The organism is Micromonospora sp. C95 (assembly GCF_018070465.1).
Lineage (GTDB): Bacteria > Actinomycetota > Actinomycetes > Mycobacteriales > Micromonosporaceae > Micromonospora.
Genome location: NZ_JAGPXT010000020.1, coordinates 1 through 55,876 on the forward strand (window position 1 = coordinate 1; position 55,876 = coordinate 55,876).

61 protein-coding genes, 4 tRNA genes and 2 pseudogenes are annotated in these 55,876 nt (G+C 69.0%); 62 read left to right on the top strand and 5 right to left on the bottom strand.

The annotated features are described in order from the left end of the window. Window positions 1-54: 54 nt before the first annotated feature. Together KBX00_RS20830 and KBX00_RS20835 are read right to left on the bottom strand one after the other, a co-directional pair. Window positions 55-1,086: a glutathione S-transferase family protein gene (locus tag KBX00_RS20830; protein WP_210829511.1), complete on the bottom strand. Its 1,032-nt coding sequence runs from the start codon at window positions 1,084-1,086 to the stop codon at window positions 55-57. A 110-nt stretch (window positions 1,087-1,196) separates the two neighbouring features. After that, on the bottom strand, window positions 1,197-1,769 hold the full coding sequence (locus KBX00_RS20835) for a Uma2 family endonuclease (RefSeq protein WP_210829513.1): 573 nt from the start codon (window positions 1,767-1,769) through the stop codon (window positions 1,197-1,199). A 96-nt stretch (window positions 1,770-1,865) separates the two neighbouring features. On the opposite strand from KBX00_RS20835, the gene KBX00_RS20840 reads away from it, so the two are divergent. From KBX00_RS20840 to KBX00_RS20880, 9 genes are all read left to right on the top strand, one after another. Then, window positions 1,866-2,504 (top strand): NADH-quinone oxidoreductase subunit I, encoded by a 639-nt coding sequence (locus KBX00_RS20840; RefSeq protein ID WP_210829515.1) that lies wholly within the window; start codon window positions 1,866-1,868, stop codon window positions 2,502-2,504. Continuing rightward, window positions 2,501-3,037, top strand: a complete 537-nt coding sequence (locus KBX00_RS20845) for an NADH-quinone oxidoreductase subunit J (protein WP_210829517.1) — start codon at window positions 2,501-2,503, stop codon at window positions 3,035-3,037. The genes KBX00_RS20840 and KBX00_RS20845 overlap by 4 nt, the downstream gene beginning before the upstream one ends. Further along, window positions 3,034-3,459 (top strand): NADH-quinone oxidoreductase subunit NuoK, encoded by a 426-nt coding sequence (gene nuoK, locus KBX00_RS20850; protein WP_307868994.1) that lies wholly within the window; start codon window positions 3,034-3,036, stop codon window positions 3,457-3,459. Before KBX00_RS20845 ends, nuoK begins: the two co-directional genes overlap by 4 nt. Then, the gene (locus KBX00_RS20855) at window positions 3,456-5,405 is read left to right on the top strand and encodes an NADH-quinone oxidoreductase subunit L (RefSeq protein WP_307868995.1); all 1,950 of its coding nucleotides are present in this window, start codon (window positions 3,456-3,458) and stop codon (window positions 5,403-5,405) included. The genes nuoK and KBX00_RS20855 overlap by 4 nt, the downstream gene beginning before the upstream one ends. Window positions 5,406-5,547: 142 nt before the next feature. Beyond that, the gene (locus KBX00_RS20860) at window positions 5,548-7,074 is read left to right on the top strand and encodes a NuoM family protein (RefSeq protein WP_210829519.1); all 1,527 of its coding nucleotides are present in this window, start codon (window positions 5,548-5,550) and stop codon (window positions 7,072-7,074) included. Window positions 7,075-7,150: 76 nt separating this feature from the next. Beyond that, window positions 7,151-8,623, top strand: coding sequence for an NADH-quinone oxidoreductase subunit N (locus tag KBX00_RS20865; RefSeq protein ID WP_210829521.1), 1,473 nt, complete (start codon window positions 7,151-7,153; stop codon window positions 8,621-8,623). Window positions 8,624-8,738: 115 nt separating this feature from the next. After that, complete coding sequence (gene htpX / locus KBX00_RS20870) at window positions 8,739-9,614, top strand: zinc metalloprotease HtpX (protein ID WP_210829523.1); 876 nt, start codon at window positions 8,739-8,741, stop codon at window positions 9,612-9,614. Window positions 9,615-9,839: 225 nt separating this feature from the next. Next, window positions 9,840-11,099 carry an MFS transporter gene (locus KBX00_RS20875; protein WP_210829525.1) on the top strand — a complete coding sequence of 420 codons (1,260 nt, stop codon included), beginning with the start codon at window positions 9,840-9,842 and terminating at the stop codon, window positions 11,097-11,099. 233 nt (window positions 11,100-11,332) lie between these two features. Further along, complete coding sequence (locus KBX00_RS20880) at window positions 11,333-11,803, top strand: GNAT family N-acetyltransferase (RefSeq protein WP_210829527.1); 471 nt, start codon at window positions 11,333-11,335, stop codon at window positions 11,801-11,803. Between the two features lie 273 nt (window positions 11,804-12,076). Here KBX00_RS20880 and KBX00_RS20885 read toward each other — a convergent pair whose 3' ends face one another. The 3 genes from KBX00_RS20885 to KBX00_RS20895 form a co-directional block, all read right to left on the bottom strand. Beyond that, complete coding sequence (locus KBX00_RS20885; protein ID WP_210829529.1) at window positions 12,077-12,526, bottom strand: MerR family transcriptional regulator; 450 nt, start codon at window positions 12,524-12,526, stop codon at window positions 12,077-12,079. A 16-nt stretch (window positions 12,527-12,542) separates the two neighbouring features. Beyond that, window positions 12,543-12,899 (bottom strand): hypothetical protein, encoded by a 357-nt coding sequence (locus KBX00_RS20890; RefSeq protein ID WP_210829531.1) that lies wholly within the window; start codon window positions 12,897-12,899, stop codon window positions 12,543-12,545. A 179-nt stretch (window positions 12,900-13,078) separates the two neighbouring features. Next, a complete protein-coding gene (locus KBX00_RS20895) occupies window positions 13,079-13,573 on the bottom strand; it encodes a YajQ family cyclic di-GMP-binding protein (RefSeq protein WP_210829654.1) in 495 nt (164 codons plus the stop codon). Window positions 13,574-13,722: 149 nt separating this feature from the next. Here KBX00_RS20895 and KBX00_RS20900 point away from each other — a divergent pair. The 53 genes and pseudogenes from KBX00_RS20900 to KBX00_RS21160 form a co-directional block, all read left to right on the top strand. Next, window positions 13,723-13,806 (top strand) — tRNA-Tyr (locus KBX00_RS20900). A gap of 616 nt (window positions 13,807-14,422) precedes the next feature. Then, window positions 14,423-15,235: a hypothetical protein gene (locus KBX00_RS20905; RefSeq protein ID WP_210829533.1), complete on the top strand. Its 813-nt coding sequence runs from the start codon at window positions 14,423-14,425 to the stop codon at window positions 15,233-15,235. Continuing rightward, entirely contained in the window at window positions 15,232-16,476 is a 1,245-nt protein-coding gene (locus KBX00_RS20910) for a DNA methyltransferase (RefSeq protein WP_210829535.1), read from the top strand. The genes KBX00_RS20905 and KBX00_RS20910 overlap by 4 nt, the downstream gene beginning before the upstream one ends. Beyond that, entirely contained in the window at window positions 16,473-16,757 is a 285-nt protein-coding gene (locus tag KBX00_RS20915; protein WP_210829537.1) for a hypothetical protein, read from the top strand. The genes KBX00_RS20910 and KBX00_RS20915 overlap by 4 nt, the downstream gene beginning before the upstream one ends. 839 nt (window positions 16,758-17,596) lie before the next feature. Further along, complete coding sequence (locus KBX00_RS20920) at window positions 17,597-17,743, top strand: hypothetical protein (RefSeq protein ID WP_210829539.1); 147 nt, start codon at window positions 17,597-17,599, stop codon at window positions 17,741-17,743. 59 nt (window positions 17,744-17,802) lie between these two features. Continuing rightward, a complete protein-coding gene (locus KBX00_RS20925) occupies window positions 17,803-20,331 on the top strand; it encodes a bifunctional diguanylate cyclase/phosphodiesterase (RefSeq protein WP_210829541.1) in 2,529 nt (842 codons plus the stop codon). A 92-nt stretch (window positions 20,332-20,423) separates the two neighbouring features. After that, window positions 20,424-20,496: transfer RNA gene (locus KBX00_RS20930), tRNA-Thr, on the top strand. A 25-nt stretch (window positions 20,497-20,521) separates the two neighbouring features. Further along, window positions 20,522-20,594 (top strand) — tRNA-Met (locus KBX00_RS20935). A gap of 132 nt (window positions 20,595-20,726) precedes the next feature. Next, window positions 20,727-20,894 (top strand): 50S ribosomal protein L33, encoded by a 168-nt coding sequence (gene rpmG / locus KBX00_RS20940; protein ID WP_210829543.1) that lies wholly within the window; start codon window positions 20,727-20,729, stop codon window positions 20,892-20,894. A gap of 124 nt (window positions 20,895-21,018) precedes the next feature. Beyond that, complete coding sequence (locus KBX00_RS20945; RefSeq protein WP_210829545.1) at window positions 21,019-21,465, top strand: MaoC family dehydratase N-terminal domain-containing protein; 447 nt, start codon at window positions 21,019-21,021, stop codon at window positions 21,463-21,465. 1 nt (window position 21,466) lies between these two features. After that, window positions 21,467-21,859, top strand: a complete 393-nt coding sequence (locus KBX00_RS20950; RefSeq protein WP_210829547.1) for a MaoC family dehydratase — start codon at window positions 21,467-21,469, stop codon at window positions 21,857-21,859. A gap of 126 nt (window positions 21,860-21,985) precedes the next feature. Then, window positions 21,986-22,058 (top strand) — tRNA-Trp (locus KBX00_RS20955). Between the two features lie 212 nt (window positions 22,059-22,270). Further along, window positions 22,271-22,660, top strand: a complete 390-nt coding sequence (gene secE, locus KBX00_RS20960; protein WP_210829549.1) for a preprotein translocase subunit SecE — start codon at window positions 22,271-22,273, stop codon at window positions 22,658-22,660. A gap of 37 nt (window positions 22,661-22,697) precedes the next feature. After that, window positions 22,698-23,420, top strand: coding sequence for a transcription termination/antitermination protein NusG (gene nusG / locus KBX00_RS20965; RefSeq protein ID WP_210829551.1), 723 nt, complete (start codon window positions 22,698-22,700; stop codon window positions 23,418-23,420). A 199-nt stretch (window positions 23,421-23,619) separates the two neighbouring features. Then, complete coding sequence (gene rplK / locus KBX00_RS20970; RefSeq protein WP_093403591.1) at window positions 23,620-24,051, top strand: 50S ribosomal protein L11; 432 nt, start codon at window positions 23,620-23,622, stop codon at window positions 24,049-24,051. 81 nt (window positions 24,052-24,132) lie between these two features. Then, window positions 24,133-24,849, top strand: coding sequence for a 50S ribosomal protein L1 (gene rplA / locus KBX00_RS20975; protein WP_210829554.1), 717 nt, complete (start codon window positions 24,133-24,135; stop codon window positions 24,847-24,849). A gap of 75 nt (window positions 24,850-24,924) precedes the next feature. After that, complete coding sequence (locus tag KBX00_RS20980) at window positions 24,925-25,713, top strand: ATP-binding cassette domain-containing protein (RefSeq protein ID WP_210829556.1); 789 nt, start codon at window positions 24,925-24,927, stop codon at window positions 25,711-25,713. Then, entirely contained in the window at window positions 25,710-26,399 is a 690-nt protein-coding gene (locus tag KBX00_RS20985; RefSeq protein ID WP_210829558.1) for a hypothetical protein, read from the top strand. The genes KBX00_RS20980 and KBX00_RS20985 overlap by 4 nt, the downstream gene beginning before the upstream one ends. Before the next feature lie 374 nt (window positions 26,400-26,773). After that, the gene (gene rplJ, locus KBX00_RS20990; protein ID WP_013735964.1) at window positions 26,774-27,319 is read left to right on the top strand and encodes a 50S ribosomal protein L10; all 546 of its coding nucleotides are present in this window, start codon (window positions 26,774-26,776) and stop codon (window positions 27,317-27,319) included. Between the two features lie 55 nt (window positions 27,320-27,374). Beyond that, window positions 27,375-27,764, top strand: a complete 390-nt coding sequence (gene rplL, locus KBX00_RS20995; protein ID WP_210829560.1) for a 50S ribosomal protein L7/L12 — start codon at window positions 27,375-27,377, stop codon at window positions 27,762-27,764. A 569-nt stretch (window positions 27,765-28,333) separates the two neighbouring features. Next, window positions 28,334-31,765 (top strand): DNA-directed RNA polymerase subunit beta, encoded by a 3,432-nt coding sequence (locus KBX00_RS21000; protein WP_210829562.1) that lies wholly within the window; start codon window positions 28,334-28,336, stop codon window positions 31,763-31,765. A gap of 128 nt (window positions 31,766-31,893) precedes the next feature. Further along, the gene (locus KBX00_RS21005) at window positions 31,894-35,808 is read left to right on the top strand and encodes a DNA-directed RNA polymerase subunit beta' (RefSeq protein ID WP_210829656.1); all 3,915 of its coding nucleotides are present in this window, start codon (window positions 31,894-31,896) and stop codon (window positions 35,806-35,808) included. A 135-nt stretch (window positions 35,809-35,943) separates the two neighbouring features. Next, window positions 35,944-36,309 carry a hypothetical protein gene (locus tag KBX00_RS21010; RefSeq protein ID WP_210829564.1) on the top strand — a complete coding sequence of 122 codons (366 nt, stop codon included), beginning with the start codon at window positions 35,944-35,946 and terminating at the stop codon, window positions 36,307-36,309. A 412-nt stretch (window positions 36,310-36,721) separates the two neighbouring features. Continuing rightward, window positions 36,722-37,093, top strand: coding sequence for a hypothetical protein (locus KBX00_RS21015; RefSeq protein WP_210829658.1), 372 nt, complete (start codon window positions 36,722-36,724; stop codon window positions 37,091-37,093). A 474-nt stretch (window positions 37,094-37,567) separates the two neighbouring features. Continuing rightward, window positions 37,568-37,942, top strand: coding sequence for a 30S ribosomal protein S12 (rpsL, locus tag KBX00_RS21020; protein ID WP_013735958.1), 375 nt, complete (start codon window positions 37,568-37,570; stop codon window positions 37,940-37,942). Window position 37,943: 1 nt separating this feature from the next. After that, window positions 37,944-38,414, top strand: coding sequence for a 30S ribosomal protein S7 (gene rpsG, locus KBX00_RS21025; RefSeq protein ID WP_093403604.1), 471 nt, complete (start codon window positions 37,944-37,946; stop codon window positions 38,412-38,414). Window positions 38,415-38,488: 74 nt separating this feature from the next. Further along, window positions 38,489-40,585: an elongation factor G gene (fusA, locus tag KBX00_RS21030; protein WP_210829566.1), complete on the top strand. Its 2,097-nt coding sequence runs from the start codon at window positions 38,489-38,491 to the stop codon at window positions 40,583-40,585. A 224-nt stretch (window positions 40,586-40,809) separates the two neighbouring features. Continuing rightward, window positions 40,810-42,003 (top strand): elongation factor Tu, encoded by a 1,194-nt coding sequence (gene tuf, locus KBX00_RS21035; protein WP_099849588.1) that lies wholly within the window; start codon window positions 40,810-40,812, stop codon window positions 42,001-42,003. A gap of 350 nt (window positions 42,004-42,353) precedes the next feature. Continuing rightward, a complete protein-coding gene (gene rpsJ / locus KBX00_RS21040) occupies window positions 42,354-42,662 on the top strand; it encodes a 30S ribosomal protein S10 (RefSeq protein WP_007073037.1) in 309 nt (102 codons plus the stop codon). Window positions 42,663-42,673: 11 nt separating this feature from the next. Beyond that, window positions 42,674-43,338 (top strand): annotated as a pseudogene (rplC, locus tag KBX00_RS21045) (50S ribosomal protein L3). After that, the gene (gene rplD / locus KBX00_RS21050; protein ID WP_210829570.1) at window positions 43,335-43,985 is read left to right on the top strand and encodes a 50S ribosomal protein L4; all 651 of its coding nucleotides are present in this window, start codon (window positions 43,335-43,337) and stop codon (window positions 43,983-43,985) included. The pseudogene rplC and the gene rplD overlap by 4 nt, the downstream one beginning before the upstream one ends. Then, complete coding sequence (gene rplW, locus KBX00_RS21055) at window positions 43,982-44,284, top strand: 50S ribosomal protein L23 (protein ID WP_093403611.1); 303 nt, start codon at window positions 43,982-43,984, stop codon at window positions 44,282-44,284. The genes rplD and rplW overlap by 4 nt, the downstream gene beginning before the upstream one ends. Window positions 44,285-44,296: 12 nt before the next feature. Next, on the top strand, window positions 44,297-45,136 hold the full coding sequence (gene rplB / locus KBX00_RS21060; RefSeq protein WP_093403613.1) for a 50S ribosomal protein L2: 840 nt from the start codon (window positions 44,297-44,299) through the stop codon (window positions 45,134-45,136). A 12-nt stretch (window positions 45,137-45,148) separates the two neighbouring features. Next, a complete protein-coding gene (gene rpsS / locus KBX00_RS21065) occupies window positions 45,149-45,430 on the top strand; it encodes a 30S ribosomal protein S19 (protein WP_013735950.1) in 282 nt (93 codons plus the stop codon). A gap of 40 nt (window positions 45,431-45,470) precedes the next feature. After that, window positions 45,471-45,926, top strand: a complete 456-nt coding sequence (rplV, locus tag KBX00_RS21070; RefSeq protein WP_164447883.1) for a 50S ribosomal protein L22 — start codon at window positions 45,471-45,473, stop codon at window positions 45,924-45,926. Then, window positions 45,926-46,792, top strand: a complete 867-nt coding sequence (rpsC, locus tag KBX00_RS21075; RefSeq protein WP_164447882.1) for a 30S ribosomal protein S3 — start codon at window positions 45,926-45,928, stop codon at window positions 46,790-46,792. Before rplV ends, rpsC begins: the two co-directional genes overlap by 1 nt. A 3-nt stretch (window positions 46,793-46,795) precedes the next feature. Continuing rightward, window positions 46,796-47,221 (top strand): 50S ribosomal protein L16, encoded by a 426-nt coding sequence (rplP, locus tag KBX00_RS21080; protein ID WP_007465292.1) that lies wholly within the window; start codon window positions 46,796-46,798, stop codon window positions 47,219-47,221. Beyond that, a complete protein-coding gene (rpmC, locus tag KBX00_RS21085; protein ID WP_007073028.1) occupies window positions 47,221-47,457 on the top strand; it encodes a 50S ribosomal protein L29 in 237 nt (78 codons plus the stop codon). Before rplP ends, rpmC begins: the two co-directional genes overlap by 1 nt. After that, complete coding sequence (gene rpsQ, locus KBX00_RS21090; protein ID WP_093403616.1) at window positions 47,454-47,732, top strand: 30S ribosomal protein S17; 279 nt, start codon at window positions 47,454-47,456, stop codon at window positions 47,730-47,732. The genes rpmC and rpsQ overlap by 4 nt, the downstream gene beginning before the upstream one ends. A gap of 95 nt (window positions 47,733-47,827) precedes the next feature. Beyond that, entirely contained in the window at window positions 47,828-48,196 is a 369-nt protein-coding gene (gene rplN / locus KBX00_RS21095; protein WP_007073026.1) for a 50S ribosomal protein L14, read from the top strand. Next, window positions 48,193-48,513 (top strand): 50S ribosomal protein L24, encoded by a 321-nt coding sequence (rplX, locus tag KBX00_RS21100; RefSeq protein ID WP_210829572.1) that lies wholly within the window; start codon window positions 48,193-48,195, stop codon window positions 48,511-48,513. Before rplN ends, rplX begins: the two co-directional genes overlap by 4 nt. Further along, the gene (rplE, locus tag KBX00_RS21105; protein ID WP_093403618.1) at window positions 48,513-49,082 is read left to right on the top strand and encodes a 50S ribosomal protein L5; all 570 of its coding nucleotides are present in this window, start codon (window positions 48,513-48,515) and stop codon (window positions 49,080-49,082) included. Before rplX ends, rplE begins: the two co-directional genes overlap by 1 nt. Window position 49,083: 1 nt before the next feature. Next, a complete protein-coding gene (locus KBX00_RS21110; protein ID WP_007073023.1) occupies window positions 49,084-49,269 on the top strand; it encodes a type Z 30S ribosomal protein S14 in 186 nt (61 codons plus the stop codon). 97 nt (window positions 49,270-49,366) lie between these two features. Then, the gene (gene rpsH, locus KBX00_RS21115) at window positions 49,367-49,774 is read left to right on the top strand and encodes a 30S ribosomal protein S8 (RefSeq protein ID WP_093403619.1); all 408 of its coding nucleotides are present in this window, start codon (window positions 49,367-49,369) and stop codon (window positions 49,772-49,774) included. A gap of 16 nt (window positions 49,775-49,790) precedes the next feature. After that, window positions 49,791-50,333, top strand: coding sequence for a 50S ribosomal protein L6 (rplF, locus tag KBX00_RS21120; RefSeq protein ID WP_210829574.1), 543 nt, complete (start codon window positions 49,791-49,793; stop codon window positions 50,331-50,333). Continuing rightward, entirely contained in the window at window positions 50,330-50,719 is a 390-nt protein-coding gene (rplR, locus tag KBX00_RS21125) for a 50S ribosomal protein L18 (protein ID WP_093403621.1), read from the top strand. The genes rplF and rplR overlap by 4 nt, the downstream gene beginning before the upstream one ends. Before the next feature lie 34 nt (window positions 50,720-50,753). Further along, a complete protein-coding gene (gene rpsE / locus KBX00_RS21130; protein ID WP_210829576.1) occupies window positions 50,754-51,368 on the top strand; it encodes a 30S ribosomal protein S5 in 615 nt (204 codons plus the stop codon). Next, the gene (gene rpmD, locus KBX00_RS21135; protein WP_018784560.1) at window positions 51,368-51,550 is read left to right on the top strand and encodes a 50S ribosomal protein L30; all 183 of its coding nucleotides are present in this window, start codon (window positions 51,368-51,370) and stop codon (window positions 51,548-51,550) included. Before rpsE ends, rpmD begins: the two co-directional genes overlap by 1 nt. After that, the gene (gene rplO / locus KBX00_RS21140; RefSeq protein WP_164447881.1) at window positions 51,550-51,993 is read left to right on the top strand and encodes a 50S ribosomal protein L15; all 444 of its coding nucleotides are present in this window, start codon (window positions 51,550-51,552) and stop codon (window positions 51,991-51,993) included. Before rpmD ends, rplO begins: the two co-directional genes overlap by 1 nt. Window positions 51,994-52,226: 233 nt before the next feature. Then, the gene (gene secY, locus KBX00_RS21145) at window positions 52,227-53,549 is read left to right on the top strand and encodes a preprotein translocase subunit SecY (protein ID WP_210829578.1); all 1,323 of its coding nucleotides are present in this window, start codon (window positions 52,227-52,229) and stop codon (window positions 53,547-53,549) included. Continuing rightward, window positions 53,550-54,203: an adenylate kinase gene (locus tag KBX00_RS21150; protein WP_210829580.1), complete on the top strand. Its 654-nt coding sequence runs from the start codon at window positions 53,550-53,552 to the stop codon at window positions 54,201-54,203. Between the two features lie 88 nt (window positions 54,204-54,291). Next, on the top strand, window positions 54,292-55,143 hold the full coding sequence (map, locus tag KBX00_RS21155; protein ID WP_210829582.1) for a type I methionyl aminopeptidase: 852 nt from the start codon (window positions 54,292-54,294) through the stop codon (window positions 55,141-55,143). A gap of 111 nt (window positions 55,144-55,254) precedes the next feature. Beyond that, window positions 55,255-55,812 (top strand): annotated as a pseudogene (locus KBX00_RS21160) (DUF1707 domain-containing protein); the annotation flags it as partial. Between the last annotated feature and the right edge of the window lie 64 nt (window positions 55,813-55,876).

A 55,876-nucleotide genomic window follows, 5' to 3' on the forward strand; every position in this document is an offset into this window, starting at 1 on the left:
GGGGAGGAGGGGGAGGAGGGGGAGGAGTGGGAGGAGGGGGGAGGATGGGGTGGCTTAGGGCAGGGGGGTGTGGGTGGGGGTTACGCGCTCGGTGGGGGTGGGGGGTTCGGGTGGGGTGCCGGTGCCGAAGGGGTGGCCGCCGAGGGACTCGCGGTCGTGGGGCTCCAGCCAGTTCGACAGGTCGGGGCCGAGCGGTACCACTCCGGTCGGGTTGATGTCCCGGTGCACCTCGTAGTAGTGCCGCTTGATGTGGTCGAAGTCGATCGTGTCACCGAAGCCGGGCGTGGTGAACAGGTCCCGGGCGTACGCCCACAGCACCGGCATCTCGCTGAGCTTCTGCCGGTTGCACTTGAAGTGGCCGTGGTAGACCGGGTCGAAGCGGACCAGCGTGGTGAACAGCCGCACGTCGGCCTCGGTGATCGTGTCGCCCACCAGGTAGCGCTGCCCGGCCAGTCGCTCACTGAGCCAGTCCAGCCGGTCGAACAGCCGCCGGTACGCCCGCTCGTACGCCCCCTGGCTGCCGGCGAAGCCGCACCGGTAGACGCCGTTGTTGACGTCGGCGAAAACCACCGCGTTCACCTCGTCGATCTCGGCGCGCAGGTGTTCCGGATAGAGCTGCGGCGCACCGGAACGGTGGTACGCGGTCCATTCGGTGGACAGGTCGAGGCTCATCTGGGCGTAGTCGTTCGTCACCACCTGACCGGTGGGCACGTCCACGATGGCCGGCACGGTGATGCCCCGGGGATAGTCCGGGTAGCGCGCGAAGTAGGCCTCCTGGATGCGCTCGATGCCGAGCACCGGGTCCCGCCCGTCCGGGTCGAGATCGAAGGTCCAGCTCCGCGCGTCGTGCGTCGGCCCGGCGACCCCCATCGAGATGGCGTCCTCCAGGCCCAGCAGCCGGCGCACGATGATCAGCCGGTTCGCCCACGGGCAGGCGCGGCTGACCACCAACCGATAGCGCCCCGGCTCGACCGGATAGCCGTCCTCCCCGTCGGCGGTGATCCGGGTGGTGATGTAGTTCTGGTCCCGCTTGAACTCACCCGGCTCGACGTACCTGCCGCCGGTGCCCTTACCGTCCTCGCCCATGTCGCCCCCCAGGGTGTTGCCCGACTCGTCCTCACCCCCATCATGGCGGATCTTCCTCCGACCGGCCCGGTGACCAGGCGGCGGGCCAGAGCCGGGCCGGCGCGGCCCGCTCAGCGTGACCGAGGGGTGATCCGGTCGAGTGGGATGTCCATCTCCCACGGGTCGGCCAGCAGGATGCCGTCGCTCATCCGGGCGTGCTCGACGTAGACGCGCTTGACCGGGTCGAGCCGGTGGGCGTGCACCACGATCCCCGCCTCGGTCTCGATCCGCCAGAAGAAGGGAATGTCCGCCTCGGCGTAGAGCGCCGGCTTGAGCACCCGGTCGATGCTGCGCGTCCGCTCCGAGACGATCTCCACCACCAGCAGAACCTCCTGCGGCAGATACGACGAGGGGTTGCGGGCGGCGGCGTCCAGCTCGGTGACCAGCAGGTCGGGAATGAAGGATCGGGTGCGGGACATCCGCACCGACACCCCCTGGGTGACGTCGAATTCGACGGGGCAGGTCTCCAGCAAGGCGGCGCCGAGCAGCAGCGCGATGGACTGGTGCAGTCGCGTGGGGGAGGGCGACACGATCAGTTGTCCGTCCAGGAGTTCACGGCGGCGGCCGTCGTCGGGCAGGCGGTCGAGGGCGTCCGTCGTCCACTCGCCCGGCGCCGGGTTGTCGTCGTGCAGCGCGGCGGTCATTGACGGGTCCTTTCCGGTGCGTCGTTTCTCCCCGTGGCCACGGTACTACCGGCTACCTCCGGGGGGTGGTCGCGCGCGCCGGGCCCACAGGGCAGGATGTTCGGCATGAGCGAGCGCGAGCGAAGCGAGGCGACCGGCGTGCCCGGCAGCGGCCTGGTCAAGGGGCTCGCCGTCACGTTGAAGACGATGACGAAACGCTCCACCACCCAGCAGTACCCGGACGTCGCCCCGGAGCTGCCGCCCCGCTCGCGTGGGGTGATCGCGCTGCTGGAGGAGAACTGCACGGTCTGCATGCTCTGCGCCCGCGAGTGTCCGGACTGGTGCATCTACATCGACTCGCACAAGGAGGAGGTGTCGGTGCCGGGGGCCGCCCGGGCCCGGCAGCGCAACGTGCTCGACCGGTTCGACATCGACTTCTCGCTCTGCATGTACTGCGGCATCTGCATCGAGGTCTGCCCCTTCGATGCCCTCTACTGGTCGCCCGAGTTCGAGTACGCCGAGTACGACATCAAGGACCTGCTGCACGACAAGGAGCACCTGGGCGAGTGGATGGCCACGGTGCCGCCGCCGCCGGCGCACGACCCGAACGGTGAGCCGGCCAAGGAGGAGACCGCCGCCGCGCGCAAGGCCGCCGTCCCGGCCGCGCCCGCCGCCCGCCCGACCACCGAGGCGGTACGCCCCGAGCGCCGGCCCGCGCCATCGCGCGCCGCCGACGACGAAGGTACGCCCGCGTGACCGGGGTGGACGTGCTGCTGCTCGCCCTCGGCGCGGTGGCGGTCGGCTCGGCGGCGCTCGTGGTGGCCACCCGGCACCTGGTCCGCGCGGGGCTCTACCTGGTGGTCTGCCTCGGCGCGGTGGCCGGCATGTACCTCGTCCTGACCGCCGAACTGGTCGCCTGGGTGCAGGTGCTGATCTACGTCGGCGCGGTGGTGGTGCTGCTGTTGTTCGCCGTGATGCTCACCCGCGCGCCGATCGGCGCCTCCGACGACCTGGACCGCCCCGGCTGGCCGGCCGCGCTGATCGGCGGCGGGGCCGGGCTCGGGCTGGCGGCGCTGCTCGTCGACGCGTACCGCTGGACGGCGGTGGAACTGCCCGAGGCGGGCACCGCCGAGCGTCTCGGTGCGCAGGTCTTCGGCAGCTGGGTGCTGCCCTTCGAGGTGCTGTCGGTGCTGCTGCTCTCGGCGCTGGTGGGCGCCATCGTGCTGTCCCGCCCCGACATCGGCGCCACCGGGGCCGCCGCGACAGGTGATCGGGGGCGGTCGCGGTGAGACCTGTCATCCCGTACGTCACCGCCGCGCTCCTGTTCGGCCTCGGCGGGTACGGCGTGCTGCGGCGGCGCAACGCGGTGCTGGTGCTGATGGCCGTCGAGCTGATGCTCAACGCGGTGAACCTGATCCTGGTCACCGCCGACACCACGGCGAAGGCGGTGCTGCCGCACGGCGGGCAGGTCTTCGCGCTGTTCGTGATCGTGCTGGCCGCCGCCGAGATCGGGGTGGGCCTGGCGATCGTGCTCCAGCTCTACCGGATGCGGGCCAGCGTCACCGTCGACGAGATCCCCCTGGCCGAGCGTCCGGCCGACGAGCCCGTGCCGGTCGCTGCCGGCCCGATCGCCGCCACCGGAGCCGGCCCGATCGCTGTCGGCCCGGACGGTCCACACGTCCCCGGTGACGGGCCGGAGGGCCAGCGGTGAACACCACGACGCTGCTGGGCGCGCTGCTGCCGCTCGTACCGATGACCGCGGGTCTGGTCGGTCTGCTGCTGCCACCAGCGCCGCGCGGCTCGGCCATCGGCGAGGCGACCGCCCGGCGCATCGCCGCAGCCCTCGGGGTGGCCGGCGCGTTCGGGGCCCTCGCCCTGGCGGTGGCCCTGCTGGTCACCCTGGACCGCCCGGCCGAGTCCTCGACCACCTGGATCGAGCTGGGCGGGCTCACCGTCACCCTCGGGGTACGTCTCGATGGCGCCGCCGCCCTGGTCGCCGTCGCGGTCACCACGGTGGCCCTGGCCGTGCAGATCTACTCGACCGGCTACCTCCGGCAGGGACCACCGGGCGAACCCGACCACCGTTACCCGCCGTACGCGGCGCAGGTGAGCCTCTTCACCGCCGCGATGCTGTTGGTGGTGGTCTCCGGGGACCTGATCCTGCTGCTGGTCGGCTGGGAGGTGATGGGGCTCTGCTCGTACCTGCTCATCGCCCACGACCGGCGGCTGCCGGAGGCGCCGGCCGCCGCGATGAAGGCGTTCCTGGTGACCCGGGTCGGCGACGTCGGATTCCTGCTCGGCATCGCGCTGCTCGGCGTCTCGGCGGGCAGCTTCCGGATCGCCGACGTGCTCGCCCACGAGCACGGCACCACCACCCTCACCGCGGCCTGCCTGCTGCTGCTCGCCGGGGTGGCCGGCAAGAGCGCCCAGTTCCCGCTGCACACCTGGCTGCCCGACGCGATGGCCGGCCCGACCCCGATCTCCGCGCTGATCCACGCCGCGACAATGGTCGCCGCCGGCGTGTACGCGATCACCCGGCTGTGGCCGCTGTTCGAGGCCACCCCGACCGCGCTCGTCGTGCTCGGCGTGCTGGCCTCGGTGACCCTGCTGCTCGGCGCGCTGGCCGCCACCGCACAGGACGACATCAAGCGGGTGCTCGCCTGGTCGACGGTCTCGCAGCTCGGCTACATGACCGGCGCGCTCGCCGTCGGTTCCCCGCCGGCCGCGCTGTTCCACCTGCTCACCCACGCGGCGTTCAAGGCGTTGCTGTTCCTCGCCGCCGGCGCGGTGATCCATTCGGTCGGCACCACGCTGATGTCCCGGATGGGCGGGCTGCGGCGCAGCATGCCGGTGACCTTCTGGTGCACGCTGATCGGGCTCGGTGCGCTGGCCGGCGTACCACCCCTGTCCGGTTTCTGGAGCAAGGAGGGGGTGCTGGCCGCCGCCGAGCAGGCCGCCCTGCACGGCGACGGCCCGGCACCGGCCTGGCTGGGCTGGCTGGTCTGGCTCGCCGGGCTGGTAGGCGTCTTCGTCACCGCCTGGTACGCCACCCGCCTGCTGCTGCGCACCTTCTTCGGCCCACCCGGCACCCCACTGGGGCAGCCGCCGCACGACCCGCCGGCGGTGCTCCGCTGGCCGGTGCTGGCGCTGGCTGTACCGGCGGCCCTGCTCGGCCTGGCCGGCTTTCCGGGCTGGTTCTCCCGCCAACTGCAACCCACCCCGCCGGCCGCTTCCGACGCCGTCTCGGATCTGCTGCCACCGGACGGGTTGATCCACCTCACCCCGACCGTGCTGCTGCCGCTGGCACTGCTCGTGCTCGGCGCCGGACTGGCGTGGGCCGGCTGGCGACGGGGTGCCGGTGCAGATCCGGCGACGGCGCTCGGTCCGCTGCGGCCGGTCTTCGCCCGCGCGTTCCGGCTCGACGACGTGCAGCACACCCTGGTCGTACGCCCGACAGTCGCGATGGCACGGACGGCGCGTGCCGCCGACGAACGGGTGGTGGACGGCGCGGTCACCGGCACCGGGCGCGCCGTTCGCGCCCTCGGCGGCGGGCTCGGTGTCCTGCACCGGGCGGCCCTGCCCCGGGCCGCCGCCGCGGTGCTGGCCGGCGCATTGCTGATCGGACTGGCCGCCGCCGTGATCGGAGCCACCGCATGAGTGAGCGCCAGCGAGCGAATCACAAGCTCGGCGAGCAAACCGGCGGCACCGGCCCGGTGGCGCCGCACGGTGGCCGCGGGGGCACCCGCAGCACCGGCCGGGCCCACCGGGACCAATCGGTGACGCGGACCGGGGTGAGGGCATGACGTCCGGGGAGTTTCTGCTGCTCGCGGTGCTCGCGTTGCCGGCACTCGGTGCGCTTGCGGTGGCGGCCACGCCACGCGATCGGGCCGCCCGGCTGGTGGGCACGATCGCCGCCGCCCTGACGCTGGTCGCGGCGGTGGCGTTGGTCGCCGGCCGGAGCCCGGGCTGGACGGCGACCGCCCCGGCGGTGCGTCCCTGGCACGCGGTCGACCTGCCCTGGGTGCCGGGGCTGGATCTGCGCTTCCACCTGGGCGTGGATGGCATCTCCTGGCCGCTTGTCGTACTCACCGCCCTGCTCACCCTGCTCTGCTGTGGCTACTGCCTCTGGCGGGTGCCGGGTGGCGGCAGCGGCCGGGCCCTGGTGGCGCTGCTGCTGGTCGTCGAGGTCGGCATCCTGGGTACCTTCCTCGCCCTCGACCTGGTGTTGTTCTTCCTCTTCTTCGAGGTCGTCCTGCTGCCGATGTACGCGATCATCGTCGGCTGGGGCGGCGATGGCACCGATCCGGTGGCGCTGGACGCGCGACGGCGGGCGGGGCGCAAGTTCGCCCTCTACACCCTGTTCGGCTCGGTGCTGCTGCTGGTCGGCGTGTACGTAGTGGTGGCCGCCGCCGGCACTGCCGACATCGGGGCGCTGACCGGCGGCACGGAGTTGTCCCGCAGCACCCAGCTCGCCGCCTTCACCCTGCTCGCGTTGGCCTTCGCGGTGAAGAGTCCGCTGTGGCCGCTGCACTCGTGGCTGCCCGACGCGCACACCCAGGCACCCACCGTCGGTAGCGTGCTGCTCGCCGGGGTGCTGCTCAAGATGGGCACGTACGGCCTGATCAGGGTCGCCGTCGGGGTGGCCCCCGAGGGCGCACGGTGGGCCGCGCCGGTGCTCGGTGTGCTCGCCGTCGCCGCCATCCTGATCGGCTCGCTGGTCTGCCTGGCCCAGACCGAGTTGAAGCGGCTGATCGCGTACTCAAGCGTCGGGCACATGGGCTTCGTCCTGCTGGGCGTCGCCACCCTGACCGCCACCGGCATCCAGGCGGCGCTGATCGGCAACGTCGCCCACGGCATCATCACCGGTCTGCTGTTCTTCCTGGCCGGTGCGATCAAGGACCGTACCCACACCGGCGCGCTCAGCGACCTGTCCGGGCTGCGGGAGACCGCCCCGCGCCTGTCCGGGCTGCTCGCGTTCGCGGCGGTCGCCTCGCTGGGGCTGCCCGGGCTGGCGGGCTTCTGGGGTGAGGCGTTCGCCGTGGTCGCCGCCGTCGAGTCCGGTGGTGCGCTGTGGACCACGCTTGCGGTGCTGGCCGCGATCGGCGGGGCGCTCACGGCGGCGTACCTGCTGCGGTTGTTACGGCGGGTGACCCACGGCGAACCCAGCCCGGCGGTCGCCGCGCTCGGGCCGAAGCTGGCCGGGGCCGAACTGGTCGCCTGGACGCCTCTGGTGCTGCTCGCGCTGGCCGTCGGGCTGGTCCCGACGCTGGTGCTGGGTGTCGCCGAAGCACCGGTCGAGGCCCTGGTGGGGGTGGTGGCGCGATGAGCGAGCGCAGCGAGCGAATCATGCGGCGCAGTGCGGTGGTGGCTCGTCGTGACGCCGAGCGCAGCGAGGTGGCGCGATGAGCGAGTCGAGTCTGGTGCAGGCCGTCGACCACGTGGCGCTGCTGCCGGCGTACCTGGCGGCCGGGACGGCGGTGCTGGTGCTGCTGGTGGACCTGCTGGCCGCCCGGCCGCGGGCCACCGTGGTCACGGCGGTCACCGGCGCGGTCGCCACCGCGGTCGGCGCGGCGGCGGTCGGTTCGGGAGCCGAACGACGTACGTTCTGCGTCGGTACCGACTGCTCGTACGTCTTCGGCGGTCGGGCCGCCCTGGTCGCCGCGCTGGTGGCGCTGCTCGTCCTCGGGGTGCTGGCGTTGTCCGGGCCGCTGCTGCGGGCCGGGAACACCCCGGTGGGGGAGTACTCCTTCCTGCTCGCCTGCTCGATGACCGGCGGTGTGGTGCTCGGCGCGGCCGGTGATCTGATCACCCTGATCGTGGCGGTGGAGGTGCTCACCCTGCCGCTGTACGTGCTGGTCGGCCTGCGCCGGGGCAGCCTGGCGAGTGCCGAGGCGGCGGTGACCTTCTTCGTGGTGAGCGTGGTGGCCACCACGCTCACCCTGCTCGGCGCCGCGCTGCTCTACGCCGTCACCGGCGGGCTGCACCTGGAACGGCTGGGCACCCTGCTCACCGACGAGGCGCTGCTCGACCTGCCGCTGACCACCGTCGCGGTGACGCTTGTGGTGGCGGGCCTGGCGTTCAAGGTGGCCGCGGTGCCGTTCCACGCCTGGGCGCCGGCCACCTACGACGGGGCACCACTGCCGGTGGCCGCGTACCTGTCCACCGCGTCGAAGCTCGGCGGGGTGATCGCCCTGCTGGCGGTGGTGCGGCACGCGCTGCCGCCGGAGGTGACCGGGCCGGTGCTGGCGGTGGTCGCCGCGCTGACCATGACCGTCGGCAACCTGGTGGCACTACGCCAGCGGCGTACGGTGCGGTTGCTCGCCTGGTCCTCGGTGGCCCAGGCGGGCTACATTCTCGCCCCGCTCGGCGCACTGGCCCTGACCGCCGAGGCGGACGCCCGCACCGCCGCCTACGCCGCCGCCCTGGCGTACGCGGTCTTCTTCGTGCTGCTGGAACTGGCGGCCTTCGCCGGCGTGGTGGCGCTGCGCCCGGCCGGCGCGGACGGCGGCAGTCTCGACGACCTGCGCGGCGCGGCACGCCGGCACCCGTGGGTCGGTGCCGGGCTGGCGTTCGCGCTGATCGGCCTCGCCGGTCTGCCGCCCGGCCTGGCCGGGCTGTTCGCCAAGGTGACGGTGGTCCGGTCGCTGCTCGGTGGCGACGCCGGCTGGCTCGCCCTGGTGGTGGCGGTGAACGCGGTCATCGGCCTGGCCTACTACCTGCGGGCCGCCGCGCTGCTCTACGCCCCCGCCGGAGAGGTCACGGCCCCTGCCGCCCGACCTGCCCGCGCGGTGGCTGCCGCGCTCGCGGTGGCGACCGTGGTGGCGCTGGTCGTCGGATTCGCGCCGCAGGTCGTGCTCGATCTCGCCGGAGGCTGAGACCCGACCTCCGGCGTCACTCAGGTAACTCTCAGTCATGAGACGGATGGTTGGCGGGTACCGGTGTGTTGTACCGGTCAGCGGATCCCGGCATCCGTGCACCGAAGGAGTGATCGTGCACCACAACCGTCTGAAGACCGCCGCGCTGCTCGGCCTGCTCACCTCGCTGATCCTGGCGGTGGGCTACTGGTTCGGCGGCAGCGGTGGTCTGGTCATCGCCGTACTCGTGTCGCTGGTGATGAACGGCATCACGTACTTCTACTCCGACAAGCTCGCACTCCGCTCGATGCGGGCGCAACCGGTCAGCGAGGCACAGTTCCCCGAGCTGTACCACATGGTCCGGGAGTTGGCCGCCGAGGCCCGGCAGCCCATGCCCCGGCTCTACGTGAGCCCGACCGCCCAGCCGAACGCGTTCGCCACCGGGCGCAACCCGCAGAACGCGGCCGTCTGCGTCACCCAGGGGATCGTCGAACTGCTCGACTATCGCGAGCTGCGGGGCGTCATCGGTCACGAACTGTCACACGTCTACAACCGGGACATCCTCATCTCCAGCGTGGCCGCCGGCCTGGCCGGCATCATCACCATGCTGGCGAACCTCGCCCTGTTCATCCCGCTGGGCGGAAACAGCGACGAGGACGGCCCGAACCCACTGGTCCTGCTGCTCACCATCATCCTGGGGCCGATCGCGGCCACCGTCATCCAACTGGCGATCAGCCGCAGTCGCGAGTTCCAGGCGGACGCCTCCGGTGCCGAACTGACCGGCGACCCGCTGGCTCTGGCCAGCGCCCTTCGCAAGATCCACATGGGGGCCCAGCGGCGGCCGTTGCCGGCCGAGGGGCAGCTCACCAGCACCGCACACCTCATGATCGCCAACCCGTTCCGGGGTGGCGGGGTGGCCGCGCTCTTCGCCACCCACCCGCCGATGGAGCAGCGGGTCGCCCGACTTGAGCAGTTGGCGAGCCAGACGGGCCCGGTGCGCCACCAGCGCTGACCGGCGGCCTGGGTGCAGGGCCCCGCGAGTTGCGGCATGTCGGCCGATCGGAGGCGGCCCGAGAGCGCAGATTGCGGCATCCCGGGAGGCGCTGGGTGGCAGGCGGCGGGTATGCGCGGGGGTGGGCGGGTGAGCGCCGCCACAGCGTCGGGCCGGGTGGTTCGTCGGATGTGGGACGTTAGGGTCTAATCGAGTCTCGCCCATTACATCTCGTGGAGGTCCGCTGTGGCTGGGCTGCGCCGGTATCTGGCCGTCTGGCAGATTCCGGGTGCACCGACCCTGCTGGTCACCGGCATCATCGGACGACTCGGGATCGGCATGACGCCACTCGCGCTGCTGCTCGTCGTCGAAGGGGTGACCGGACGCTACTCGTTGGCCGCCGCGGCCGGTGGCTGCTACGCCCTCTCCGGTGCCACGCTGAGCCCGGTGGCCGGTCGGATCGCCGACCGGATCGGACCCACCCCGGTGCTGCTCGGCACCGCGATCGCCCACCCGCTCGCCCTGGTCGGCCTGCTCTGGGCGGCCCGCGCCGACGCCGCCCCCTTCGCGCTGGTGCTGCTCGCCTCGGCGGTGGCCGGTGGGACGTACCCGCCGATGACCGCCGCGATCCGGGGCGCGTGGAACGGCCTGACGAACGTCGACTCCGGCCGGTACCACCTGCGCAACACCGCGCTCGCCGCCGAGACCACCCTGTTCGAGATCGTCTTCGTGCTCGGTCCACTGCTGGTGGCCGGGTTCGTGCTGGTCGCCGACGCCGGTGCGGCACTGATCGGTGCCGCGGTGGTGACCCTGGTCGGCACCCTGTCGGTGGCGCTCGGTCAGGCCATGCGTGGCTGGCGTCCGCACTCCCGGGAGCACCACGCCCGGGGCCTCGGGCCGCTCCGGGTCGCCGGCTTTCCGGCCCTGCTGCTCTGCGTGGCCAGCATCGGCATCGCCTTCGGGGCGGCCGGCGTGACCGTTCCGGCGTTCGCCACCCGCTACAACTCCGACGACCCGAACGGCCTCGCCGGCCTGCTGCTGGCCGTCTGGGGGATCGGCAGCGCGATAGGCGGGTTCTGGTTCGGCGTCCGCCGGCCGGCCCGCAACATGACCCGCCTGTTCGCCTGGCTGCTCGCCGTGCTCGCCGGCAGCTTCGCCGTCTTCGCCGTGATGCCCACGCCGGGCGCGCTGGGTGCCGCCCTGCTGCTCGGTGGAGCCGCCATCGCTCCCGCGCTGACCCTGGAGAACACCCTGGTCGGGCGGATATCGCCGACCGGCATGCTGAACGAGGCGTACACCTGGGTGGTGACCATGTCGGTCGGCGCGAGCGCGGTCGGCGGCGCCGTCTCCGGTCTGATCGTCGACCATGCCGGCGGTGTGCCCTGGGCCTTCCTGTTCGCCGGGGCCGCGGTCGCCGTCGGAGCGGCGGTCGCGGCGCTGCCGGCGGGTCCCATCGCCCGCGCGGAGGCCACCGCCGTCCGGGCCGAGCAGCCCGCTGCGGCCTGACCCACGCCATCACGGGTACGACGGCAGGATGTTCCTCTTCTTCTCCAACCGGATCGGCTGTCTCGGCTCGATCCTGGTCAGCGCGATCCTCACGGTCGTCCTGCTGCTGATCTTCACTCGTTGACCCGGGCCGCCGCGTGCTCTGCGTGTCGTCCCGCCGGCCCGGCCTGCGGCGAAACCCGGTTTGCCCGGCCGCCGGCCGGCGGTAGCCTCGCGCGCCGAGGAGGCGAGTCATGAGGTTGACCACGTTGGGCCCGACCCACCCGGACGTCGTGGCGAGCTGGGCGACGTCTCCGGACGAGTGCCGTCGCTGGTGCTCCCAGGACTGGGTGACGCCGGGGGAGGTGCTGCGCTGGGGAACCGAAACCGAGGTGCTCGCGTACCTCGCCCTCGTCGACGGAGAGCCGGCCGGCTACGGCGAGCTGTGGCTCGACGACGAGGAGGCCGAGGTGGAGTTGGCGCGCATCATCGTGGCCCCGGCGCTGCGTGGCCGGGGCCTGGGCCGTCGGATGGTCACCATGCTCACCGCCCTCGCCCGGGACCACCACCCGGCGGTGCTGATGCGAGTGCATCCCGGCAACACCGCGGCGCTGCGGTGCTACGCCACCGCCGGCTTCCAACCGGTGCCGCCCGAGCAGGCGGAGGGGTGGAACCGCGACCAGCCCGTGTCGTACACCTGGCTGCGGCACCGCGGCGACGCCTGAACCCCGACCGCCGTACGAGTCGTGAAGGCCGTCTTGACGTGGCGGGCCCGGCTCCCGGCGGGGCCGGTCGACGGGCGCGTGCTGGTCCACCACCAGGACAGGCCGGCGAGCACGGCCATGGCGACGGCGACGCCAGGCATGAACCGGTTGACCGCAGCCCAGCCGGCACCGCCGAGGATCCCGGCGGCGAGCAGCGCCGGCAGCACACAGCATGCGGCGCAGGCCGCTCCGGCGAGTCGGGTCATGCCGGAGGGGAGCAGGCGGCGCAGCCGGTCAGCCGGTGTCGGCACGATCGTTTCTTCCGGCGAGTTCAGCAAACGGCAGGGGGCAGCAGGAGCTACCGGCGCAGGCGACCAGGTCGTCACAGCCGGCGGAGATTGCTGCGCGGAGGGTGTCCCGGATGACGGTCAGGTCGGAAAGCTTCTGTTCCACCTCGACGAGCTTTTCTCGGGCTCGTGCCTGCAGGCCGCCATCCGGTTGGCCGCTGTGCTGGTGTCGACCGGCGGCGAGCAGGTCGGCAACCTCGTTGAGGGTGAAGCCGAGGCGTTGCGCAGTCTTGATGACCCGCAGCAGCGTGACCGTGTCGGACGGGTAGAGCCGGTGGCCGCCCGGTGACCGCTGCGGGGAGGCGAGCAGTCCCCGGCGCTCGTAGTAGCGCAGCGTTTGCAGGTTGATCCCGGCCGCGTTGGCGAGCTGGCCGCTGCGCAGTCCTGGTCCGCTCATCGCGGGCCTGATCCGCTCATCGCGAGCCTGCCGCTGACGCGGCACGATCGGCGAGGCCATCGAGCACCTCGACGTGGGCCGCCGGCACGCGCACGTCCAACGTCAGTGCGTCCGGGCCGGATCGGGAGATGTCGAAAGCGAAGAACGAGCAGCAAAGCGACTCCCGGGCGGCTAGGTCCCGGGCCGTCTCCTCAACCTGTACGCCTCCGGCGAGCCGCAGGCGCAGATGCTGCGCCGACAGACGGTCGGCACCCCGGACCGCGTCGAGGAAGAACTTGTCGAACTCAGCGAGGCGCAGCGGGCGTTCCGCCGTCGGCAGGGTGCACGCATCCGACACCCAGGAGTCATCGGTGGTGACGTGTCGGTCGCTCATACTCCGACGGTAAGCCTGTACCTAGCTATCAGATGCAAGCCCAAGGTCGGTGGAGGTTTCCAGGCCGTCGCCAGGCCGTCCGAGGTCGGACAACGCCGACCAACGACGACCATCGGCGACGACGGGCGCGCGGGTGACACCGGGTGAGCCAGACGGGAACCTGCGCCGCAGCAACCGGCCTACCTGTAATTGGTGAACTGGAGGGCCACCCCGAAGTCCTCGGCCTTGAGTAGCGCGATGACCGCCTGCAGGTCGTCGCGCTTCTTGCCGGTGACGCGCAGCTGGTCACCCTGGATCTGCGCCTGGACGCCCTTGGGGCCCTCGTCGCGGATCTTCTTGCTGATCGCCTTCGCCTTGTCCTGGTCGATGCCCTGGATCACCTTGGCGTCCAGCTTGAAAACCTTGCCGGAAGGACGAGGGTCGCCCGCGTCCAGCGACTTCAGCGAGATGTTCCGCTTGACCAGCTTCTCCTTGAACACGTCCAACGCGGCCCGGACCCGCTCCTCGGTCTCCGCCTGGAGACTGATCGCCTCCTCACCCGACCAGGAGATCTCCGCGCCCGTGCCCCGAAAGTCGAACCGCGTCCCGAGCTCCTTCTCCGCCTGCCGGAGGGCGTTGTCGACCTCCTGACGGTCGACCTTGCTCACGATGTCGAACGACGGGTTCGCTGCCATACTCATGCTCCTGCTGTCCGGCTGGTTTGTGATCCTTTGGCCCTGGTTGCCCAGGGGTGCGACCCCCCGACGGTACCCGGTTGCGGCAGCAGCGGGTGGAGCCGCTATCCTTGCTTCCGCCGCCGCGCCACGGTGCGGTGGTACGCCCTGGCGGGTTGCCCGAGCGGCCAATGGGAGCGGACTGTAAATCCGTCGCGAAAGCTACAGAGGTTCGAATCCTCTACCCGCCACCAGGTGCGACAACGGCCCCTGACCAGCAGAGATGTTGATCGGGGGCCGTCGTCGTTCGTCCGGCCGAGTCCGGCTGGGTCCAGCCGTCTACGACCGGTTGTGGGCAGATGATGGCAAATCGATCCTGCCGTCCAGGGCTCTTCTGCGGCTGCGAACGCTGGGGTTGGTGCCTGCCGCGCCCGGCCCGCCGGAGTCCATGCGTGTAGCGATCGGCTGAGGGGTCCGTGGTCAGGTGCCGCCGGCTGCCGGACCGGGACCAGGGCACGCCAGTACCGAGGTTGGACTGGCGCGGCAGTCGGAAGTCCTGATCGTCGACGAGGCCGACCGGTTCGGCTTCCGTACCGCCTGGCCGTGGTAGCGTCGCTGGCCGGATCAGCAGACTCGGGCGCCTTGATCCAGAACAGAGGAAATCGGCAGCATGTGAGAGTTCTTCTGCTCGCAGCAGGGTGGCCCGCGGTAATCAAGCCGAGCCAGGGGCCCCACCGGCAAACCGCCGCCGCAACTCAAACCCTATTGGAATAACCAAAAGCCCCCCAATCCGGGCTTGTTGGCGTCCGAGAGGCTCGATGGGCGTGGGTGTACGGAGGTTGCCGAAGCCTTGCCGTAGGCTCCCATCCCATGGCGTTGAGCACTGCGGAGCGGGACGGGCTGTACCGAGAGATCTTGCTCGCGCCACTTCGCACTTCGGCGGATTACCTCCCCAAGATGGGAGGTGGCGACGAAGTCGATCTTGCTGGCTTTACCGCATTGTACGGCGCTGACCCGCTGTATCACTGGATGGGCTTTGACTCGCCCCTAATGTTCGCTGCGCACAAAGCCGCAGGCGGCATGACATCGGTATATCGGCAGCTCGGCATCGGCTGCGAGCGCATGTTCCGACAAGTACTCAAGGATGAGCTCGCACTGTCTGAGGATCAGGTCAAGTGGTCTTACGAGATCCTTCCAGAGACGGAGGACGAGACCAAGAAGGCGCGGGTCCTGTCGCTCGATGGGCGGGTCGAAGTCGGAGACATTCCCGACCCGGAGGCAAGCAATCGCGTTGACGACTGGATCGAGCAGCAGCGTGCCGCGCTTGGTATTTCCGTCTCGTTGAAGGGTGCGGTCTTCGAGGTCCGACAGGGCTACAAGAGCGCCGACTCCAAGCGGCAGAACGCCGACCTCGCCAACGCCGCGCAGGCACTAGGCCACGGCTATCTGCCCGTCCTTGCAATCATGAGTACCCAGATCAACATGATTGTCCGTGCACGGTACCTTACGGGCAACTGGAGTGTCCTCATGGGCTCCGTGGGCGCGAATGACCCCCTACACAGCACCTTCGACTTCCTGCGGGACGTTGTCGGCTACGACCTCGCTGGCTTCTTCCAGCGGAACACCACTGAGCTGCGCGCGGGCGTAGAGAGCATTCTACGGCGACTCTTGGAGGCGAAATGACGGCGATCATCCAGCGGGCGGCGCACAGCCGCAACGAGCATATGACGTTCCGCGCCAATATGGGTGTAGGGCGGCACGGCTGGTTGCGCCTTACGCCTGCCTACGGGGTGCGTCTCGTCCGTGATCGCATCTCGCACATGCCGAGCGGCAGCATCATCACGGACCCCTTCTCGGGCACAGGCACGACGCCTCTCGCGGCTGCCGAACTCGGCCACCGGGGACAGTCGGTAGATATCAACCCGTTCCTCGTCTGGCTCGGCACGGTCAAGACGACGAACTACACGGAGGACACACTCCTCGCAGTCGCTGACGCTGCGAAGAGTGTGCTCGATGCGGCGCGAGCCCACGAGAAGGAAAGCGACCTTTGGCAGCCGAGCCTATTCAAGATTGAGAAGTGGTGGTCGCCGGGCGCCCTCCACGCACTCAAGGCACTCCGGAACGAGATCGACCGCTTCGATGGGCAGGTCCGCGATCTGCTCGAAATTGGTCTATGCCGATCGCTGATCTCTTGCTCCAACGCGGCGTTCAATCATCAGTCGATGTCCTTCAAGGAAGCGTCGGCAGAGCAGGTGCTGTTCGCGATGGATGACATCGAGCAGGCGCTTGGCGCTTATGCCACGGAGATGGCGACAATCATCGAGTCCGCGCGGTTTGATCTCGCCGGCACGGCGGTCATTCGGAATGGCGATTCTCGGACGGGTTTGGACGACCTGGAGCCTGCGGACTTCGTATTGACCTCACCGCCATATGTAAATCGGATGAGCTACATTCGCGAGCTTCGGCCGTACATGTATTGGCTCCGCTACCTCGACGTGGCCAGCGATGCTGGCGAACTTGACTGGCATGCCATCGGCGGTACGTGGGGCACCGCCACGAGCAAGCTCAACACATGGAAGCCAGAGGTCGAGACGCCGGTGGACGAGGCGATGAAGGTGGTTCGCGAGCACATTGCGGCAGACGGCGGCAAGAACGGTCCACTGCTTGCCAACTATGTCCACAAGTACCACCACGACATGTGGCTCCACTTCCAGAGCATCACAAAGCACCTGAAGCCCGGCGGCAGCGTCTCCTACATCGTCGGAAACTCCACCTTCTACAAGCACGAGGTGCCTGCGCACACTTGGTATGCCGTAATGCTACGCGAACTCGGCTACTCGGATGTCAAGGTGGAGACCATCCGCAAGCGGAACTCCAACAAGGCGCTGTTCGAGTACGACGTCACTGGTATAAAGACTGCGTGAACGTGTTGCGTAAAAACCTCAAGTCCGGTGTCCGCCTCGTGCGCCTGGACACCGGCAAGCTCGCGGTGCTCGCGGGCGACGAGGTACTGGTCGAGACGGGGGTTGAGACTTTGGCAACTCTCATCTATGACGAAGCAGTAGCCGACCGCAATCCGGCCAAGGAGATGCGCGCACGAGAGCGAGCCCATTACGAGATGCAGGCGGTGCGTTCAGAGTCGTTCGCTCGCCGAACCGACAAGTCTCGGAAGAAGGGCGGCAAGGGTGGTCGCGGGGGCGTCTAGGGTGCCGCCACCGGCTCGCGCTCGGCGAGAGCTGCACCGAGGGCATCTCCTGCTTCGTCGGGGATGTGTACCAGACCGAACCGCAGCGAGTTCGATGAGATGCCAGTAATCTCCTGGCGATCTCGGACGAACGGCAGTTTGTAGCTTTCGGAAACTTCGCGTACGACGCGAATCGGAAAAATGGAACGCCAGTGGCCGAGCCCGCCCGGCCAAGGCACTTCGTTCCGGTCCTCGGGAACTCTGGCGGGACCGGTTACGACGACCTCGGCGACGAAGCCAGCACGCCCTCTCCAAATGAACAAGCGATCGCCAGGCGCCACCTTCGGCGCCGGGCGACTCAGTCCGGGCACGCCCCAGAGCCCAGCCTCCTTGCACCGCTCCCAGTTCCGGGGCTCGCGAGCAGGCACGGCGTTCGACGCGCTCGTGCCTGATCGCGTTGGCTGGCGGCCCAACGTCCACCTTCCGGCGGTCTCTGGCGCCGTTCGGCTCACCAGCCACGTCGGGTGGCCATCTAGTGGCCGCGGCTCAACGGCGTACCTGAGGGCGCCGAAGGTTCCCCCGCAGCGGGAGAACCAGCCCGTACGCAGGTGATCAGGGGTTGTCCGCTAGATCCGCTACGGTAGGTAAGGAAAGTATTGGCTGGTTGGTGTGTTCTTCCAGCCCAGCTGTCGAGTTGCCGGCACTGACCTGCCCGGACGTACATCTCGAAGCTACGCTTGTCCCTCGCGGGCGCGACGAGTGGTCTGACATGGGTCGCGTGAACTTTCCTCCGGCCGAGCGGCTGTGGCACTATCGGGGGACTCCAACACGATTGTGATCGCCCCTACCAGGAGCACCACATGTCTGCTCAACGTTTGGGCCGGCGACTCGGCTCCCTCGCCCTGCTCCTTGGCTTGGTGTTTGCTTCGAGTGCCGTCAGCGAAGTCGAGTTCAGGTCCAACGGCATCGACTGGCAGTTGCCACCCCTCAACTCGGTGGTGCGTTGACCGACGACTCGCTGGTGTAGCTGCGGCACCGGCTGAGACCGACCTTGCGAGGGAGCCCCGTGACGTCCCGTCTACGCGCGCCTCGCCGACGGACGGAGAACGCCTGGCTCATCACGGGGCCGTTGGCGCTCTGTGCGGTCGTCGTCTCACTGCTGATCTGGTTGACGGTCGATCCTGCCTTCGGCGAACTGTCGCTCACGGTGCTCCTCACGGTGGCGATGGTCGTCGCCACCATGCCGACCATCAACATCGTGGTGCGCCGGCAGGCGGTCGGCATCCTCTTCACCGAGATTCCACTGGTCGTCGCCCTGCACCTGCTTCCGCCGCTGTCGGTGGTGGTGGCCTTCACGGTGGCCACCCTCGTGGTGCAGGTTCGGCGGCGGCTCCTACCGGCCAAGTTCTGGTTCAACGTCGCCCTGGCGGCTGCCTCGACATCGCTGGCCACCGCCGTCTACCACATGCTGCCCCAGACGGGCGGCGTCGGGCCGGCTACCTGGGCCCTGCTGCTGGCCGCGATCACTACCCACATCGGCGTCGCTCTCGTGGCGATGGTGGCGGTCTTCACCGTCGTTCAGGGCTGGCCCGCCGGGCAGGAGGTGATCCGGGCCGCCCCGTCGATGCTGCTCGCCGTCGCGGTGAACCTCTGCATCGGTCTGCTGGTCATTATCGCGCTGGAGATCACCCCGTGGGCGGTTCTCCTGTTCGCCGGGCTGGCCGGGGCGTTCGCCCTGGTCTACGGCACGTACACGCAGTTCCTTCGGCAGCACCGCACCCTCACGGACATGTACGACCTGACCAGAGCGATCAGCGAGAGCGGGCCGGACGGAAATCTCATCGATGCGCTGCTGGTCCGGATCCGAAGCCTGATGCAGGCGGAGTACGCCACCCTCTGGTTGCCCGCACAGGGGCGGCACCCCGAGGTGCTGCTCACCGCTCAGGAGGGCAAACCGGGGCTGCTGGACTCCACGCCCAACCCAAGCGCGTTGCGCGAGGTTGCGTCGGCCCGTCAGGAGACGGTGGTGGTGAGCCAACGGCTCGGTGATGATCTGGAACTGCGTGGGGCGCTGAAGCCGACGGCGGTCAAGGATGTGATCGTCGTACCGCTGCGCTCGGGTAAGGCGGTCATCGGCACCCTGGAGGTGGCCAACCGGCTCGGCGACACCAATTCCTTCGGCACCGCCGATGTCACGGTCTTCGAGACCGTGGCGGCGCACGCGGCGGTGGCACTGGAGAATTCCCGCCTGGTCGACCGCCTGCGACACGACGCGTACCACGACGGCCTGACCAAGCTTCCCAACCGTCGCCGGATTCTCGGCGCGTTGGCTGAGGCGGTTCGGATCCGGGCTCCGGGTGAAGTGGTCGCGCTGCTGCTCTTCGACGTCGACCGGCTGCGTCAGGTCAACGTGTCTCTCGGTCACGCTGCGGGCGACAAGGTATTGGTGGAGGTCGCTGACCGGCTGCGGGGCTGCGTGCCGTCGGCCGCGTTGGTGGGCCGGGTCGGCGGTGACGAGTTTCTGGTCACCCTGCGGCTGGAAAGCGTCGATGCCGCGGTCGAACTCGCCGGCCAGTTACGGGAGCAGATCCGTGACGAGTTGATCTTCGACGCGTTGACGCTGGACGTCGACACCGCCGTCGGGATCGTCGTCCATCCGGATCACGGCAGCGATCCGGCGACCCTGCTGCAACGCGTGGACGTGGCCGCGGTGACGGCGAAGGCGGTTCCGGGCAGTGTGCAGCTGTACACGCCGGCGCTGGAGTCGCGGTCGCTGCACCGGCTCGGTCTCGCCGGTGACCTGCGCAACGCCCTCGACAACGGCGAGCTGGAGGTCTACTACCAGCCCAAGGTGACGTTGCGGGACCGGCGGCTCATCGGGGTCGAGTGCCTGGCCCGGTGGGAGAACCCGACGCACGGCTCGGTCGCTCCGGTGGACTTCGTCGCCGTGGCCGAGCACACCGGTCAGCTCGGCCGGCTCACCGAGTTCGTGCTTCGGGAAGGGCTGCGGCACAGCCGGGACTGGGCAAACGGCGGTCAGTCGCTCGCCGTCGCGGTCAACCTCTCCGCGCGTACGCTTCTCGACCAGCACTTCCCGGAGCAGGTCCGGGAGCTGCTTGACGAGTACGGTGTGCCGGCGCAGCTGCTGACCCTGGAGATTCCGGAGGCCGGCGTGCTGGACGGCACCGAGCGCCCGATCCCGACCCTGCGTCGCCTGCGGGACCTGGGCGTACGGCTCTCGGTGGACGACTTCGGCACCGGCAGTTCCTCGCTGGCCCACCTGCGTCGCCTGCCGGTGCACGAGGTGAAGGTCGACCACTCCTTCGTGCAGGGTATGGCCACCGATCCGGGAGACCTGGCGATCGTCAACGCCGTGGTCACCCTGTCCCAACAGTTCGGTCTCACCGTGGTGGCCGAGGGCGTGGAGAGCGAGCTGACCCTGGAGTTGCTCCAGGACATCGGGTGCGAGGTCGGCCAGGGGTTCCTGTTCAGCCGCCCGCTGCCGTTCGAGCGTCTGGAGGCGTGGTTCGGTGCCCAGATCGACCCGGAGTCGATCTCCAGCAACGAGCTTCCGAGGCTGCGCGTGGTGCCCTGAGCTGGGCGTACAGCATCCCTGGGGATCCGATTTCACCAGCACGACCGGGCCGTGTACTCTTACCTCTGCGCGAACACCGAGTGATCGCGCAGGCCCCCTTAGCTCAGTCGGCAGAGCGTCTCCATGGTAAGGAGAAGGTCTACGGTTCGATTCCGTAAGGGGGCTCAGAGGGTCCGGCTGGGCCCACCGCGGCGGTGTAGCTCAGATGGCAGAGCAAGCGGCTCATAATCGCTGTGTCGCCGGTTCAAGTCCGGCCACCGCTACTCTCGTCCGCCCCGGATTCTTCCGGTGGCCGGTGGGACGGGCGCCACAGGCGCCCGCTTTGCGTGTCCGCCCAGGTGGCGCGTAGGCTTTAGCGCCGTAGTTGTATCCGTTATCGAGGAAGGCACTCCGCCGTGGCGAAGGCGACCGATGTCCGGCCGAAGATCACTTTGGCGTGTGTGGAGTGCAAGGAGCGCAACTACATCACGCGCAAGAACCGCCGTAACGACCCGGACCGCATCGAGATGAAGAAGTTCTGCCCCCGGGACGGGCGACACACCCTGCACCGCGAGACGCGCTGAACCCGTCCGGGCCGATCGGCCCGGCTCCACAGACGTCATGATCGCCGGTTCGTACGGACGGCGCGGCCTGAGCCGACGCCGACCGGTCGGATCGGCGATCGTGTTCTGCGTGTAGGTTCGCGGCATGCCCCTGGACCAGTCCTTCGTCGGTCGGACCTATCCGCCGACCGCCCCCTATCAGGTGGGCCGAGAGAAGATCCGCGAGTTCGCGACGGCGATCGGCGCCACCGATCCCGCGCACCACGATCCGCCGGCCGCCCGCGCGTCGGGCCACTCGGACGTGGTCGCGCCGCCGACGTTCCCAGTGGTGATCACGATGGCTGCCAGCCGTCAGCTGATCGAGGATCCCGCGCTCGGCATCGACTACAGCCGGGTGGTCCACGGCGACCAGCGGTTCGCGTACACCCGGCCGGTGGTGGCCGGCGACGAGCTGGTCTGTGTCAACACCGTCGAGGACATCACCAGTCGGGGCGGCCACGAGTTCCTGACCACCCGGACGGACGTCAGCACGACCGCCGGGGAACCGGTGGTCGCGGTCTGGTCCAAGCTCGTCGTACGCGGGGAGGCCTGACGTGGAACTGCCCACCCAGACGTTCCGGGTGACCCGGGCGGACCTGGTCCGTTACGCCGGTGCTTCGGGTGACTTCAACCCGATCCACTGGAGCGACCGGTTCGCCACCAAGGTGGGTCTGCCAGGTGTGATCGCCCACGGCATGTTCACCATGGCGCTCGTCGGTCGGGCGGTCACCACCTGGGCCGGCTCGCCCGACGCGGTGGTCGACTTCGGCGTGCGGTTCACCCGCCCGGTGGTGGTTCCCGACGACGACGCCGGCACCGAGATCGTGGTGACCGCGGTCGTGCGCGAGGTGACCGACGCGGGCCTGACCAGGCTGGACGTGACCGCCACCTGCCTCGGCGAGAAGGTGCTCTCGCAGGCGCGGGCCACCGTGCGTACGGCTGGTTGACCGGCACCGGGCGGCGCGTCGGGTAGACCGGTTGGGAAACTCGGGTCGGTACCCGTACACTGGTCCGCCGTGGGGCAAGTGACCCCTGCCTGGTCGTGTGGCCAGGTGGGGCGAGCGTTGCCGCACAGGGGTGTAGCTCAATTGGCAGAGCAGCGGTCTCCAAAACCGCAGGCTGCAGGTTCAAGTCCTGTCACCCCTGCGCCTCAGGCCTGACCGTTCCGTGGGTCGCGCCGCCTTTCTGGTGGCGTCCGGCCCGTGGTGGTGGCATCGGCGGGGAGGTTCCGAGGCATCGGGCCCTTCCGGTTGATCCGCCGGCCGCGGCCCGTCCCGGGACGGTTGGTCCGGCTGGCGTGACCAAGCGCCGCGCACGCGCCCCGCGTGCGACACCGACATCCCGCGACGGAGGGCGAAGTGGCCGACAACAAGCGGCGCGGCGAGGACGCCGACGACGAGCGCCTGAACGACGAGGTCGTCAACGACAGCGCCGAGGATGACGCCACCGACGCGGACGAGCCGGTTTCGCGAGGTGGCACCGCCACCCGCTCGCGAGCTGTGGCGGATTCCGCCGACGGTCGCAAGACGCGTACCGACGCCGACAAGGTGGGCCTGTTCGGTCGCATCGCGCGTTTCATCCGCGAGGTCGTGGCTGAACTGCGTAAGGTCATCTGGCCGACCCGCAAGGAACTACTGACCTACACGGCGGTGGTGATCGCGTTCGTCACGGTGATGCTGACGATCGTGGCTGTCCTGGACTACGGCTTCGCCAAGGGCGTGTTGTGGGTCTTCGGCAACCCCAGCTGACCGGCTGAACGTGCGATAGTGACGGAAGTGAGCAAGCGTGCCTGAGTACGACGAGACCGCCGAGACCACGGACGAGCAGTCCGCGGTGGCGACGGCGGCTGGTGACGAGTCGGTCGAGGCCGCCAACGAGCCGGAGTTCGCCATGACCGAGCCCGCTCCCGAGGAGGACTTCGACCCGGTCGCGGAGCTGCGGCAGAAGCTGCGCTACGCACCGGGTGACTGGTACGTGGTGCACTCGTACGCCGGTTACGAGAACAAGGTCAAGACCAACCTCGAGACCCGGATCACGTCCCTCGACATGGAGGACTACATCTACCAGGTCGAGGTGCCGACCCGGGAAGAGGTCGAGGTCAAGAACGGCAAGCGCTCCCAGGTGCAGGCCAAGGTCTTCCCCGGCTACATCCTCGTGCGGATGGAGTTGACCGCGGAGTCGTACTCCTGTGTGCGGAACACTCCCGGGGTCACCGGTTTCGTCGGCGCCACGGACCGGGCCGACCGTCCGGCGCCGCTGAGCCTCGACGAGGTGCTCAAGTGGCTGGCACCAGCCGTCGAGACCGAGCAGAAGAAGGCCAAGCCGGAGGTCAAGGTCCTCGACTTCGAGGTCGGCGACTCGGTCACGGTCACCGACGGTGCCTTCGCCTCCCTGCCGGCCACGATCAGTGAGATCAACGCCGACCAGCAGAAGCTCAAGGTGCTGGTGTCGATCTTCGGCCGGGAGACGCCGGTGGAGCTGAACTTCAACCAGGTCGCCAAGATCTGAGCCGTCGATCGCCGGTGGCGGGTGACCCGCCACCGGCTGTCGTCGTCCGTCCGTTACCCCGCCCGGCCCACCTCGTGGCTGCCGGTATCCAGGTCTGCGCTACCCTAGAACGTCGCCGCCGTCGCATGCGCGCTGACCGTGCGCGCACCGACGGCGGTGTCGTGTGAACCTTTCCCAGTTCCAAGCCCCAGGAAGAGACATGCCTCCGAAGAAGAAGCTCGTCAAGACGTTCACGCTTCAGCTGCCGGCGGGCCAGGCCACTCCGGCGCCGCCGGTCGGTCCCGCGCTCGGCCAGCACGGCGTGAACATCATGGAGTTCTGCAAGTCGTACAACGCGCAGACCGAGTCGCAGCGGGGCGACATCGTCCCCGCCGAGATCAGCGTGTACGAGGACCGGTCCTTCACCTTCGTGCTGAAGACCCCGCCCGCCGCCCGGCTGCTGATCAAGGCTGCTGGTGTGCAGAAGGGCTCGGGCGTCCCGCACACGCAGAAGGTCGGGTCGGTGACCCGTGCCCAGCTGCGGGAGATCGCCGAGAAGAAGATGGCCGACCTCAACGCCAACGACCTCGACCAGGCTGAGAAGATCATCGCCGGCACCGCCCGGTCGATGGGCCTGAACGTCACCGACTGACGTCGGCCAACCGAACCGTACGGATCGTGGGAGGGCACGCGAGCATCGCGGCCCGCCAGAGACCACAGGAGTAGACAGCAGATGCAGCGCAGCAAGAGCTACCGCAAGGCCGCCGAGGTCATCGACCGGTCCAAGCTCTACACCCCCGTCGAGGCCGTCAAGCTGGCCAAGGAAACCACCGCCGTCAAGTTCGACGCCACGGTCGAGGTCGCGATGCGCCTCGGCGTCGACCCCCGCAAGGCGGACCAGATGGTCCGCGGCACGGTCAATCTGCCGCACGGCACCGGCAAGACCGCCCGCGTGATCGTCTTCGCCGCCGGCGCGAAGGCCGAGGAGGCCGTCGCCGCCGGTGCCGACGAGGTGGGCACCGACGAGCTGGTCGCCCGGATCCAGGGCGGCTGGCTGGACTTCGACGCGGCGATCGCCACGCCCGACCAGATGGCCAAGATCGGCCGGATCGCGCGGATCCTGGGCCCGCGCGGCCTGATGCCGAACCCGAAGACCGGCACGGTGACCATGGACGTCACCAAGGCCGTCTCGGACATCAAGGGCGGGAAGATCACCTTCCGGGTGGACAAGCACTCGAACCTGCACCTGATCATCGGCAAGGCCTCGTTCTCCGAGGCCCAGCTGGTCGACAACTACGCGGCCGTCCTCGACGAGGTGCTGCGGGCCAAGCCGTCGGCCGCGAAGGGCAAGTACCTCAAGAAGGTCACCCTCACCACCACGATGGGACCGGGCGTGCCGATCGACCCGAACGTGGTGAAGAACCTGCAGGAGGGCTCGGCCGACAGCTGAGCACGACGCACCGACGCGGCCCCGCCACTCGTGGCGGGGCCGCGTCCGTCCGTCCGCTGTGGCAGGCTCGCGGGCATGTGGCTGGAGGACATCGGGCTGCGGTATCACCGGCGCGGTCCGTGGGTGCTGCGGCAGGTGACGGCGCGTGTGGCGGCGGGCGAGGCGGTGGTGGTGCGGGGCCGCAACGGGGCTGGGAAGTCGACGCTGCTCCAGCTCGCCGCCGGAGTTCTGCGGCCGTCCCGGGGGCGGGTGCTCGACCGGCCGGCGGTGGTGGGCTGGGTGCCGGAGCGCTTCCCGGCCGACCAGCCGTTCACGGTCGACGGCTATCTCGCCGCGATGGCCCGGATCGCCAGCCTGTCCCCGGCCACCACGGAGCGGACGGTGCAACGCTGGGTCGACCGACTCGGCCTCGGGCCGTTCCGCACGGTCCGGCTGGCTCAGCTGTCGAAGGGCACCGCCCAGAAGGTCGGCCTGGCCCAGGCTGTGCTGCGTCCGCCCGGCCTGCTCGTCCTCGACGAGCCCTGGGAGGGCCTGGACGCCGCAGCGCGTGAGCTGGTCCCGCAGGTGATCGACGAGGTGCTGGCCGACGGCGGGTCGGTGCTGGTCAGCGATCACCGGGGGGAGACGGTCCGGCTGCCCGGAGCGCGGGAGTGGTCGGTGGCCGACGGGGCGGTGGTCGAGCGGGCACCGTCGGGCGAGGCGGCGGTCGCGGTGGTGGAGCTGGAGGTCCCGGTCGGGCAGCTGCCGACCACCGTCGCCCGCCTGCGCGCCGAGGGCCATCACATCCTTCGGGTACGCGGCCCGGGCGCACCGCCCGAGGCCACCGGGCCGGGAGCGGAATCGGCGTCCGAGGTGGCCCGGTGACCGCGCTGGTGCGATTCCGGCTCGCCGGCTTTCTGCGTACCGGACGGGCGTTGGCGCCGGTCATGGCCGGCCTGCTCACCCTCGGCATCCTGTACGGCGGCGGTCGGGCCCAGCCGGCGGAGGCGTACGGCGTGTCGGCCGTGGTGCTCTTCCCGGTGCTGGCCTGGCAGACCAAGATCCTGCTGGACGTGGAGCCGGACGTGCAGCGCCGCCTGGCCCTGGTCGCGGTCGGCCCGGCACGGGAGCAGGCGGCCGGGCTGGTCGCCGCGGTGGTGGCTGGCCTTGGTCTGGTGGCGGTCGCCCTGGTCTTTCCCTGGTTGGTCGGCGGGGTCGCCGGTCCCAGCCTGCCCGGTGACCTGTCGGTTCCCGCAGGTGTGGCGCTCGGTCTCTGGGCGCACCTGCTCGCCCTGCCGGCGGCCGTGGCGCTGGGCGCGCTGGCCAGCCGGGTGATCACCCGAAGTGCCGGCTACGGTGTGGCGGTGCTCACTCTCGGTACGGTCGGCGTACTTGCGCTCGGCTTCTCGGGGGCCGTCGCGCCGTGGCTGGCGCCACCGCTGCTTCCCACCGCCAGGGCGCTGGTCGGCCCACTGCCCGGATCGACGGCGCTGCTGCTGACGGTGTGGGCACTGGCCTGGGCGGCGGTGGTACTGACCGGCTACGCCCGCGTCCGCACCCGGCGCGCTTAGCCCGTGCCCGAGGAGGCGAGTGGAGTAACCCGCTGGCCGGGATGACGTCGTCGCCGTTCCCGGCCGCCGGTTGGGGACGCACCGGGGGCGATTTGGTGGTCACCGGGGGTGTCGCGTAGCCTTGTGCGCGAAGTTCCACCCAGAGACCGCTGGTCACCGTGCTCCGGCACGGTCGAAGGTTCCGCGAAGACGGGCGACCCGCGCAGGGCGGCAAGCGACATCGGCAGCATCCTGTGGTCCGCCGACCACCTGATTGCCGCCGTCCTCGCCCCGTGCGCCCTGCGCCGGGGCTTTTCTGTTGCCGCGACACCTCCGCCCCGTCACAGGCCCCGCCTGCGACGGTGACCGGCCTCGAGCAACGAGAGAGGAGGGACATGGCGGACAAGCCGATCCGGGCCGACAAGGCCACGGCCGTCGCAGAGCTGACCGAGAGCTTCCGGAGCGCGGGTGCCACCGTGCTGACCGAGTACCGCGGTCTGACGGTTTCCCAGCTCACCCAGCTGCGGCGCTCACTCGGCAAGGAGACCAGCTACACGGTCGCCAAGAACACGCTGGCGAAGCGTGCCGCGGCGGACGCGGGCATCTCCGGCCTTGACGAGCTGTTCACCGGTCCTACCGCGCTGACTTTCGTTTCGGGCGACGTCGTCGAGGCGGCGAAGGGCCTTCGCGACTTCGCGAAGGCCAACCCGAAGCTCGTCATCAAGGGCGGTGTCTTCGAGGGCAAGGCCATTTCCGCGGCCGAGGTCACGAAGCTCGCCGACCTGGAGTCCCGCGAGGTGCTGCTGGCCAAGCTGGCCGGCGCGATGAAGGGCAACCTGAGCAAGGCCGCGGCCCTGTTCCAGGCCCCGCTGTCGAAGACCGCCCGCCTGGCGGCCGCCCTGCAGGACAAGCGCGAGAAGGAAGGCGCCGAGGCGGCCTGAGACCGCGCCGGCGCACCACGTTCTTAGTTTGAACCATTAGGAAAGGACGCCAGACATGGCGAAGCTCAGCACCGACGAGCTGCTCGACGCGTTCAAGGAGATGACGCTGATCGAGCTCTCCGAGTTCGTGAAGCAGTTCGAGGAGACCTTCGAGGTCACCGCCGCCGCCCCGGCCGCGATGATGATGGCGGGTCCGGCCACCGGTGGCGCCGCTGCCGAGGCCGAGCCGGAGAAGGACGAGTTCGACGTCATCCTCGACGCCGACGGCGGCAAGAAGATCCAGGTCATCAAGGTCGTGCGTGAGCTGACCGGCCTGGGCCTCAAGGAGGCCAAGGACCTGGTCGAGGCCGCCCCGAAGCCGGTCCTGGAGAAGGTCAACAAGGAGACCGCGGACAAGGCCAAGGCCAAGCTCGAGGGTGAGGGCGCCAAGGTCACCCTCAAGTGACCTGAGTCCCACCTGGCCGTTCCGGCTCGCGTGAGCCGGGCACCGCACGTCGCGGCGGGCGGCGATCCGACAGTGGATCGCCGCCCGCCGTGTTCCTGGAGCGCCCACAACCGGTATGAGCAGGGCGTCGAACCAGGTCCGCGCGTGGCGCCCGGTGCCGGCGGGCTCGCCCGTGGGTGGGAAAGAGCGCCCGATGCCGACCGGGGCCCTTGACGCGGCCCTGGACTGCCAGGCACGCTGACATCTGCAAGACCTTCCGCGCTTGCGACGGCCACCGCGCGGGTAATGCAGCGGCAGCACCACTCGCCACGCACACCCGAGCGGCCCGGCAGGGATGTTGCGTTCCGAGCGGCCCGGTTCGACCCGTTCGAGGGGTCCCGAGGCACGTTCCGCAACAACCTGCGGGGTGGGCTGGACAGCGGTTAGCCTCTCGGCTACACTGCTAGTTTGCGCTGCCTTCCGACTTGACCCCTGCTCGGAAATGTCCGTTTGTGGATATTTTCTGGTGGGGTCATTGGAGTGCACGCGTACCAGCCGTTCTGCAGCACCGGTCCTCGGAAGGACGCATCTTGGCAGCTTCCCGCCCTGCGAAGACCAGTCGTACGTCGAGCGCATTCGCTCCCCGCCGAGTTTCCTTCGGTCGGATCACCGAACACCTCGAGGTCCCCAACCTCCTCGCCATTCAAAACGAGTCCTTCGACTGGCTCGTCGGCAACGAGGCTTGGCAGGGCCGGTCGGCGAACGACCCGCACGCACGCTCGGGTCTCGCGGAAATCCTCGACGAGATCAGTCCCATTGAGGACTTCTCCGGCACCATGTCGCTCTCCTTCTCGGCGCCTCGCTTCGACGAGGTCAAGGCCTCGATCGAGGAGTGCAAGGAGAAGGACCTCACCTACTGCGCGCCACTGTTCGTGACCGCGGAGTTCACCAACAACACCACCGGCGAGATCAAGAGCCAGACGGTGTTCATGGGTGACTTCCCGATGATGACGCCGAAGGGCACCTTCATCATCAACGGCACCGAGCGCGTGGTGGTCAGCCAGCTCGTCCGTTCGCCGGGCGTGTACTTCGACAAGCAGCCGGACAAGACCTCCGACCGCGACCTCTCCAGCGTCAAGGTGATCCCGAGTCGGGGTGCCTGGCTGGAGTTCGACATCGACAAGCGCGACACGGTCGGCGTTCGCATCGACCGTAAGCGTCGGCAGGCCGTCACGGTGCTGCTCAAGGCCATCGGATGGTCGGCCGAGCAGATCCGTGAGAAGTTCGGCTGGTCCGAGCTGATGATGACCACGCTCGAGAAGGACCACATCGCCGGCCAGGACGAGGCGCTGCTAGACATCTACCGCAAGCTGCGCCCTGGCGAGCCGCCGACCCGCGAGAACGCCCAGACCCTGCTCGACAACCTCTTCTTCAACCCGAAGCGGTACGACGTAGCCAAGGTCGGGCGGTACAAGTTCAACAAGAAGCTCGAGCTGGACGTGCCGATCACCACCGGCACGCTGACCGAGGACGACATCGTCGCCACCGTGGAGTACCTCTGCCGGCTGCACGCCGGTGAGGAGGGCTACGAGGCCGACGACATCGACCACTTCGGCAACCGGCGGCTGCGTACCGTGGGCGAGCTGATCCAGAACCAGGTTCGGGTCGGCCTGTCCCGGATGGAGCGGGTCGTCCGGGAGCGGATGACCACCCAGGACGTCGAGGCGATCACGCCGCAGACCCTGATCAACATCCGTCCGGTCGTCGCCGCGATCCGGGAGTTCTTCGGCACCTCGCAGCTGTCCCAGTTCATGGACCAGACCAACCCGCTGGCGGGCCTGACCCACCGGCGACGGCTGAGCGCGCTCGGCCCGGGTGGTCTGTCCCGGGAGCGGGCCGGCTTCGAGGTCCGCGACGTGCACCCGTCCCACTACGGCCGGATGTGCCCGATCGAGACGCCGGAAGGCCCGAACATCGGTCTGATCGGCGCGCTGTCCACCTTCGCCCGGGTCAACCCGTTCGGCTTCATCGAGACGCCGTACCGGAAGGTCATCGACGGTCGGGTCACCGACCAGATCGACTACCTGACCGCGGACGAGGAGGACCGGTTCGTCAAGGCGCAGGCCAACGCCCCGCTGCGGGCCGACGGCTCGTTCGCCGAGGACCGCGTCCTGGTCCGGCGTAAGGGCGGCGAGACCGAGGACGTCACGCCGGCCGCCGTGGACTACATGGACGTGTCGCCGCGGCAGATGACCTCGGTCGCCACCGCGATGATCCCGTTCCTGGAGCACGACGACGCGAACCGGGCCCTGATGGGCGCGAACATGCAGCGTCAGGCGGTGCCGCTGGTCAAGGCCGAGTCCCCGCTGGTCGGCACCGGCATGGAGTACCGTGCCGCGGTCGACGCCGGTGACGTGGTCGTGGCCGAGGTCGGTGGCGTGGTCGAGGACCTCTGCGCCGACTACATCACCGTTCACCAGGACGACGGCCACCGCCGGACGTACCTCCTGCACAAGTTCCGTCGCTCCAACGCCGGCTCCTGCGTGAACCAGAAGCCGGTCGTCTTCGAGGGTGACCGGGTCGAGGCCGGCCAGGTCATCGCGGACGGTCCGTGCACCGACGAGGGCGAGATGGCGCTCGGGCGAAACCTGCTCGTGGCGTTCATGACCTGGGAGGGGCACAACTACGAGGACGCGATCATCCTGTCGCAGCGCCTCGTGCAGCAGGACGTGCTCACCTCGATCCACATCGAGGAGCACGAGGTCGACGCGCGGGACACCAAGCTCGGCCCGGAGGAGATCACCCGCGACATTCCGAACGTCAGCGAGGAGATGCTCGCCGACCTGGACGAGCGCGGGATCATCCGGATCGGCGCCGAGGTCGTCCCCGGCGACATCCTGGTCGGCAAGGTCACGCCCAAGGGTGAGACCGAGCTGACCCCGGAGGAGCGGCTGCTTCGCGCGATCTTCGGCGAGAAGGCGCGCGAGGTCCGGGACACCTCCCTGAAGGTGCCGCACGGCGAGACCGGCACGGTCATCGGCGTGCGTACCTTCTCCCGGGAGGACGGCGACGAGTTGCCGCCGGGCGTGAACGAGCTGGTCCGGGTCTACGTCGCCCAGAAGCGGAAGATCCAGGACGGTGACAAGCTCGCCGGCCGCCACGGCAACAAGGGCGTCATCTCCAAGATCCTGCCGGTCGAGGACATGCCGTTCCTGGAGGACGGCACCCCGGTCGACATCGTGCTCAACCCGCTGGGTGTGCCGAGCCGGATGAACATCGGCCAGGTGCTGGAGACGCACCTGGGCTGGGTGGCCAAGACGGGTTGGCAGGTCGAGGGGGACGACGCCGAGTGGAAGCGCCAGCTCCAGGGCATCGGCGCCGACTCCTCCGAGCCGGACACCAACGTGGCCACCCCGGTCTTCGACGGTGCCCGCGAGGAGGAGATCTCCGGTCTGCTCGCCTCGACCCTGCCCAACCGGGACGGTCGGCAGCTGATCGGTTCCTCCGGCAAGGCGCAGTTGTTCGACGGTCGCTCCGGTGAGCCGCTGCCCGACCCGATCGCGGTCGGCTACATCTACATCCTGAAGCTCAACCACCTGGTCGACGACAAGATCCACGCTCGGTCGACCGGTCCGTACTCGATGATCACGCAGCAGCCGCTGGGTGGTAAGGCGCAGTTCGGTGGCCAGCGCTTCGGTGAGATGGAGTGCTGGGCGATGCAGGCCTACGGTGCCGCGTACGCCCTGCAGGAGCTGCTGACGATCAAGTCCGACGACGTTCTCGGCCGGGTGAAGGTCTACGAGGCCATCGTCAAGGGCGAGAACATCCCGGAGCCGGGCATCCCGGAGTCGTTCAAGGTGCTGCTCAAGGAGCTGCAGTCGCTGTGCCTCAACGTCGAGGTGCTGTCCAGCGACGGCGTGGCCCTGGAGATGCGCGAGACCGACGACGAGGTGTTCCGGGCTGCGGAGGAACTGGGTATCGACCTGTCCCGGCGCGAGCCGAGCTCGGTCGAGGAAGTGTGACGTTGGGGTTTCGGGGCGGGGCGACCCACTCCGGGCGGTCAGGCTTGATCCCTTCGTGGGTCACCCCGCCCCGAAACCAAAACCCGGTGAGCTGCTGACGCACCAAGCGACGTGTGAGGGATTTGAACGTGCTCGACGTCAACTTTTTCGACGAGTTGCGAATTGGGCTGGCGACCGCGGACGACATTCGTCAGTGGTCGCACGGCGAGGTCAAGAAGCCCGAGACGATCAACTACCGCACCCTCAAGCCGGAGAAGGACGGGCTCTTCTGCGAGAAGATCTTCGGTCCGCAGCGGGACTGGGAGTGCTACTGCGGTAAGTACAAGCGGGTCCGGTTCAAGGGCATCATCTGTGAGCGCTGCGGCGTCGAGGTGACCCGCTCGAAGGTCCGCCGTGAGCGGATGGGCCACATCGAGCTGGCTGCCCCGGTGACCCACATCTGGTACTTCAAGGGCGTGCCGAGCCGGCTGGGTTACCTGCTGGACCTCGCCCCGAAGGACCTCGAAAAGATCATTTACTTCGCCTCGTACGTCGTGACGAGCGTTGACGCCGAAGCGCGTCACCGTGACCTCTCGACCATCGAGAACGAGATCCTGGCCGAGAAGCGGCAGTCGGAGAACAGCCGCGACTCGGAGATCGAGAAGCGGGCGGCCAAGCTCGAGGCCGACCTGGCCGAGCTGGAGGCCGAGGGCGCGAAGGCGGACGTCCGGCGCAAGGTCAAGGAGGGCGGAGAGCGCGAGATGCGCCAGATCCGCGACCGGGCCCAGCGCGAGATCGACCGTCTGGACGAGGTGCTGGACACCTTCCGCAAGCTGGATCCGAAGCAGCTGGTCACCGACGAGCTGCTCTACCGCGAGCTGCGCGACCGCTTCGGTGAGTACTTCACCGGTGGCATGGGTGCCGAGGCGATCAAGGCCCTGGTGCAGAACATGGACCTTGAGGCCGAGGCCGAGAACCTGCGGGAGACCATCCGCACCGGCAAGGGGCAGCGGAAGATCCGGGCGCTCAAGCGGCTCAAGGTCGTCGCGGCGTTCCAGAACACCCGCAACTCGCCGCTCGGCATGGTGCTGGACTGCGTACCGGTCATCCCGCCGGACCTGCGCCCGATGGTGCAGCTCGACGGTGGCCGCTTCGCCACCAGCGACCTGAACGACCTCTACCGCCGGGTGATCAACCGGAACAACCGGCTCAAGCGGCTGATCGACCTCGGCGCGCCCGAGATCATCGTCAACAACGAGAAGCGGATGCTGCAGGAGGCCGTCGACGCGCTGTTCGACAACGGCCGCCGCGGCCGGCCGGTCACCGGCCCGGGTAACCGTCCGCTCAAGTCGCTGTCCGACATGCTCAAGGGCAAGCAGGGCCGGTTCCGGCAGAACCTGCTGGGCAAGCGCGTCGACTACTCCGGCCGGTCGGTCATCGTGGTCGGCCCGAAGCTCAAGCTGCACCAGTGCGGCCTGCCCAAGCAGATGGCGCTGGAGCTGTTCAAGCCGTTCGTGATGAAGCGGCTGGTCGACCTCAACCACGCACAGAACATCAAGTCCGCCAAGCGGATGGTCGAGCGGCAGCGGCCGGTCGTGTGGGACGTGCTGGAAGAGGTCATCGGCGAGCACCCGGTGCTGCTCAACCGGGCACCGACCCTGCACCGACTCGGCATCCAGGCCTTCGAGCCGCAGCTGGTCGAGGGCAAGGCCATCCAGATCCACCCGCTGGTCTGCACCGCGTTCAACGCCGACTTCGACGGTGACCAGATGGCGGTGCACGTGCCGCTGTCCGCCGAGGCCCAGGCCGAGGCGCGGATCCTGATGCTGTCGTCGAACAACATCCTCAAGCCGGCCGACGGCAAGCCGGTCACCATGCCCACCCAGGACATGGTCATCGGGCTCTACCACCTGACCCACCTCACCGCCGGTGAGCGCGGGGAGGGCCGGGCGTTCAGCTCGGACGCCGAGGCTCGGATGGCGTACGACAACGGTGAGCTGCACCTGCAGGCGCCGGTGAAGATCCGGCTGCGGGACGTCGTCGAGGTGGACAACGGCACCGGTGGTCAGCCGTGGACGGCGCCCGAGGGCTGGGTGCCGGGCGAGCCGCTGACGGTGGAGACCACCCTCGGCCGGGTGCTGTTCAACGAGACCCTGCCGCAGGGCTACCGGTTCGTGAACTACGAGATCCGCAAGGGTCAGCTCTCCGCGATCGTCAACGACCTCGCCGAGCGGTTCCCGAAGGTGGCGCTGGCGGCCACCCTGGACGGGCTCAAGGAGGCCGGCTTCCACTGGGCCACCTGGTCCGGCGTGACCATCGGCATGGAGGACGTCATCGCTCCGCCGCGCAAGCGGGAGATCCTGGAGCGGTACGAGAAGGAAGCCGACCGGATCGACAAGCAGTACCAGCGTGGTCTGATGACCGCCGAGGAGCGTCGCGGCGAGCTCATCGAGATCTGGACCAAGGCGACGAACGAGGTCGCCAAGGAGATGGACACCGCGCTGCCGCAGGAGAACCCGCTGTGGAAGATGATCAACTCGGGCGCTCGCGGTAACCTGCTCCAGCTCCGGCAGATCGCGGCGATCCGTGGTCTGGTGGCCAACCCGAAGGGCGAGATCATCCCGCGGCCGATCAAGGCCAGCTACCGGGAGGGTCTGTCCGTGCTGGAGTACTTCATCTCCACGCACGGTGCCCGTAAGGGCCTCGCGGACACCGCCCTGCGTACCGCCGACTCGGGTTACCTGACCCGGCGTCTGGTGGACGTCTCGCAGGACGTCATCATCCGCGAGGAGGACTGCGGCACCGACCGGGCCATCCCGATGCAGGTGGGTCAGAGGATCGACGTCAGCAGTCCGGTGGCCGCCGACGGCGGCACCCTCGTGGTGCACGAGCACGCGGAGACCAGCGTGCACGCTCGTACCCTCGCCGACGACATCAAGGGGCCGGACGGCACCGTCGTCGCCGAGCGGGGCGCGGACATCAACTCGATCCTGGTCGACCGGATCGTCGCCGCCGGGGTCGAGACGGTCCGGGTACGCAGCGTGCTCACCTGCGAGTCGAAGCTGGGCGTCTGCGGTGCGTGCTACGGCCGCTCGCTGCCGACCGGCAAGATCGTCGACGTCGGCGAGGCGGTCGGCATCATCGCCGCCCAGTCCATCGGTGAGCCGGGTACGCAGCTGACGATGCGTACCTTCCACACCGGTGGTGTCGCGGGTGAGGACATCACCCAGGGTCTGCCGCGTGTCCAGGAGATCTTCGAGGCCCGGATCCCGAAGGGCAAGGCGCCCATCGCCGACACCCCCGGCCGGATCCGGATCGAGGACGGCGAGCGGTCGCGCAAGATCGTGGTCATCCCGGACGACGGCAGCGACGAGATCGTCTACGACAAGATCTCGAAGCGGGTCCGGCTGCGGGCCCACGACGGCGACCACGTCGAGGTCGGCGAGAAGCTCACCGAGGGCACCATCGACCCGCACGAGCTGCTGCGCATCCTCGGCCCGCGGGCGGTCCAGGTCCACCTGACCCAGGAGGTCCAGGAGGTCTACCGCTCGCAGGGTGTGCTCATCCACGACAAGCACATCGAGATCATCATCCGTCAGATGCTCAAGCGGGTGACGGTCATCGACTCCGGCTCGACCGAGTTCCTGCCGGGCGTGCTTGTCGACCGGGCGCTGTTCGAGTCGGAGAACCGCCGGCTCGTCGGCGAGGGCGGCGAGCCCGCCGCCGGTCGCCCGGTGCTGATGGGCATCACCAAGGCCTCGCTGGCCACCGACTCCTGGCTCTCGGCGGCCTCCTTCCAGGAGACCACCCGGGTGCTGACCGACGCGGCGATCCACGCCCGTAGCGACTCGCTCATCGGTCTCAAGGAGAACGTGATCATCGGTAAGCTCATCCCGGCCGGTACCGGCATCAGCAAGTACCGCAACGTCCGGGTCGAGCCGACCGAGGAGGCGAAGGCCAAGGTCTACTCGATGACCGGCTACCCGGAGACCGACTACGGCTTCGGACCGGCCAGTGGCCAGGCGGTTCCGCTGGACGACTTCGATTTCGGGTCGTACCGCTAGACCGTGCGGTGACATGGGAGGCCCCGGCGTTTCCGCGCCGGGGCCTCTTCGTGTTTCCCCGGGGGTGTCCGTGGGCGCGGTATGTCGTGCTGCGGGTACGACGCGGACACCTGCCGACGGAGGCATCATGTGGTCATGACGATCGCACCTGGCTCGGCGCCCCTCGCGCCGGCACCACGTCACCCGCTCGACCCGGATCCGGTCCGGGCGACCAAGGCCCGGGCGGTCTTCGCCCTCGGTCTGATGGCGGCTATGACGGGGCTGCTGATCGGTGGTGTGGTGCCGGCCACGGTGGCCCTGCACCTGGCTCGACAAGCGCGCCGCGAAGCGTACGCCTCGGCGGGTTTCCTGACCGGTGCGGCCTGGCTGCGCCGGGGCGAGCGGCTGGCCTGGACGGGCCTGGTGCTGGTCGCGGTCAGCCTGGTGGTGGCGTTGGTGATCGGGATCATCCAGCTCGCCGAGGCGCCGTACGGGCAGGACTTCGCGCCGAACGTCGACTGACAGGGCGCGACCACGGTCCCCGCGCCCGGCATCGAAGGGCTGACCGCCGACGGTAGCCTGACCGGTGTCGTCGCGCGGTGCGGGGACGCTGCCCGACAAGGAGGATCCCGTGACGGAACCGGCGCGTCCCGACGGCGGCGAAGCCGCTCAGTCCTCCGCAGGGCGCCCCGAGGCCGACCTGACGGGATGGGCCCGGCCCGAGCCGGAGCAGACCGTCCCGCCGACCTCCCCGCCTGCGACGGGCGCCACGCCTGCTCACCCGCCTCCCGGCCAGCCGACCGCTGGCGCTCCCACCGTCGGACCGGTGCCGGGGACGCCGGTGGCTCCAGCGTGGCCCGCCGGCGGTTCGGGCTGGATGCCGCCACCACCACCCGCGCAGGAACGTCCCCGACCGCCGAAGCGGGTCGAACCGGTGCCGGGGACTCCGTTCGCGGTGGTGCATCTCGACGTGCCCCCGGTCGCGTCGGGCCTGGCGGTCGGCTCGTTGGTGGCGGGCATCACCTCGATCCTGGTCTCGGTCCTGGTCATCTGCTTCGGCGCGATCGGGGGAGGGGCGAACGGCGCCTGGGCGGCGGGTGCCTTCGCCGCACTGGGTGGCCTCACCGGCGCGGGCGCCGTGGTGGCGGGCCTGCTCGGAATGCGGCAGATCCGGCGTCCGGCGCCCCCGCCGGCGGTCCGCTTCAGCGGCCGTGGCCTGGCCATCGCGGGGATCAGTTGTGGCGGGGCCGGAGTGCTGCTCTGCCTGGTGGGGGTGGGACTGGCGCTGTTGCTGGCGCTTACCTAGCCGGCGGCGAGGCGGGCCGGCTCGGGGGCTCGCGGGCCGGTTTCCGGCAGAGCCGGTACACTTGTGTTCGTAGGTGCCCATCACGGGCGGGCGGTTGACAGAAACCAGCCGGCAGGCGGTGCGACGTCGGCAGGTCTTTCGTTTTGACCTGCGCGGCTGTGGTAGGTACTCTTTCCCCTTGTGCCCGGGCCCGCCCGGGCAACTCGTGCGTGCGCTGGAGCCGGTGAGCCGGCATCCGGGTCGCACCACGACTGAGCCAGAAGATCCGGCCTGCGGCGATCCGTGTGCCGGTGACAAACCCCCGGACTGCGCGTGAGCGCCGGACGGGAACCGTGAGTTTGGCGACACGCCCGACCGCGGGTGCCGGGACCGCCGTGAGGTGGCCCTGGTCGGAATGTAGGAGAGCCGGTCACGAGATCGGCTACGGCAGACGGCGCGGCCGCGAGCAGCGGCCGAAGGGAGCGGAGAAACCCGGTGCCCACCATTCAGCAGTTGGTCCGAAAGGGCCGTCAGGCGAAGACCACCAAGACCAAGACCCCCGCGCTCAAGGGATCCCCCCAGCGTCGGGGCGTGTGCACCCGGGTGTACACCACCACCCCGAAGAAGCCGAACTCGGCGCTGCGCAAGGTCGCTCGGGTCAAGCTCAGCAGCCAGGTCGAGGTGACCGCCTACATCCCCGGTGTCGGGCACAACCTGCAGGAGCACTCGATCGTGCTCGTGCGTGGTGGCCGGGTGAAGGACCTCCCCGGTGTGCGTTACAAGATCGTTCGCGGTTCGCTGGACACCCAGGGTGTCCGTAACCGCAAGCAGGCGCGCAGCCGTTACGGCGCGAAGAAGGAGAAGAGCTGACATGCCGCGTAAGGGACCTGCTCCGCGGCGACCGCTGGTCGCTGACCCGGTGTACAACTCGCCGCTGGTCACGCAGCTGGTGAACAAGATCCTGCTGCGCGGCAAGCGTCAGCTCGCCGAGCGCGTCGTCTACGCCGCCCTGGAGGGCTGCCGGGAGAAGTCCGGCACCGACCCGGTCGTCACCCTCAAGCGCGCCATGGACAACGTCAAGCCGACCCTCGAGGTACGCAGCCGCCGTGTCGGTGGCGCGACCTACCAGGTTCCGGTCGAGGTGCGGCCGGCCCGGGCCACCACGCTGGGCCTGCGCTGGCTGGTGACCTACGCCCGCGCCCGGCGTGAGAAGACGATGATCGAGCGGCTGATGAACGAGCTGCTGGACGCGAGCAACGGCCTCGGTGCCGCCGTCAAGCGGCGCGAGGACACGCACAAGATGGCCGAGTCCAACAAGGCCTTCGCGCACTACCGCTGGTAACACCCTGGTCCCGGCGCCATCCGGTGCCGGGACCGCCACCAGTTGTGTCGAGACGACGATAAGTAGGGATTGAAGTGGCCGCCGCAGACGCGCTCGCCAACGTACGCAACATCGGCATCATGGCGCACATCGATGCCGGTAAGACCACTACCACCGAGCGAATCCTGTTCTACACCGGCATCACGTACAAGATCGGTGAGGTCCACGAGGGCGCCGCCGTCATGGACTGGATGGAGCAGGAGCAGGAGCGCGGTATCACCATCACTTCCGCCGCCACGAAGTGCGAGTGGAAGGGCCACACGATCCAGATCATCGACACGCCCGGCCACGTCGACTTCACGGTCGAGGTGGAGCGGTCGTTGCGGGTCCTGGACGGTGCGGTCGCGGTCTACGACGGCGTGGCCGGCGTGGAGCCGCAGACGGAGAACGTCTGGCGTCAGGCGGACAAGTACAACGTCCCGCGGATGTGCTTCGTCAACAAGCTCGACCGGACCGGTGCCGACTTCTTCCGCTGCGTGCAGATGATGATCGACCGGCTGAACGCCACCCCGCTGGTGCTCCAGATCCCGATCGGGCTCGAGGGCGACCACATCGGCGTCGTCGACCTGGTCGAGATGCGCGCCCTCACCTGGCGCGGGGAGACCCAGAAGGGTGAGGACTACGCGATCGAGGAGATCCCGGCCGACCTGGCCGACTCCGCGGCCGAGTGGCGCGAGAAGCTGATGGAGACCCTGGCCGACGTCGACGACTCGGTGATGGAGAAGTACCTGGAGGGCGAGGAGATCTCCGTCGCGGAGATCAAGGCCGCCATCCGGCGGGCCACCATCGCCAGCAAGGCGAACCCGGTGCTCTGCGGCTCGGCGTTCAAGAACAAGGGCGTGCAGCCCATGCTCGACGCCGTCATCGACTACCTGCCGTCGCCGCTGGACATCCCGGCGATCGAGGGTACGGCGACCGACGGCGAGACGCCGATGCAGCGGAAGCCGTCCACCTCGGAGCCCTTCTCCGGTCTGGCGTTCAAGATCCAGACCGACAAGCACCTCGGCAAGCTCACCTACGTCCGGGTCTACTCCGGCGTGGTCGAGTCCGGGTCCCAGGTGGTCAACTCCACCAAGGACCGCAAGGAGCGGGTCGGCAAGATCTACCAGATGCACGCCAACAAGCGGGAGGAGCGCAGCTCCGCCAAGGCTGGCGACATCATCGCGGTGCAGGGTCTGAAGCAGACCACCACCGGTGACACCCTGTGTGACCCGGCGAACCCGGTCATCCTGGAGTCGATGACCTTCCCGGAGCCGGTCATCGAGGTGGCCATCGAGCCGAAGACCAAGGCTGACCAGGAGAAGCTCAGCACCGCCATCCAGCGGCTGGCCGAGGAGGACCCGACCTTCCGCGTCAAGCTGGACGACCAGACCGGCCAGACGGTCATCTCCGGCATGGGCGAGCTGCACCTGGACATCCTGGTCGACCGGATGCGCCGCGAGTTCAACGTCGAGGCGAACATCGGTAAGCCGCAGGTGGCGTACCGCGAGACCATCCGCCGCGCGGTGGAGAAGGTCGAGTACACCCACAAGAAGCAGACCGGTGGTTCCGGCCAGTACGCCCGGGTGATCGTCAGCCTGGAGCCGCTACCGCTGGGCAACGACTCGCCGACCTACGAGTTCGCCAACGCCGTCACCGGTGGCCGTATCCCCCGGGAGTTCATCCCGTCGGTGGACGCGGGCGCCCAGGACGCGATGCAGTACGGCATTCTCGCCGGCTTCCCGCTGGTGGGTGTCAAGCTGACGCTGCTGGACGGCCAGTACCACGAGGTCGACTCGTCCGAGATGGCGTTCAAGATCGCTGGTTCGATGGTGATGAAGGACGCGGCCCGCAGGGCCGATCCCGCGCTGCTCGAGCCGATGATGGCTGTTGAGGTCACCACTCCCGAGGAGAACATGGGTGACGTCATCGGCGACCTCAACTCCCGACGCGGCATCATCCAGGCGATGGAGGAGCGCAGCGGCGCCCGTGTCGTCCGCGCCCTGGTGCCGTTGTCGGAGATGTTCGGCTACGTCGGCGACCTGCGGTCGAAGACCCAGGGCCGGGCTAGCTACAGCATGCAGTTCGACTCCTACGCCGAAGTGCCGCAGAGCGTGGCGAAGGAGATCATCGCCAAGGCGACGGGTGAGTGACGCTCACCTGACGTGATCGGATGATCCGACGGTGGTCGCGGGAGGAGTTCCCCGACCGCGACCACCTCGGTCGGATTGTGTGAATTCCGGGCCTGTAGGCTTCATCGCCGCAGAACCCACAAAAGCTCTCCGGCCGCCAGGCCGGAAAGGCTGTCGACAGAGTCCTAAGCGCCGTTCCTGGCGTGCCGGGGCGAACGAACCAAGAAGTCCACAGGAGGACACCAGTGGCGAAGGCGAAGTTCGAGCGGACTAAGCCGCACGTCAACATCGGCACCATTGGTCACATCGACCACGGTAAGACGACGCTGACGGCGGCCATCACCAAGGTCCTGCACGACCAGTACCCGGACCTGAACCCGTACACGCCGTTCGACGAGATCGACAAGGCGCCCGAGGAGAAGGCTCGCGGCATCACGATCTCGATCGCGCACGTCGAGTACCAGACCGAGGCGCGGCACTACGCGCACGTCGACTGCCCCGGTCACGCCGACTACATCAAGAACATGATCACCGGTGCCGCCCAGATGGACGGCGCGATCCTGGTGGTCGCGGCGACCGACGGCCCGATGCCGCAGACCCGCGAGCACGTCCTGCTGGCCCGCCAGGTCGGCGTGCCGTACATCGTCGTGGCGCTGAACAAGAGCGACATGGTCGACGACGAGGAGCTCCTGGAGCTCGTCGAGCTCGAGGTCCGTGAGCTGCTCTCGGCCCAGGAGTACCCGGGCGACGACCTGCCGGTCGTGCGCGTCTCGGCGCTCAAGGCCCTGGAGGGCGACCCGGAGTGGACCGGTCGCCTGCTGGAGCTGATGAACGCGGTCGACACCGCGATCCCGCAGCCCGAGCGCGAGACCGAGAAGCCGTTCCTGATGCCGATCGAGGACGTCTTCACGATCACCGGTCGTGGCACGGTCGTCACCGGTCGCGCGGAGCGCGGCGTGCTCAAGCCGAACGAGGAGGTGGAGATCGTCGGTATCCGCGAGAAGTCGCAGAAGACGGTCTGCACCGGCATCGAGATGTTCCGCAAGCTGCTCGACGAGGCCCGCGCGGGTGAGAACGTCGGTCTGCTGCTGCGGGGCATCAAGCGCGAGGACGTCGAGCGCGGCATGGTGGTCGTCAAGCCGGGCACCAGCACCCCGCACACGGAGTTCGAGGCGACGGTCTACATCCTCTCCAAGGAGGAGGGCGGCCGGCACACCCCGTTCTTCCAGAACTACCGTCCGCAGTTCTACTTCCGGACCACGGACGTCACCGGTGTCGTCACCCTCCCCGAGGGCACCGAGATGGTCATGCCGGGCGACAACACCACGATGACCGTGAAGCTGATCCAGCCCATCGCGATGGAGGACAACCTCAAGTTCGCGATCCGGGAGGGTGGCCGTACGGTCGGCGCTGGTCGCGTCACCAAGATCATCAAGTGAGCTGGGTAACCCCGATTAGACCCGCCGCCGGTCGTGCGGCATACTAGTCAGGTTGCGTAACGACAGTTCGCCGCCCGTGTTCGGCTTCCGCTGAACCTCCGGGTAGGCAGAACAGTCGGGCGTGGGGTGGTTGGCGGCCCGTCCGTCAACCACCCTCGCACGGCGTTCAGGTCGCCACAGTGCGATCCGGCGCCTGGACCCACCGCGGTCAGGATCGCTCCGGTCTCCCGGGGCGGAGCCTGGCCCCAGGGCGCGACACGCCCGACCGCGGGGGTGGGCGAAGAGGGCCTGTGCCAGCCGGTACAGACACCCGCAACACAGCGGCATCGAGAGAAGGAACAGAAGCCACCATGGCGGGACAGAAGATCCGCATCCGGCTCAAGGCCTATGACCACGAGGTCGTCGACTCCTCGGCTCGGAAGATCGTCGAGACGGTGACGCGTACCGGGGCGCAGGTCGCGGGCCCGGTGCCGCTGCCCACGGAGATCAACCGTTTCTGCGTCATCCGCTCGCCGCACAAGTACAAGGACTCGCGCGAGCACTTCGAGATGCGTACGCACAAGCGACTGATCGACATCATCGACCCGACCCCGAAGACGGTCGACTCGCTCATGCGCCTCGACCTGCCGGCTGGCGTCGACATCGAGATCAAGCTGTAGGGACCGGACACATGGACAGGCAAGTTAAGGGATCCTGGGCGCGAAGCTCGGCATGACCCAGGTCTGGGACAACAACCGCGTTGTCCCGGTGACCGTGGTTCAGGCCGGCCCCTGCGTCATCACCCAGGTTCGTGACGCCGGCAAGGACGGTTACTCCGCGGTCCAGCTGGCGTACGGGACGATCGACCCGCGCAAGGCCAAGAAGCCGTTGCGGGGTCACTACGCCAAGGCCGACGTGGCGCCCCGCCGGCACATCGTCGAGCTGCGCACCAGCGACGCCGCGGACTACTCGCTCGGCCAGGAGGTCACGGTCGAGGAGTTCCCGGCCGGTGTCTCGATCGACGTGACCGGCAAGACCAAGGGCAAGGGCTACGCCGGCCCGATGAAGCGGCACGGCTTCCACGGTCTGCGCGCCAGCCACGGTGTCGAGCGCAAGCACCGTTCGCCGGGCTCGATCGGCGCCTGCGCCACCCCGGGTCGCGTCTTCAAGGGCACCCGGATGGCCGGCCGCATGGGCGGCGTGCGCTACACCGTGCAGAACCTGACCGTCCAGGCGGTCGACACTGAGAACAATCTCCTGCTCGTCCGTGGCGCCATCCCCGGCCCCAAGGGCGCGCTGGTCCTGGTCCGTACCGCGGCCAAGGCCAAGGCGAAGAAGGGCGGTGTGGGCAAGTGACCACCGTTGACGTCCTCAACTCAGAGGGCACCAAGACCGGCTCGGTCGACCTGCCCGCCGACATCTTCGACGCGCAGGCCAACATCGCGCTGATGCACCAGGTCGTCGTGGCACAGCTCGCCGCCGCTCGGCAGGGCACCCACAAGACCAAGACCCGGGGCGAGGTCGCCGGCGGCGGCAAGAAGCCCTACAAGCAGAAGGGCACCGGTCGGGCCCGGCAGGGCTCGATCCGCGCGCCGCAGTTCGCCGGCGGTGGCGTCGTCCACGGCCCGGTGCCGCGCGACTACAGCCAGCGCACCCCGAAGAAGATGAAGGCTGCCGCACTGCGCGGTGCCCTGTCGGACCGGGCGCGCGCCGGGCAGGTGCACGTCGTCGAGGCGTTCGTCTCGGGCGAGAAGCCGTCGACCAAGGCCGCGCTGGCCGCGCTCGCCAAGCTGACCACCGCCCGGCGGGTGCTGGTCGTGCTGAGCAGCACCGACGAGCTGAACTGGGTGTCGCTGCGCAACGAGCCGCGGGTGCACCTGATCGAGGCCGGCCAGCTCAACACGTACGACGTGCTGGTGGCCGACGATGTGGTCTTCACCAAGGAGGCCCTGGACGAGTTCCTGGGCGTTCCGGCCGAGACCACCGAGGAGGGTGGCAAGTGAGCACGATCGCCGATCCGCGCGACATCATCGTCGCGCCGGTCGTCTCGGAGAAGAGCTACAGCGAGCTGAACCGCAACTGGTACACCTTCCTGGTGCACCCGGACGCGAACAAGACGGCGATCAAGATCGCTATCGAGCAGATCTTCAACGTCCGTGTCCTGACGGTCAACACGCTCAACCGCGAGGGCAAGCGCAAGCGGACCCGTACCGGGTTCGGCAAGCGCAAGGACACCAAGCGGGCGATGGTGAAGCTGGCTGAGGGCGACCGCATCGAGGCCTTCGGCGGCCCGGTCAGCTGAGGGGTGTAGACAATGGCTATCCGTAAGTACAAGCCGACGACGCCGGGCCGGCGTGGCTCAAGCGTCGCCGACTTCGCCGAGATCACCCGGTCGACTCCCGAGAAGTCGCTGCTGGTCCCGCTGCCCAAGAAGGGCGGCCGGAACGTGCACGGCCGGATCACCGCTCGCCACCAGGGTGGCGGCCACAAGCGGCAGTACCGGCTGATCGACTTCAAGCGGGTCGACAAGGACGGCGTGCCGGCCAAGGTCGCGCACATCGAGTACGACCCGAACCGCACCGCGCGGATCGCGCTGCTGCACTACGCCGACGGCGAGAAGCGTTACATCATCGCGCCGAAGGACCTGAAGCAGGGCGACACGGTCGAGTCGGGTCCGAGTGCCGACATCAAGCCGGGCAACAACCTGCCGCTGCGCAACATCCCGGTCGGTACCACGATCCACAACGTGGAACTGCGCCCGGGCGGTGGCGCCAAGCTGGCCCGCTCGGCCGGCGTCGGCATCCAGCTGCTCGGCCGGGAGGGCGCGTACGCGACCCTGCGTATGCCGTCCGGCGAGATCCGGCGGGTGGACGTCCGCTGCCGCGCCAGCGTCGGTGAGATCGGCAACGCCGACCAGTCGAACATCAACTGGGGTAAGGCCGGCCGGATGCGGTGGAAGGGCAAGCGCCCGACCGTCCGTGGTGTCGCCATGAACCCGGTCGACCACCCGCACGGTGGTGGTGAGGGCAAGACCTCCGGTGGTCGCCACCCGGTCAACCCGCAGGGTAAGCCCGAGGGCCGCACCCGTCGTAAGGGCCAGCCGAGTGACCGGCTGATCGTCCGCCGCCGCTACGCCACGCGTAAGCGCGGCTGAGGGAGATAAGACATGCCTCGCAGCCTGAAGAAGGGCCCGTTCATCGACGACCACCTGCTCAAGAAGGTGGAGACGCAGAACGAGAAGGGCTCGAAGAACGTCATCAAGACCTGGTCGCGCCGCTCGACGATCATCCCGGAGATGCTCGGGCACACGATCGCCGTGCACGACGGACGCAAGCACGTCCCGGTGTTCGTGACCGAGGCGATGGTCGGGCACAAGCTCGGCGAGTTCGCGCTGACCCGCACGTTCAAGGGTCACGAAAAGGACGACCGGAAGAGCCGCCGGCGCTGACGCCGCGGGCATACGGATAGAGGATCAAGGGGTTACAGCGATGCCAGGAAAGGGCGACGCTCCGGTGCTTCCGGGCGCGCGGGCGGTTGCGCGGTACGTGCGCATCTCGCCGATGAAGGCGCGCCGGGTGGTCAACCTCGTCCGCGGCCTGCCCGCGAAGGAGGCGCTCACGGTGCTGCAGTTCGCGCCGCAGGCTGCGAGCGAGCAGGTGTACAAGGTGCTCGCGAGCGCGATCGCCAACGCGGAGAACAACGAGCGGCTGGACCCCGACGCGCTGCTCGTCAGCGAGGCGTTCGTGGACGAGGGCCCGACGATGAAGCGGTTCCAGCCACGGGCGCAGGGCCGGGCGTACCGGATCCGTAAGCGCACCTGCCACATCACCGTGGCGGTCGAGGCGGTCGCGCCGGCCGCGCCGAGGAAGTCGGCGAACAAGGCGGCTCCGGCGAAGCAGACCGCGCCGGCCGAGACGCAGAGCAACACGGAGGGCGCCGAGTAATGGGTCAGAAGGTTCACCCGCACGGGTTCCGGCTCGGCATCTCGACCGACTGGAAGTCCCGCTGGTTCGCGGACAAGCTCTACAAGGACTACATCGGCGAGGATGTCAAGATCCGCCGGATGATGTCCAAGGGGCTGGAGCGCGCCGGCATTTCCAAGGTCGACATCGAGCGCACCCGGGACCGGGTCCGGGTCGACATCCACACCGCGCGGCCGGGCATCGTCATCGGCCGTAAGGGCGCCGAGGCCGACCGGATCCGCGGCGAGCTGGAGAAGCTCACCGGCAAGCAGGTGCAGCTGAACATCATCGAGGTGAAGAACCCCGAGTCGGACGCGCAGCTGGTCGCCCAGGGCGTCGCCGAGCAGCTCTCCAGCCGGGTCAGCTTCCGTCGCGCGATGCGCAAGGCGATGCAGTCGGCGATGAAGAACCCGATGTGCAAGGGCATCCGGGTGCAGGTCTCGGGTCGCCTCGGCGGCGCCGAGATGAGCCGGACGGAGTTCTACCGCGAGGGTCGGGTTCCGCTGCACACGCTGCGCGCCAACATCGAGTACGGCTTCTTCGAGGCGCGTACCACCTTCGGCCGCATCGGCGTGAAGGTCTGGATCTACAAGGGCGACGCGGTGCCGGGTCGGGAGGCTCCGGCCGAGGCTCCGTCGCGCCCGCGCCGGGAGCGCGGTGACCGGCCCGAGCGGCCGCGCCGTGGTCGGTCGGGTTCGTCCGGCACGACCTCCGGTGGCACCGAGGCCGGCCGGGCTGCCGCGACGACCGTCGCGCAGCAGGCCGAGACGCCGAGTGGCGAGCCGGTCGACAGCGCTGCTGTCGCGGCCGCGGCTTCGGCTCCGGCAGAAACGCAGCAGGAGGGCTGACAGATGCTGATGCCGCGCAAGCCCCCGAAGGGCTTCCGCAAGCCGCACCACCCGGACCGCAGCGGCGCGTCCAAGGGCGGCAACCGGGTGGTGTTCGGCGAGTTCGGGATCCAGGCTCTGGAACCGGCGTACGTGACCAACCGGCAGATCGAGTCGGCGCGTATCGCGATGACCCGCCACATCAAGCGTGGCGGCAAGGTCTGGATCACCATCTTCCCGGACCAGGCCCTCACCAAGAAGCCGGCGGAAACCCGGATGGGTTCCGGTAAGGGCTCGCCCGAGTGGTGGGTCGCGAACGTCAAGCCCGGGCGGGTTCTCTTCGAGATGTCCTTCCCGAACGAGCAGATCGCGCGAGAGGCGATGCGTCGCGCGATCCACAAGCTCCCGATGAAGTGCCGCATTGTTACGCGCGAAGTGGGTGAATCCTGATGGCAGCGGGCGTTAAGGCCTCCGAGCTGCGTGAGCTCTCCGAGGAGGAGCTGGTCACGAAGCTGCGCGAGGCCAAGGCGGAGCTGTTCAACCTCCGCGTGCAGGCCGCAACCGGGCAGCTGGACAACAACCGGCGGCTGCAGGTCATCCGTCGGGAGATCGCCCGGATCTACACGATCATGCGTGAGCGTGAGCTGGGGCTCTCGGCCGCGCCGACTGAGGTGACTGCTTCATGAGCGAGAACACGACTCCCACCAAGCCGCGCGGCCGGCGCAAGGTCCGTGAGGGCCTCGTGGTCAGCGACAAGATGGAAAAGACCGTCGTGGTCGAGGTCGAGGACCGGGTCAAGCACGCGCTGTACGGCAAGATCATGCGCCGGACCAGCAAGCTCAAGGTCCACGACGAGCAGAACTCGGCCGGCATCGGCGACCGCGTCCTGATCATGGAGACCCGGCCGCTCTCCGCCACCAAGCGGTGGCGGCTCGTGGAGATCCTCGAGAAGGCCAAGTAGCGAAGGCTCGAGCTCGGCCCTGACGGTCGGGCGCAGGTTCCGCCAGGCTCCGGCCGCCCAGGCGGCCGGAGAACCGGCAGACATAGGAGATAGACGTGATTCAGCAGGAGTCGCGACTGCGCGTCGCCGACAACACGGGTGCCCGGGAGATCCTGTGCATCCGGGTTCTCGGTGGCTCCGGTCGGCGCTACGCGAGCATCGGCGACGTCATCGTGGCCACCGTCAAGGACGCGATCCCGGGTGCCGGTGTGAAGAAGGGCGACGTGGTCAAGGCCGTCGTCGTCCGCACCGCCAAGGAGAAGCGGCGGCCGGACGGTTCGTACATCCGCTTCGACGAGAACGCCGCCGTCATCATCAAGGACGGTGGCGACCCGCGCGGTACCCGCATCTTCGGCCCGGTCGGCCGTGAGCTGCGGGACAAGCGGTTCATGAAGATCATCTCTCTCGCGCCGGAGGTGTTGTGACCGTGAAGGTCAAGAAGGGCGACACGGTCGTCGTCATCGCCGGCAAGGACAAGGGTGCCAAGGGCAAGGTCATCATGGCCTACCCGCGGCAGGACAAGGTCCTGGTCGAGGGCGTGAACCGGATCAAGAAGCACACTCGCATCAGCACCACCCAGCGTGGCGCCAAGACCGGTGGCATCGTCACCCAGGAGGCCCCGATCCACGTCTCGAACGTGATGGTCGTGGACTCCGACGGCAAGCCGACCCGCGTCGGTTACCGGATCGACGAGAACGGCCAGAAGGTCCGCATCGCGCGTAGCACCGGTAAGGACCTGTGATGACCACGGCTACCGAAACCAAGACCATGCCGCGCCTCAAGGAGCGGTACCGCAACGAGATCATCGCTCAGCTGCGCGAGCAGTACGAGTACGGCAACCCGATGCAGGTGCCGCGGCTGGTCAAGATCGTCGTGAACATGGGTGTGGGCGAGGCCGCCCGGGACGCCAAGCTCATCGACGGTGCGGTCCGCGATCTGGCCACCATCACCGGCCAGAAGCCGCAGGTCCGCCGGGCGACGAAGTCCATCGCGCAGTTCAAGCTGCGGGAAGGCATGCCGATCGGCGCTAAGGTGACCCTGCGCGGCGACCGGATGTGGGAGTTCCTGGACCGGCTGCTGTCCATCGCGCTGCCGCGTATCCGTGACTTCCGCGGCCTCGACGGGCGCAAGCTCGACGGGCACGGCAACTACACGTTCGGTCTGACCGAGCAGTCGGTGTTCCACGAGATCGACCAGGACAAGATCGATCGCCAGCGGGGCATGGACATCACGGTGGTCACGACCGCCACGACCGACGACGAGGGCCGGGCGCTGCTGAAGCTCCTGGGCTTCCCGTTCAAGGAGAACTGAGATGGCCAAGAAGGCGCTGATCCTCAAGGCGGCCGCGAAGCCGAAGTTCTCGGTTCGCGCGTACACCCGCTGCCAGCGGTGCGGGCGTCCCAAGGCGGTCTACCGCAAGTTCGGGCTCTGCCGGGTGTGTATCCGGGAGATGGCCCACCGCGGTGAGCTGCCCGGCGTGTCCAAGGCTTCCTGGTAATAGCCCGGCGCGCTGCGGCGCGTCAGCTGGACTGTCTCTTCGCCGTAGGCCTGCGACGTGTCGCGGGAACCCCGGCGAGAAAGGTTGACGAGTTTTCATGACGATGACCGACCCGATCGCAGACATGCTCACGCGTCTGCGTAACGCCAACCAGGCGTACCACGACCGGGTGACGATGCCGTACTCGAAGATCAAGGCGAACATCGCCGAGGTCCTCAAGTCCGAGGGCTACATCGCCACCTGGGCAGTCGAGGAGCCCGAGGAGGGTGCCGTCGGCAAGCGACTGGTCGTCGAGCTGAAGTACGGCCAGAACCGGGAGCGGAGCCTGGCCGGTATCAAGCGCGTCTCCAAGCCCGGTCTGCGGGTTTACGCCAAGTCGGACGGGCTCCCCCGGGTGCTCGGTGGGCTGGGCGTGGCGATCATTTCGACGTCCCAGGGGCTGCTCACCGACCGGCAGGCCCGCAAGCGGAGCGTTGGCGGGGAAGTCCTCGCCTTCGTCTGGTAACGGGAGACAGGTAGAAATGTCGCGTATTGGACGTAAGTCGATCCCGGTGCCATCCGGAGTCGACGTGACGATCGACGGCCGGACCGTCAAGGTCAAGGGCCCCAAGGGCGAGCTGTCGCACACCCTGGCCGAGCCGATCACCATCGAGCGGGCCGAGGACGGGCAGCTGAACGTCAACCGCCCGAACGACGAGCGCAAGGCCAAGGAGCTGCACGGCCTGAGCCGTACCCTGGTCGCCAACATGATCGTCGGGGTCACCGAGGGCTACCGTAAGAGCCTGGAGATCGCCGGCACCGGTTACCGGGTCACCGCCAAGGGCAAGGACCTGGAGTTCGCGCTCGGGTTCTCGCACCCGGTGCAGGTGCAGGCGCCCGAGGGCATCACCTTCACGGTGGAGCGGCCGACGCTGTTCCACGTGGCCGGCATCGACAAGCAACTCGTCGGTGAGGTCGCCGCCAACATCCGGAAGATCCGCCCGCCGGAGCCCTACAAGGGCAAGGGCGTGAAGTACCAGGGCGAAGTCATCCGACGCAAGGCCGGAAAGGCAGGTAAGAAGTGAGCGCCACGCTGCTCAAGCGCCGCCGCGGCGTCGCCGCCAAGCGTGCCGTCGGGCGGGCACGGCGGCACTTCCGAGTGCGCAAGAACGTCAGCGGCACCGCCGCGCGTCCCCGCCTGGTGGTCACCCGTTCGCTGCGGCACATCGTCGCCCAGATCGTGGACGACACCAAGGGTCACACCTTGGCGTCGGCCTCGACCCTGGACGCCTCGGTGCGCGGCACGGAGGGCGACAAGAGCGCCCTGGCTGGCAAGGTCGGCACCCTGCTGGCCGAGCGGGCCAAGGCCGCAGGCATTTCCAAGGTCGTCTTCGACCGCGGCGGCAACCGGTACGCGGGGCGGGTCGCCGCGCTCGCCGACGCCGCCCGCGAAGCCGGGCTCGAGTTCTGACAATCCCCGTCACGAGAGAGAAGGAAGGCTGCTGATGCCAGGTCAACAGCGCCGTGGCGGCGGGTCCGGTGGCAACGAGGGTGGTCGCCGCGACAACCGCCGTGAGGGCGGCCGCGGAAACGCGCCCGCCGAGAAGACCCCGCACCTCGAGCGGGTCGTCGCGATCAACCGCGTCGCCAAGGTCGTGAAGGGTGGTCGTCGCTTCAGCTTCACCGCCCTGGTGATCGTGGGCGACGGCGACGGCACCGTCGGCGTGGGCTACGGAAAGGCCAAGGAGGTGCCCGCGGCCATCGCCAAGGGCGTCGAGGAGGCCAAGAAGCACTTCTTCAAGGTGCCGCGGATCGCCGCCTCGATCCCGCACCCGGTCACGGGCGAGGACGCCGCCGGGGTGGTGCTGCTCAAGCCGGCCTCCGCCGGTACGGGTGTCATCGCCGGTGGTCCGGTCCGTGCCGTGCTGGAGTGCGCGGGCATCCACGACGTGCTCTCCAAGAGCCTGGGCTCGTCGAACCCGATCAACATCGTGCACGCCACCGTGGCCGCGCTGAAGGGGCTGGAGTCCCCGGAGGCCGTTGCCGCGCGGCGGGGCCTGCCGGTGGAGGACGTCGCGCCGGCGGCGATGCTCGCCTCGCGGGCGGAGGTGGCGTCCTGATGGCACGTCTCAAGGTCACCCAGGTCCGTTCCGAGATCGGAACCAAGCGCAACCAGCGGGAGTCGCTGCGTTCGCTCGGTCTCAAGCGGATCAATGACGTGGTGGTCAAGGAGGACCGGCCCGAGATTCGCGGCATGATCTTCACGGTCAACCACCTCGTGAAGGTCGAGGAGGTCGAGTAATGACGATCAAGGTCCATCACCTGCGTCCGGCGCCGGGTGCCAAGACCGCGAAGACCCGAGTGGGTCGCGGTGAAGGCTCCAAGGGCAAGACCGCCGGTCGCGGTACCAAGGGTTCGAAGGCCCGGAAGAACATCTCGGCGGCGTTCGAGGGTGGGCAGATGCCCATTCACATGCGCCTGCCGAAGCTGAAGGGCTTCAAGAACAAGTTCAAGGTGGTCTTCCAGGTCGTGAACCTGGACCGCCTGGCCGAGCTGTTCCCCAACGGTGGTCAGGTCGGCCCGACCGAACTGGTCGAGGCCGGTGCGGTCCGCAAGGGACAGCCGGTGAAGGTTCTCGGCACCGGGGACCTCGGCGGGGTGGCGCTTCAGGTGTCGGCGCACGCGTTCAGCGCGTCGGCCAAGGAGAAGATCACGGCCGCCGGTGGCTCGGTCACCGAGCTGTAGGGCTGTTTCACCCATGGCGCCCGCCAGTTGATCCCAGCTGGCGGGCGCCATGGTCTACAACGGGCCCTCGCGCCCGGTAACATCGGATTCGGTTTATGTGGCCGGGCACATCTGCCCGGACCGGGATCGGGCTGTTAGAGTCCCTTCCCAGCCATGGATACCGGGCACTTGCCCGGATCCCACCCCGACCCGCCAGGGACGACCGGCGGCCCGCCTCGCGCAGGAGGAAGAAGTTGCTGTCCGCCTTTCTCAGTGCGTTCCGTACGCCTGACCTGCGCAAGAAGCTGCTGTTCACAGTCGGCATCATCGCGATCTACCGGCTCGGCGCCACGGTGCCCAGCCCAGGTGTCTCGTACGGCAACGTGCAGAAGTGCCTGGAGGCCATCGAGGGCTCCACGGGCGTACTGAACCTGCTCGATCTCTTCTCCGGCGGCGCGCTGCTGCAGCTGTCGATCTTCGCGCTGGGCATCATGCCCTACATCACCGCGTCGATCATCCTGCAGCTGCTGACCGTGGTCATTCCCCGGCTGGAGCAGCTCCGCAAGGAGGGCCAGGCCGGCCAGGCGAAGATCACCCAGTACACCCGCTACCTGACGCTGGGCCTGGGTGTCCTCCAGGCCTCGGCGTTCGTGGCGCTGGCCCGCTCCGGGCAGCTGTTCAACAACCAGTGCAACGAGGAGATCATCCCGACCGGCACCGGCATCCCGGACTGGCTGACCCTGTCCATCCTGGTGATGACGATGACCGCCGGTACCGGCATGGTCATGTGGCTCGGCGAGCTGATCACCGACCGGGGCGTCGGCAACGGCATGTCGGTGCTGATCTTCACCTCGATCGCGGCGCGCCTGCCCAGCGAGGGCTGGCGGATCAAGGAGAGCCAGGGCTGGTGGAAGTTCCTGCTCGTCATCGCCCTGGTGCTGGTGGTCATCACCGCGGTCACCTTCATCGAGCAGGCGCAGCGCCGCATCCCGGTGCAGTACGCCAAGCGCATGATCGGCCGGCGGATGTACGGCGGCACCTCGACCTACATCCCGCTCAAGGTCAACCAGGCGGGTGTGATCCCGGTCATCTTCGGTTCGTCGCTGCTCTACCTGCCGCAGCTGGCGTTGCAGTTCTTCGATCAGAATGACCCGGGCAAGACCCAGGCGTGGATCCAGAACAACCTGGTCGACCCGACCAGCCCGATCTACATCGTGGTCTACTTCCTGCTGATCATCTTCTTCACGTACTTCTACGTCTCGATCACGTTCAACCCGACCGAGGTCGCGGACAACATGAAGAAGTACGGCGGCTTCGTGCCGGGCATCCGCCCCGGCAAGCCGACCGCCGACTACCTGGACTTCATCCTCAGCCGCATCACCCTGCCGGGTGCGCTGTATCTCGCGATCATCTCGATCCTGCCGAACTTCTTCTTCATCTGGCTCGACCGGCAGCAGTACCTCAACTTCCCGTTCGGTGGTACCGCTGTGCTGATCATGGTCGGCGTCGCTCTGGAGACGAGCAAGCAGATCGAGAGTCAACTGATGCAGCGGAACTACGAAGGGTTCCTGCGGTAGATGAGACTGGTTCTGGTTGGCCCGCCGGGTGCGGGTAAGGGCACACAGGCGGAGTTCATCGCCGCGCACCTGTCCGTGCCGAAGATCTCGACCGGCGACATCTTCCGGGCCAACGTGTCCCAGGGCACTCCGCTCGGCGTCGAGGCCAAGCGGTACATGGACGCCGGCAAGCTGGTGCCGGACGAGGTCACCATCAACATGGTGCGCGACCGACTCGCTGAGCCCGACGCCGCCGACGGTTTCCTGCTCGACGGGTTCCCGCGGACCACCCCGCAGGCCGCCGCACTGGACAAGCTCCTCGCCGATCTCGGAACCGCGCTGGACATCGTGCTCGAACTGGTCGTCGACGACGACGAGGTGATCCGGCGGCTCTCCGGCCGGCGTACCTGCCGGGGCTGCGGCAAGATCTGGCACGTCGAGTTCGACCCGACCAGCCGGGAAGGCAACTGCGACCGCTGTGGTGCGGAGCTGTTCCAGCGGGACGACGACAAGCCGGAGACCATCGCCGCCCGGCTGCGGGAGTACGCCGAGAAGACCGCGCCGCTCGTGGACTACTACGGCGCGCAGGGCAAGCTGGTCGGCATCGACGCCACCGGCCCGGTGGAGGACGTCACGGTCCGCGCCATCGACGCCCTCCGCTCGTACGGGGGCTGAGGTCGCCCGGCTACCAGCCGGATAGAGTGCTGACAGCGGGGTACGCCGGTCGTGCCCCGCTGCGTCGGCAACGAAAGGTAGCTCCTCCATGCGTCGTCCCCAGCTGGACATCCAGCTGAAGACCCCTGAGCAGATCGAGAAGATGCGTGCCGCCGGCCTCGTGGTCGCGGAGGCGCTTCGCCGGATGCGGGAGGCGGTTGCTCCAGGCGTGAGCACCGCCGACCTGGATGCGATCGCGGAGACGACGATTCGTGCGGCGGGAGCGGTTCCGTCGTTCAAGGGCTACCACGGCTTCCCGGCGTCGATCTGTTCCTCGGTGAACGAGCAGATCGTGCACGCCATCCCGTCGCCGAAACAGGTGCTCGTCGACGGTGACCTGATCTCGATCGACTGCGGCGCGGTGCTCGACGGGTGGCACGGCGATGCGGCGATCACGGTCGGGGTGGGCGAGGTCGACCCGGCGCTGCTGCGGATGGCCAAGGTCGCCGAGGACGCGATGTGGGCCGGCATCGCCGCGGCCGCGCGCGGTGCCGCCAGCGGCAAGGGCCGGCTGACCGACATCTCGCACGCGGTGGAGCGCGCGGTACGCAAGGCGGGGCGTTACGGCATCGTCGACGGCTACGGCGGTCACGGCATCGGCACCGAGATGCACCAGGACCCGCACGTGCTCAACCACGGACGGCCGGGCAAGGGGCCACGGTTGGTGCCGGGGCTGGCGCTGGCCATCGAGCCGATGATCACCATGGGTTCGCCGCGTACCGCGGAACTCGCCGACGGCTGGACCGTCGTCACCCGTGACGGCTCGCGTGCCGCGCACGTCGAGCACAGCATGGCCCTGCTGCCCGACGGCGTGTGGGTGCTGACCGCGTTCGACGGCGGCCGGGCCCGCCTGGGCGATCTGGTCACCGCTCGCCAACCGAGCGCCACCCGGGCCGGGTGACGGGCGGCGACAGCGGCCCCGAAACCGTTGCCGGGGGCGGTGCCGGAGCGGCCGCCAGGGCAGCGCTGGCACAGCGGTGGCATCCTTGCCGACATGGACGAGCGGGACGCTATGCGAGCAGCGGACGCCGACCGCCAGGCGGTCGCCGAACGACTGCGGGTGGCTCTCGACGAGGGGCGACTCGACCTGCACGAGTACGACGAGCGGTTGCAGCGGGCCTACGGCGCCCGGACCTACGCCGAACTCGATGCCCTCGTCAGTGACCTGCCGGTGCCCGGCGGCGCGGTGCTGCCGGTGCCCGGCGGCGCGGTGCTGCCGACGCCTCGGCAGCCGAGCGTCCCGGTGCCGGCCGAGGCCGGACGCGGGCCTACCGCTCGCTGGCTGGCCGAGGTATGGGAGCCCTGGCTGAAGGTGGTCGGGATCGTGGTGGCGATCTGGGCCATCAGCTCGCTGGCGGCCGGTGAGGTGCTCTACTTCTGGCCGGGTTGGGTCGCGGGTCCGTGGGGTGCGGTGGTGATGGTGCGTACTGTCACCGGGCTGACCAGCGGTGAGCCAGCGCGTTGGGCGGCCGAGCGGGAGCGCCGCCGGCAGCGGAAGGCGGAGAAGCGGGCGCTCAAGCGTGAGCGTGAGGCCGTCGACCAGCAACAGCCCGGCATCGCTGGAGCCCCTGAGTCTGGTGCGGCGGCCCACGGCGTCACCGAGGCCGCACCGGCGGCCGAGAGCGGCCGCACCG

Excerpts from the sequence above, each read along its gene's own strand:
- KBX00_RS20830 (WP_210829511.1), bottom strand. The coding sequence starts at position 1,086 with ATGGGCGAGGACGGTAAGGGCACCGGCGGCAGGTACGTCGAGCCGGGT.
- KBX00_RS20835 (WP_210829513.1), bottom strand. The coding sequence starts at position 1,769 with ATGACCGCCGCGCTGCACGACGACAACCCGGCGCCGGGCGAGTGGACG.
- KBX00_RS20840 (WP_210829515.1), top strand. The coding sequence starts at position 1,866 with ATGTTCGGCATGAGCGAGCGCGAGCGAAGCGAGGCGACCGGCGTGCCC.
- KBX00_RS20860 (WP_210829519.1), top strand. The coding sequence starts at position 5,548 with ATGACGTCCGGGGAGTTTCTGCTGCTCGCGGTGCTCGCGTTGCCGGCA.
- KBX00_RS20865 (WP_210829521.1), top strand. The coding sequence starts at position 7,151 with ATGAGCGAGTCGAGTCTGGTGCAGGCCGTCGACCACGTGGCGCTGCTG.
- KBX00_RS20880 (WP_210829527.1), top strand. The coding sequence starts at position 11,333 with ATGAGGTTGACCACGTTGGGCCCGACCCACCCGGACGTCGTGGCGAGC.
- KBX00_RS20885 (WP_210829529.1), bottom strand. The coding sequence starts at position 12,526 with ATGAGCGGACCAGGACTGCGCAGCGGCCAGCTCGCCAACGCGGCCGGG.
- KBX00_RS20890 (WP_210829531.1), bottom strand. The coding sequence starts at position 12,899 with ATGAGCGACCGACACGTCACCACCGATGACTCCTGGGTGTCGGATGCG.
- KBX00_RS20895 (WP_210829654.1), bottom strand. The coding sequence starts at position 13,573 with ATGGCAGCGAACCCGTCGTTCGACATCGTGAGCAAGGTCGACCGTCAG.
- KBX00_RS20905 (WP_210829533.1), top strand. The coding sequence starts at position 14,423 with ATGGCGTTGAGCACTGCGGAGCGGGACGGGCTGTACCGAGAGATCTTG.
- KBX00_RS20910 (WP_210829535.1), top strand. The coding sequence starts at position 15,232 with ATGACGGCGATCATCCAGCGGGCGGCGCACAGCCGCAACGAGCATATG.
- KBX00_RS20920 (WP_210829539.1), top strand. The coding sequence starts at position 17,597 with ATGTCTGCTCAACGTTTGGGCCGGCGACTCGGCTCCCTCGCCCTGCTC.
- KBX00_RS20945 (WP_210829545.1), top strand. The coding sequence starts at position 21,019 with ATGCCCCTGGACCAGTCCTTCGTCGGTCGGACCTATCCGCCGACCGCC.
- rplK (WP_093403591.1), top strand. The coding sequence starts at position 23,620 with ATGCCTCCGAAGAAGAAGCTCGTCAAGACGTTCACGCTTCAGCTGCCG.
- rplA (WP_210829554.1), top strand. The coding sequence starts at position 24,133 with ATGCAGCGCAGCAAGAGCTACCGCAAGGCCGCCGAGGTCATCGACCGG.
- KBX00_RS20980 (WP_210829556.1), top strand. The coding sequence starts at position 24,925 with ATGTGGCTGGAGGACATCGGGCTGCGGTATCACCGGCGCGGTCCGTGG.
- rplJ (WP_013735964.1), top strand. The coding sequence starts at position 26,774 with ATGGCGGACAAGCCGATCCGGGCCGACAAGGCCACGGCCGTCGCAGAG.
- rplL (WP_210829560.1), top strand. The coding sequence starts at position 27,375 with ATGGCGAAGCTCAGCACCGACGAGCTGCTCGACGCGTTCAAGGAGATG.
- KBX00_RS21010 (WP_210829564.1), top strand. The coding sequence starts at position 35,944 with ATGACGATCGCACCTGGCTCGGCGCCCCTCGCGCCGGCACCACGTCAC.
- rpsG (WP_093403604.1), top strand. The coding sequence starts at position 37,944 with ATGCCGCGTAAGGGACCTGCTCCGCGGCGACCGCTGGTCGCTGACCCG.
- rpsJ (WP_007073037.1), top strand. The coding sequence starts at position 42,354 with ATGGCGGGACAGAAGATCCGCATCCGGCTCAAGGCCTATGACCACGAG.
- rplB (WP_093403613.1), top strand. The coding sequence starts at position 44,297 with ATGGCTATCCGTAAGTACAAGCCGACGACGCCGGGCCGGCGTGGCTCA.
- rpsS (WP_013735950.1), top strand. The coding sequence starts at position 45,149 with ATGCCTCGCAGCCTGAAGAAGGGCCCGTTCATCGACGACCACCTGCTC.
- rplV (WP_164447883.1), top strand. The coding sequence starts at position 45,471 with ATGCCAGGAAAGGGCGACGCTCCGGTGCTTCCGGGCGCGCGGGCGGTT.
- rpsC (WP_164447882.1), top strand. The coding sequence starts at position 45,926 with ATGGGTCAGAAGGTTCACCCGCACGGGTTCCGGCTCGGCATCTCGACC.
- rplP (WP_007465292.1), top strand. The coding sequence starts at position 46,796 with ATGCTGATGCCGCGCAAGCCCCCGAAGGGCTTCCGCAAGCCGCACCAC.
- rpmC (WP_007073028.1), top strand. The coding sequence starts at position 47,221 with ATGGCAGCGGGCGTTAAGGCCTCCGAGCTGCGTGAGCTCTCCGAGGAG.
- rpsQ (WP_093403616.1), top strand. The coding sequence starts at position 47,454 with ATGAGCGAGAACACGACTCCCACCAAGCCGCGCGGCCGGCGCAAGGTC.
- rplE (WP_093403618.1), top strand. The coding sequence starts at position 48,513 with ATGACCACGGCTACCGAAACCAAGACCATGCCGCGCCTCAAGGAGCGG.
- KBX00_RS21110 (WP_007073023.1), top strand. The coding sequence starts at position 49,084 with ATGGCCAAGAAGGCGCTGATCCTCAAGGCGGCCGCGAAGCCGAAGTTC.
- rpsH (WP_093403619.1), top strand. The coding sequence starts at position 49,367 with ATGACGATGACCGACCCGATCGCAGACATGCTCACGCGTCTGCGTAAC.
- rplF (WP_210829574.1), top strand. The coding sequence starts at position 49,791 with ATGTCGCGTATTGGACGTAAGTCGATCCCGGTGCCATCCGGAGTCGAC.
- rpsE (WP_210829576.1), top strand. The coding sequence starts at position 50,754 with ATGCCAGGTCAACAGCGCCGTGGCGGCGGGTCCGGTGGCAACGAGGGT.
- rpmD (WP_018784560.1), top strand. The coding sequence starts at position 51,368 with ATGGCACGTCTCAAGGTCACCCAGGTCCGTTCCGAGATCGGAACCAAG.
- rplO (WP_164447881.1), top strand. The coding sequence starts at position 51,550 with ATGACGATCAAGGTCCATCACCTGCGTCCGGCGCCGGGTGCCAAGACC.
- KBX00_RS21150 (WP_210829580.1), top strand. The coding sequence starts at position 53,550 with ATGAGACTGGTTCTGGTTGGCCCGCCGGGTGCGGGTAAGGGCACACAG.
- map (WP_210829582.1), top strand. The coding sequence starts at position 54,292 with ATGCGTCGTCCCCAGCTGGACATCCAGCTGAAGACCCCTGAGCAGATC.